This window comes from Collinsella sp. HCP28S3_E12 (assembly GCF_052065595.1).
Classification (GTDB): Bacteria; Actinomycetota; Coriobacteriia; order Coriobacteriales; family Coriobacteriaceae; genus Collinsella.
This window is the reverse complement of the sequence record NZ_JBQHTS010000018.1, coordinates 1-42,985: the sequence shown is the minus strand read 5'-3', so window position 1 is coordinate 42,985 and position 42,985 is coordinate 1. Positions and strand designations below refer to the sequence as shown.

The following is a 42,985-nucleotide window of genomic DNA, read 5'->3' as shown; positions in this document are numbered from 1 at the left end:
AGTTCCGTTAGCGCAGTTGGTGAAAGTACGTTAGCGGGGTCGGCGAAAGCGCGTTAGCGCATTCGGCGAGATGCGTTTGCGAAAGTGGTCAATTTTAGATTAGCGCTAACAAGAAGCAGTATGCCGCCATCGCCCGCGCCATCTCCGAGTTCACCCCGGTCTATATGTGCGCCAACCAGGTCGACTACGCCAACTGCAAGGCCGTCTTCGAGAACGACGAGAACGTCACCGTCGTCGAGATGACCACCGACGACGCCTGGTTCCGCGACACCGGCGCCACCTACGTCATCAACGGCAAGGGCGATAAGCGCGCCAACCACTGGCACTTCAACGGCTACGGCGGCCTCATCGACGGCCTCTACTTCCCGTGGGACAAGGACGAGCAGATCGCCCTCAAGATGGCCGAGCTCTCCGGCTGCCGCCGCTACCGTCCCGACGACATGATCCTCGAGGGCGGCTCCATCACCGTCGACGGCGAGGGCACCCTCGTCGTCACCGACCAGTGCCTCCTGTCCCCCGGCCGCACCTGCTCCGCGGTGCTCGAGGAGGAGGAGGACCCCGAGTCCCTCTGGCCCAAGTACCGCAAGAAGTTCGAGCCCTGGAGCGAGGAGCTTCGCGAGTACATGACCGAGCACCTCAAGGACTACCTCGGCGTCGAGAAGGTCATCTGGGTCAAGGAGGGCATCGACCCCGAGGAGACCAACGGCCACATCGACGACGTCGCCACCTTCATCGCCCCGGGCGTCATGGTCTGCATCTGGACCGACGACCCCGAGTACCCGTTCTACGAGCAGTGCCACGCCGCCTACGAGACCCTCTCCAACGCGGTTGACGCCAAGGGCCGCAAGCTGAAGGTCTACAAGCTCTGCATGCCCGTGAAGCCGCTGTACATGGACCAGGCCTCCTGCGACACCATCGACGCCGACGAGAACGCCGAGCCGCGCGTCCCCGACGAGCCGCTGATCGCCTCCTACATGAACTACCTCGTGACCAACCACGGCGTCATCGTCCCGCAGTACGGCGACGAGAACGACCAGCTGGCCGTCGACACGCTCCAGGAGATCTACGACGAGGTCTGGGGCGAGGGCGTCTACAAGTGCGTGGGCGTCAAGTCCGACCAGGTCGTCTACGGCGGCGGCAACATCCACTGCATCACGCAGCAGGAGCCGTCCGCCTAATAGCCCGGCTTGCCGGGGCGCGGTGACCCTCTTTCACGGGAGTCCGCCGCACCCCGGAGGCCCGGCCGGCCGGGCTTTCCCCGGGCACTCCGCTGCCTCCACACCGGAGTGCCCCTCCCCTTCGATTGGATACCCGTCTGGCCTGGGACCTATCGCGGGTTAGGCCTATTGTTCGCTTGGATATCCCAGGTCAGACGCGTATTCAACTGTCGAAAGTTCCCGGTCGTATACGCGGCCGTCTTGATCGGAGTATCTATGTACCAGCGTATTTAATTACTGCGCTGGAATAGAACACATGTTTGATAAATTAATTTAGCATCAGACAGCGGGCGCAGTTTCAGTCGAATCCGTGCCCGCTGCTGTATGTGTGAGCAGTGTGAACAGGGGACGTAGCCCCGTTCACACCTGGACCCATGTCGGCACCGGTCAATGCCCACGATGCTTCTGCTTGCGCTTCAGCTTCCGCTGCTCGAAGCGCGCCTCCGCCTCATCCGCGCGACGCTGACTTCTTGCTTGAGCCGACTCCCGCTTCATCGCTTCCCGCTGCGCCGCGAGCGCCTGTTGTGCCTTGGTGCTCACCGCGGGCCGTTTAAGGGCTTTCGCTGCCTCGCGAGCGCGCCGCTTGGGGTTCTTCGCGGGCTTGCTTGTCTCAGTGGTCTTGTCGCCGAAGAACGAGAGCTTCTCCCATTTGCCGACAACGAATCGCAGGATCTCCTCATCGGACGGCTCCGCGCCGAAGACGATGCGGGCGACGCCGTATCTGCCGTCCTCGACATGCTCCGCCAGCCCGACCCAGAATTGGCCGTCGTGATATACGGTCAGGGTGGACGACACACTGATCTGCATGGTTGGTTCCTCCTTTATGTAGATGACCATGCAGAGAAGGGACAACCAAGGAGGCAGGTTACTGATGCGGACCCCCGCACGCCCACGACTACCCGACGGGGACTGTGTTTTTATTTCTGGTAGTTGGATTGTAGCACGCGCAGACGCGCCCTTCATCGCTGGCGACATGACATGGTTGGGGCTTACCACCCGACGCGCCCTTGCGCATATCGTCTTCTCATTTTCGAAACTTTAAAAGACCTTGAGTTTCGAAACCGCGAAGGAGAGTTTAAGCAAGAGACGACGTTAGCTCTGAGTCGACGCTCGAGAAGGGGCTCTCGTCGCTTCTGTCCATCAGGGATGCATTCACGAAGGTCCTCATCGCCCGCACGAGGCGCGGGCCTTATACCCGGGAGGGCGTTCTCGTGCTGGATCTCGCGAGGTGACTGCTCGGCGAGCAGGAGTTCTGAGCGTCATACGGGGATATCGCTCGATAGGGCACGCAGGGCCGTTTGTGCTCGCACGGGAAACGTCGTCGCCGTATGGGCGGCCAGTCGCATCCGATTAGTCTTTTGTTAAACAGACCTTTCGAGTGCGCACGAAGTGATTGCGCCAACAACGAAGCCCCAACCTGCTCGCTAACTCATGGGCAAGCCACCTGAGACTACTCATTTTCCCTACTAGCAATGAAGGCCTGCGACCTGCAGTTTTGCAAACTGCTTGAAAGGCGCCTGCGTTGATTCGCTTCCTATTGCAGCTGGCGGCTCGCACACGAAAAGGCACTTGAGTTTCAAAGCGGGCGTTTTCGTCGATATCGAACCTCTAAAGGCTGTCCGCCGTGCCCTTTGGGAATGAATGATGGGCTTATGTCTGTTCCACTTTATGCGACATTTTGTCTATAGGGATGATGCTGCTGTAATGCATGGGGCCCGGAGCGCGGCATTTACTGCGCTCCGGGCCTCACTGTTTTGAGAGTTTATGGCGGCTCTGCCGTCGTCCTAGTCAAACAAACTCGGCATGTCGTTTTCTTTCATGAGGGCACCGGCAGAGGGGAGACTCTGCGCGGTGAACTTCTCGGCCGAGACGCCGGCGCCAAGGATTTCCTCGGTCGTGCCGACGGTGGTGACCGAGCGACCCTTCTTGGCGGTAAAGGCCTGGACGCCCTGCGTGTTGGTGGTCGTCTTGGTCTTGAGCAGCGACGTGTTGAAGTTCATCAGGCGGTAGTCGCTCGAGACCAGCGCGAGGTCGCGATCCTCCTTGAGCACCTGTGCATACAGCAGTTTGCTGCCGCCGTAGATGGCGTTCTTGAGGCGCTTGCGGTTGGTCTTGGTGACGTATCCAGAAAGCGCGACGCGCACCACACGACCGTTCTCAAAGACGAACAGCACGTCGGCCTTGTAGTCCTCGGGGTCGATGACCCAGATGACGCTCTCGTCGGGTTCCATCTCGAGGTCGGTGGGCAAGTACGAGCCCAGCTGGGCCGACTTGGTGTCCTCAAACGCTGCGACCTTGCACTTGTACACCTGGCTCTTGTTGGTAAACACGAGCAGCTCGTGCGTATTGGAGGACGGGAACTCGATAAAGGGCTTATCGCCGTCCTTGTACTTGAGCGTCGCAGCCTTCTTGAGTACGCGGTCCGTCATCTTCTTAAGGTAGCCCTCGCGCGAGAGCATGATGGTAACCGGATATTCCTCGACCTCGGGCTCCAGGCTTACCTCGATGACCTCGTGAGGCTCAATCCTGCCCGTGCGGCGCGGCATCACGTACTTCTTGTTGACCGCAGCCAGCTCGTCGCTGATGACCTTCTTGATGTTCTCCTCGCTGGAGAGGATCTCCTCTAGCTCGGCAATCTCACCCTCAAGCTTAGCGATGTCCTTGGTGCGGTTGAGGATGTACTCCTCGTTGATGTTGCGGAGCTTAAGCTCGGCAACAAACTCGGCCTGGGTCTCGTCGATGTCGAAACCCTTCATAAGGTTGGGCACGACCTCAGCCTCGAGCTTGGTGCCACGGATGATGGCGATGGCCTTGTCGATGTCGAGCAGAATCGCCTCGAGGCCGTGCAGCAGGTGCAGGCGCTCGGACTTTTTGCCCAAGTCAAAGTTAATGCGACGACGCGTGGACTCAATACGCCACTTGACCCACTCGTGCAGGATCTGGCGTACGCCCATAACGCGGGGGTAACCATCGACCAACACGTTAAAGTTGCACGAGAACGAATCCTGCAGCGTAGTCGAGCGATAGAGCTTGGCCATGAGCTTATCGGGGTCGACACCGCGCTTAAGGTCGATGGCGATACGCAGGCCCGAGAGGTCAGTCTCGTCGCGGATGTCAGCGATCTCCTTGACCTTGCCCTCTTTGGAGAGCTTGACGATGCGATCGATGATGACATCGGTCTTGGTGGTGTAGGGGATCTCGTAGACCTCGATGATGCGCTCTTCGGGAATCCAGCGCCAGCGGGAGCGGATCTGGAAGCTGCCAAGGCCGGTCTCGATAATCTTTTCCATCTCCTCGCGGCGGTAGATAATCTCACCGCCGGTCGAGAAGTCGGGCATGGGCATATATTCGAGCAGATCGCAGTTAGGATCCTGCAGGTAGTGCATGGTGGCGGTGCAGACCTCGTTGAGGTTGAAGCCGCAGATGTCGGACGCCATGGCGACGCCGATGCCCTTGTTGGCCGAGACAAGGATGTTGGGGAACGTGGTGGGCAACAGACGCGGCTCCTTCATGGCGCCGTCGTAGCTGTCGACGAAGTCGACCGGGTCTTTGTCGATGTCCTTGAAGATCTCGGCACTGATGGGGGCGAGCTTGGCCTCGGTGTAACGTGAGGCGGCGTAGCTCAGGTCGCCCGAATAGTACTTGCCAAAGTTGCCCTTCGACTCCACGAAGGGGGCGAGCAGCGCCTCGTTGCCGGTGGCCAAGCGCACCATCGTCTCGTAGATCGCGGCGTCGCCGTGCGGGTTGAGCTTCATGGTTTGGCCCACGATGTTAGCGCTCTTCTGGCGCTCACCTTTGAGCAAGCCCATCTTGTACATGGTGTAGAGCAGCTTGCGGTGCGAGGGCTTAAAACCGTCGATCTCGGGGAACGCACGCGAGACGTTGACGCTCATGGCGTAGGGCATGTAGTTGACCTCGAGCGTCTGCGTGATCGGCTGATTGGTGACCTCGGAGTGCAGGCCGATGACGTTCTCGGCGTTGACCTGCTTTTTCTTTGGCTGGTTCTTCGTCTTCTTCTTTGCCACGATTTCCTCTTGAACTTCTTATGGGCCGTCGTTATCGATTTGCTGCTACTGCAGGTCCAGCTGGTCCAGGTATTCCTTGCCGTGCTCCGAGATATGGCGCTTGCGGCCCGCCTCGTCGCTGCCCAGCAGAAGGTTGAACATGGTCTCCATCTTGGTGACGTCTTCGGACTCGACCTTGATCAGACGACGCGTCTCGGGGTTCATGGTGGTGAGCCACATCATGTCCGGGTCGTTCTCACCAAGACCCTTGGAGCGGTTGATGGAGCACTTCTGGTCGCCGATCTCCTTAAGAATGCCGTTCTTCTCGAGCTCGGTGTAGGCAAAGTAGGTCTTTTCTTTGCAGTTGATCTCGTAGAGCGGCGACTCGGCGATATACACGTAGCCTTCGTCGATAAGCGTGGGCACCAGGCGATAGAGCATGGTGAGCACGAGCGTACGGATGTGATAGCCGTCGACGTCGGCGTCCGTACAGATGATGACCTTGTTCCAGTTGAGGTTGTCCAGGTCAAAGGCGCCCAGGTTCTTGATGCGCTTGTCCTTGATCTCCACGCCGCAGCCCAGCACGCGCATGAGGTCCATGATGATGTCGGACTTAAAGATGCGCGGATAGTCCTCCTTTAGGCAGTTGAGGATCTTGCCGCGGACGGGCATAACGCCCTGGAACTCGGCATCGCGCGAGGTGCGAATGGCGCCTGCTGCCGAGTCGCCCTCTACGATGTAGATCTCGCGACGGCTCTTGTCCTTGGAGCGGCAGTCGATGAATTTCTGCACGCGGTTGGCCATGTCGGTCTTCTGCTGCAGGTTGGTCTTGATGCTCTGGCGCGTCTTCTCGGCATTCTCGCGCGAGCGCTTGTTGATGAGCACCTGCTCCATGATCTTGTTGGCGGCATCTTTGTTCTCGATCAAGTAGGTCGAGAGGCGCTCCTTAAAGAATGCCGTCATGGCCTGCTGGATAAAGCGGTTGTTGATGGCCTTCTTAGTCTGGTTTTCGTAGGACGTTTGGGTGGAGAAGCAGTTGGTTACCAGCACCAGACAGTCCTGGACATCTTGCCACTTAATGCCGCTCTCGTTTTTGTTGTACTTGCCCTGTTGCTTGATGTAGGCATCGATGGCGCTGGTCAGGGCGCTACGGGCCGCCTTTTCGGGTGAGCCGCCGTTCTCGAGCCAGGAGGAGTTGTGGTAGTACTCCTGCATCGTGAAAGTGCGCGAGAAGCACATGCAAGCAGTGATTTTTACGTTGTAATCGGGCAGATCCTCGCGATCGCGACCGCGACGGTCGGCCTCGATAAAGAAGGGATCGGTAAGGTAGTCGGCACCGACCTTCTCGAGCACGTAGTCCTCGATGCCCTTGGGATAGCAGAAGTCCTCTTGGGAAAACTCGCCGTCGTCGCCCTCGATGCGCAGCCGGAAGGTCACGTTGGCGTTGACCACGGCCTGGCGGCGCATGGTCTCGCGATACCAATCGTGGGGGATGCTGATGGAGGTAAAGACCTCAAGATCGGGGCGCCACTTGATGGTGGTACCGGTGCGGTCCTCGTCGCTGGGCTCAACCTCGAGTGCTTTCTTTTTGGCGCCGACGACCTTGCCCTTCTTAAAGTGCAGGGAGTACTTGTTGCCGTCGCGCCAAACCGTGACGTCCATGTATTCGGAGGCGTACTGGGTTGCGCACGAGCCCAGGCCGTTGGTGCCGAGCGAGAAGTCGTAGTCGCCGCCCTGGTTGTTGTTGTACTTACCGCCGGCGTAAAGCTCGCAAAAGACGAGTTCCCAGTTAAAGCGCTTCTCGGAGGGGTTCCAGTCAAGCGGGCAGCCGCGGCCGTTGTCCTCTACCTGAATGGAGCCATCGCGAAAGGCGGTAAGGGTGATGAGCTTGCCGTAGCCCTGGCGCGCCTCGTCAACGGCGTTGGACAGGATCTCGAAGGCGGCATGCGCGCAACCGTCGAGCCCGTCCGAGCCAAAGATGACGGCGGGGCGCAGGCGTACGCGCTCCTCGTCCTTGAGCTGGCGGATACTGTCGTTACCATAGTTTGCGGTGTTTTTTGCCATACTCGCTCTCTCGGTGCTCCTTTGCTGCGTTTAAGTCATATAGATAGTCAAGGTAGCATAGCCCAGCCCACAGACGATTCCAACCAACACGAAATCCATCGAACAATCGTTCGGAGTTCGATGAGGTTTCGTTTACTCGCACAAAACCGAGTCGGTATTGTGCGAGTAAGTTTGAATTGCGAACCGAAGTTGTAATGTCCGCATAGCGATGACGAATGAGCCGAGTCGGCGTCTCTCATAAAAGTAACTAGGAGCTAGCGGGGCCTATCCGAATTGACCTCATTGGCGGTATCGGCTTCGAGCGCCGTGCGGCGGGTGCTGTAGGCGACGAGGCCGGCGCCTGCCGCGGCGAGTGCTGCAGCGGCTGCCGTAAGGGGAGCGCATGTATCGCCCGTGCCCGCAAGCGCGCCCGCTTTTCCGGGGCGCTTGCTATTGTTGTGGTCCTTGCCGCTGCTGGAGCTGCTTCCGCCGGAGCCGCCGCCCTTGTCAGTACCGCCGCCACTCGAGCCGCCACCGTCGTCCGCCGTCATCGGTGCATCGTGAAGTCCCGTCGTATCCGCGCTGTCGCATACGCCGACCTGAACTTCGGAGCGTTCGCATGCCGCGTCGGGCACATGAAGCTCGTGCAGTACGGCACCCAGCGCCGAGTTTGCACCCGGTCGAATTTCCTCGAGCGTTACGGGATCGAGCGCCACCAGATTATGCGCCTTCGCATACAGCGTTACGCGTTTGCCCACATCGTCGCTCCAACTCTCGGGGATGGCGAAGCTCATGCGGAACTGTGCCGTGCAACCCGGTGCCAGCACGGCGTTGCCGTTGTCGGCTACCAGCGGGTGCGTTGCAAAACGTGCGCCCAGCGTCTCGAGCGCGTACTTCACGTGTGCCATGTCTTTGGCCGAAGCATCCTCGGCAAGCTCTGGATCGTAGATCGAAACCATGCGTGCGTTCAGTCCGAATCCGATGGATGCGCTGGAGAACGGCTGGCTGGAGCCCTCTCGGTACAGATCGATCGTGCCGGCGGTCAGCAAGGTGTTGCCGTCGTTTCGCACCGTGACCATGAAGGATTCGCCTGCTGCTCCGGGTACCACCGCGCCCGAGGTAGCGACCGCGCCCGTCGGAGTGGCACACGCCACCAAGGGCACTTCGATGCCGTGCAGCTCTGCCTCGCTCTTCTCCGCGCTCACAATGTGCGTGGCGAGTGCGGAGAGTATGCCTCCCGACGTCAAAAATGTCGTTATCTGATCGACGGGATGGTCCAGCTCGCACATCACGAACGGCTCCGTGAACAGATCGCCTGCCAAGGTGCTGGCGAAGATGCGGAAGTGCTTGCCCATCACTGCTACCGGGTTGCCTTCTTCGTCGTAGGTTTGTCCCACCTTGCCATCGGTGTTCTCTACATAGAGCACGCACCTGCCGTTGTTGCTTACGCTAAACGATGCCGGGCCACAGCCTGCGGCACCCACGGGCTGCGTTGCAAATGCCGATGCGCCTCGCGTCCAAGTAATATGCTGCAGTTGCTCGTTGACGGTTGCCAAAAAGCCCGAATGTTGTGGCCATGGCACCGCATGAGGTACCGTGGCGTCTGGTGACATAACGTCCCAGCACGCAATGGACTGGCCGATCACGGCGTACGATGCGCAGCCGCAACCGTCTGCGGTCTCGTACGCAACGGACACCACCATTTTGCCGTTGATATTCTCGGGCTTGCCCAGCTCGATACTCGACGGTGCTTGCGGAAAGCGGAGGATCTGACGGAACGTGAGACTGTCGCCCAAATCATCCGACCACAAGGTAAAGCATTCCAGCGCAACCTCGGCCTCGCTGCCGAGCGCCTTTTCTGCGGTGGTTCCGCGGCGGTGGAGGTAGGCACCCGACAGGCGCCCGTCGACGAGCGTCTTGCCCACCGTGATACGCGGGCACTGCAGACAATGGTAGCCATCCTCCTGAAGGCGGCCGCGCGAGATGCTGCGCCACGACGTATACGACACCACGCGAACTTCGCTATTACTTATGCGCAGGCGCACGACGGACAGTATGCCGGCTGTGCTTGCCGTATCGAAAAGGGTGTTGTCACCGGCGGGGCGCTCGCCCGAGATCAGCAGCACGTAGGCGTCCTGGTTTCCTCTTCCGTCCGTATATTCCACCACGTCGAAGTCGTAATCGAATATGCCGTCGCGCTCCACGTCGCCCTCGCCAAACCCAAGGGGAAAGTCCACGGGAGTGGGAGCGGACCACGTGCCGTTTGCCTTTGTGTGCACCACCAGGCGCGAGCGGCCATTGTCGCCGTAGCGCACCGAGGCGATACGGAACAGACATTCTACGCCGGCAATCATTGCCAGCTTCATGTGGGCTTCGCTGAGCACGCCAGCAAACAGCACGTTGTCGCTCGAGGGCTTGATGCCGCCACGCTCGTCCTCCGATACACCAGCAGAATTGGCGTTGGGGTCCGCAACGGCGTTCGTCGTCTGCCCGATATAGGTGTAGTCATACATCGGCGCGGCGTTTTCGTCGTTCTCTATCAGTGTATGGACGAAATGCTCGATCTGTCCCGTGTCGTCGCTTTCTGCATCCGCCTCGAGCTCAATGCGCGTGACCGCTTGATTCCAATCGCGCACGACAGGCGCGACGTTTACGGCAGTGGCCTTAACCTCGGCGCGTGCGAGCAGCTCGGCGTTGGTGACGATGGTGGCCGATGCGATAAATTGCGGCACGCCGCCTGCCTCGGCGTTGCCGGCCGTGCCGAAGCGGGCATCCAACGTGTAAGGCGTATCTCCACCCAATGCGAGCTCAGAGCGCTGGAGCACATACTGGTTGCCATTGTTCACCGACATATTCCACGAATCGAGGAGTGTGGGCCACGACCCCGACCAAGCCTTGGTGGTCCACTTGAACATTACGAACTGGAGTATCACATCGACATCGACGTCTGCACCTACGCGCAGTCGCGGAAGCTGGTGTCCATCTGCCTTCTCGTACCCAATGAACAGCGTGAGGGATGCGGCGCCGCGCACGGCAGACGAAGCGACGCCTGCAACGCCGGCGCCAAAGGTGACGGCAAGCCCGATCTGGATGGTGAACGAGCCCGAGGTGTTTGAATAGTCGAGCGAAATGTTTTTAAAAAACGCCGCGCCGCTGCCGTGCGTGTGGGCACCCACGGCGAGCGCCAGCTTCGCCAGCACCCAGGGGTTGACGTTTAGGAAAAACGGCACCGGTCCTAGGGTAAACTGCTCGGTCCAATTGAGGTCGGTTCTTACCTGGAAGAGGGCCTTAATATTGCCAAATGCGGGGTCGTTGTTGTCACCCCAGGTTTTGCCCACCCAGTCGTAGGCGAGCGATCCGTACAGCTGTGTGGCGATATTCATCGTAAAACGCGGCGTGCAGTGGTGACGAAGCAGCTTAGTGTTCCTTGGATCGGTGCCCGAACCGGCACTCATACTTTTGTACTGATTCCACTTCCCCTCCATCTCGTCGAGGTAGCGGTTTGCCTGCTTGGCGCCCGACTCTCGCGGTGACTTCTTCCAGTATTCCGGATCCGGATTGCCCGAATCGTTCATGTAGCCGACCGGTTTGTATCCTCCGCCAAACAGCACGTATCCGGCAAAAGAGAAATTAAACATAATGGGGAACGAGGGCATCCAGCACGTGAACTTATTTCCGCCGATGCCGGGAAACGCCGCCGGGAAATCAAACGGAGTAATCTCTTGGTCCATGGTGGTGGGGACGATAGTGGTCGAACCCGATTCTGCCTTTGCGGCCGGCGCGGTGACAACGGCCATGGGGGAGGAGAGTGTATAGGTCTTGCCCTGATAGTCGAGGACAAAGCGCAGCTTGCATCCTTCCTCCAGAAGGCCCGAAGCTGCATCGAGGAACGTGTCTTCGAGTGTGAACGTTGCCAGATTATCCGAACCCGATGCACTGGCCTTGACTTGGCCAATTTGCGTGACGGTTTCGGATGAGCTGCTCGTGGCGGGCATTACCTTGTTGATGCACAGCGTTGCCTGTCCACCCTGTGGCAGATGTGCCTGCACGGTAAAGGCGTGCGTGTCGGGTTGGTCGTTTCCGGCGTCGTCCTTCGGCAGTGCCATGAACGTGGCGTCGGCGTACTGGATGTCCCACTCGTCGAACGTAAGCTGGCGAAAGTACGGCTCACCGTCGGAAAGCGGACGTGTGGGCGCGGTAATGGCGGTGCCGCCCTGGATGCGCGTGAGGGGGATCTCGACATCACGGTAGCCCGCCATGCTGATGGAGATGCCACCGTTAAAGTCGTACGCGTCGAGAAGCGTTGCCTGGTCCACGTAGCCTTCCGAAAGCGGCGCGACCTCAAAGATGGCCGTGCCCTCGTCGTCGGTAGTGGCGGAGATCTGCTTGCCCGCGGCATAACGCGACGCGAGCGTGACCTGGGCTCCCTTGATGGGCATATTCTTGTTGGCGACGTCGACCACGACCACACCAAACATGGTGCGCGTGAGAACGAGCACCTTGAAGGGGTCTTCTTCGTCGGCATAGGCCTCGGTGGGGGCGAATGGCAGTATGAAGGCGTTTGCGCTGCTCGGCACGCGAGGCAGCATGATGCCTGCCAGCGAGGATGCTCCGGCGATAAGTAGCGAACGACGATCAAGCATTTTGGGCTCCCATCCCGCAAATAACGGAGGAAATAATCCTATTTTGCGAGAAGGTGCCCCGTGGCGGTAGTGCCGTTCAAGGGTCAAAATGTCCAAATTGATCGAGCGAAGCGCCGGGTTCCGGAACGCGTTCGATGCGCTTGGCAGCCCGGTCGCTAACGCAACATATGCGCGACCAGCTCGGCGCGAGTTCCGATACCAAGCTTGGCATACACTCCTGATAGGCGGTTTTTAACAGTGCCCGGCGATACTTCCATGTGGCGTGCGATTTCGGCGTTGGTCCATCCGCGGCAGGCGAGCATGGCCATGGTGAACTCCGTGGTCGTTAAATCGTCGGCCACGTCCTCGCCCGAATCGGGGTTGTGGATGCGCCGCCAGCCGTAGCTGAATCGATACGTAATCTCGATGATGCGTGCGAAATCGTCAGGGTATTGCGCTTTTAGGCACGCCTCGATGAGCCCCTGTAAAAGGCCGTGGTGCTCGCCAATGAGCTCGATAAGGCCGTCGGGGCGCGCAATGTCCCAAGCGGCTCCGAAATGTGCCTTTGCGGCGTCGATGTCCTTGAGGCTCATGCATGCCATGGAAGCCGCCAGGTGCAGGAACAGTTCCGAGATGGGATAGCTTCCCTGTTTCATGATCAGGGCATTTTCCACCATGCCCAGGCTGCGGCCGTATTCGCCGCGCAGATACAAGGCGTGCGCCATCACGTAGCTGGCGAACAGGCGCAGGCCTTCGGGCAAATGCGCCGCAAGCGGATAAAACTCTTCGGCGGAATACGGGGAAGGCAAGTGCAGCAGGACGCTCGCGGCCGAGGCGAACAGGGTGTGCACGGCGTGGACGGCAGGCGATTCCTCGTCGGCCGGCGTATCGAGGATGCCAGTAAGGCACCGGCGGGCATCGGCGATACGGTTGAGCGACAGACTGGCGTATCCGCAGATAAAGCATGCGGAATAGCGCAGTGCGGGGTCGGTGGCGTCAAGATAGGGGCGCGCCGTCTTGGCAGCGAGGGTGGCCTGTCCGCGAAAGTACAGCGCTTCTGCCGTGGCAATGGCGCGCGAATCGGGGTCGGAAATGCCTGCAACCGCAGCGTCAATCTGCCCCGGCACAAAGGCGGTGCACATCAACGGCATGGGAACGCAAGGGTAGCCATCGCAGTCCATCTTCCATCTCCCAACAGCTGGCAACAATAGCAGCAATTGTACTCCTGTTACTCGGGACTGGAATTTGCGGGTATGGCATACGATTACGCAGAACGTATAAAGGAAGAGTCTATTGGCGATGCTGCCAAGGTGGCTACCGAAGCCTAGCTGAGCTCGACAATAGGAAAAATTGCCACCCCTGCAAAAAGCTTTGTCGCAGCGATGGGAAACACATCTTGTTCTGCATATAATGAGGTCATATGACGGTGCGTTTGCATACGTGTGACGCATTCCCATCGAACCGAAAAGGAGCTTTGCATGGATTCCAACAAGCGTCCCGACGACATGGTGCGTATCACCACTTCCGAACTTGCCCAGGTGTTCATCGATGAGCAGATCGCTGCAATCCGCGAGCAGATCGGCGACAAGAAGGTCCTGCTGGCCCTTTCCGGTGGTGTCGACAGTTCGGTTGTCGCGGCCCTGCTCATCAAGGCCATCGGCAAGCAGCTTATCTGCGTGCACGTGAATCACGGCCTGATGCGTAAGGGCGAGAGCGAGCAAGTCGTCGACGTCTTCAAGAACCAGATGGACGCCAACCTGGTCTATGTGGACGCGACCGATCGCTTCTTGGATAAGCTCGTGGACGTCGAGGAGCCCGAGGCCAAGCGCAAAATCATCGGCGCCGAGTTCATTCGCGTGTTCGAGGAGGAGGCCCGCAAGGTTGGCGACGAGGTCAGCTTCCTCGCCCAGGGAACCATCTACCCCGACATCCTGGAGTCCCAGGATGGCGTGAAGGCCCACCACAACGTGGGTGGCCTGCCCGAGGACCTGCAGTTTGAGCTTTGCGAGCCCGTCAAGCTGCTGTACAAGGACGAGGTCCGCGTCGTGGGCCGCGAGCTCGGTCTGCCCGAGAACATGGTCGAGCGTCAGCCGTTCCCCGGTCCCGGCCTGGGCGTCCGCTGCCTTGGTGCCATCAGCCGCGACCGTCTTGAGGCGCTGCGCGAAGCCGACGCCATCGTGCGCGAGGAGATCGACAAGGCAGGTCTGACCATTTGGCAGTACTTCGCCGTGGTGCCCGACTTCCGTGCCACCGGCGTGCGCGAGGGCAAGCGCGCCTACGACTGGCCCTGCATCATCCGCTGCATCAACACCGTCGACGTGATGACCGCCGAGGTGCCTGAGCTCGACTGGGCACTGCTCAAGCGTATTACCGCTCGCGTCACAGCCGAGGTTCCCGGCATCTGCCGTGTGTGCTACGACCTCACGCCCAAGCCCGTCGGCACCGTTGAGTGGGAGTAAGCTTTTTGGGCTGCTTTGATCATAGTTCCATGAATGGGGAGGCCTCGCGCGATTGCGCGGGCCTTCTTTTTCGAAAAGAGCTGCCGTCGTGGTGTTACCACTGTCCATCGTGCTTGTCATCGCCTCTGGTGTTGCTCCTGAGCAGGGCTGGTTTGCGACGAGAACTAGCAGGGCTTGTTGGCGGCACGAGCGAAGCAGGTTGTTTCGCATTGAGCGCGCCGGGCAGAAGAAGGCCATAATGGAGTGTGCGCACAATTTGTTTTAGAGGAGGATGCCGCATGGCGAAAGACGAACAAACAGGCTGGATTGTTGAGATGCTCATGGCCAGTGTGTCGGTGGCGCCCGCGGCTCTTTTGGAAGAGGTTATGGCAGATGAGCGCTGCGTGGCTTTTGGCCCCATCCACCATTTTATTGTGGGCGCGGTGCTGCTTGCGTGCTGGCGCAACGCCGAAGCATCTGGAGAGCGAGATGCGATGCTCAAAGACGATCTTGCCGATTTGATGTCTCGGTCGGATTGCGTGCCGGGGGCGACGTGTGCCCGTTGGGGCGTGTGCGGGGCAGCTGCGTCTGCGGGCATGGCATATGCAATCGTGCGCGGCAATGCGCCGCTGCGCAGTGAAGGCTGGCAGGAGGGGCAGCTTATGGTTTCGGAGCTGCTTGCCGCCATCGCGCGCTCGGGAAGCCCACGGTGCTGCAAGCGAGATGCGCGCGTGGCGATTCGTGAGGCCGTTTCGTTTTTTAACGCGCTCGGCGGACCACAGCTTAAAGCATGGGAGAAGACGCCAGCCTGCGATAGCTATGCGGCCAATACAGTGTGCATGGGCGAAAAGTGTCCGTATCATCCGTCCTTTATCATCCAATAGGGAATCGGGTGCCCCAATAAGGGTTGGGCAGATGTGACAAAGTGACAGTTCCTTTGTCACATTATCGGCGGTATGCGCGGGATGGTGCGCCACGCGGCGTGCCGTCCCGTTCGTTTTTTGGTGCGGTTTGTTACATTCCTCACTGGCGCCGGTAAAAAATGGGGATAGAGTAGGACAAACGCGTCGAATACGAACGGCGGGGGAGAGCGGGCAAGGTGCCTGCGCAGGAGAGGTTGCCGTCCATGCTGGAGCTCAAAGGAATTTGCAAAAGGTACGTTACGCAGTCGTTTACGCAGGTGGCGCTCGACAGCGTGAGCCTGTCTTTTCGCGATAACGAGTTCGTGGCCATTCTGGGGCCCTCGGGTTCGGGTAAGACCACGATGCTCAACGTTATCGGCGGACTCGACCACTTTGACTCGGGTGACCTGCTGATCGACGGTATTTCGACCAAGGACTTTCACGATCGCGATTGGGATGCCTATCGCAACAACCGCATCGGCTTTGTGTTCCAAAGCTATAACCTCATTCCGCATCAGACCATTTTGGAAAACGTGGAGCTGGCGCTTGCGCTCACGGGCGTGGGGCACGCCGAGCGCCGCCAGCGTGCGCACAAGGCGCTCGAGGCCGTTGGTCTGGGCGAGCACGTGAACAAGCGCCCGAGTCAGCTTTCGGGTGGACAGATGCAGCGCGTGGCCATCGCCCGCGCCCTGATTAATGATCCCGAGATTGTGCTGGCAGACGAGCCGACTGGTGCCTTGGATTCCATAACGTCCGTGCAGGTCATGGACTTGCTCAAGGACGTCGCGCGCGACCGTCTGGTTATCATGGTCACGCATAATCCCGATCTGGCGTACGAGTACGCCACGCGCATCGTCAACCTGGCGGACGGCAAGATTACCGACGATTCTGATCCTTTCGATGTCGCTGACGCCACGCGCCGCGAGGCCAAGCCTACGCGCAAAACCTCGATGAGCTTTGTGACGGCGCTGGGGCTTTCTGCCCGAAACCTTATGACCAAGAAGGGCCGTACGGCCATGACGGCCTTTGCGGGCTCGATTGGCATTATTGGCATCGCGGCGATTTTGGCGCTGTCCAATGGCGTAAACGGCTACATCAAAAAGGTCGAGGAGGACACGCTTTCGAGCTACCCGCTTACCATTTCCAAGCAGGATTACGACCTGTCGTCGATGATGGGCGAACAGGGGGCCACGGATGACGATATGTCCAAGAACGAGGGTTCGTCCGACGACGGTGCCGACGGCAAGGCTCAGGGAACCGATAAGATCCCTGTGGTCACGGCCGTAAAGGATATGTTTGCAAGTGTTAAGTCCAACGACATGACGAGCTTTAAGGCATGGCTCGATGCCGGCGGCGACGGTATCGATAAAGAGGTCAACGCCATCCAGTACGGTTACGGCGTGACGCCGGTTGTCTATCGTGCCGGCAAGGGCGATGAGAAGCCTGTCCGGCTGGTGCCCAACGCTATGACCGAGGCCATGAGCGGTGGTGCGAGCTCGGCGGCAACGGTGAGCATGGACTCCATGGGGACCTCGGTCTTTAACGAGATGATCGACGACCAGAGTTTGCTCGACAGCCAGTACGATGTCGTCGCCGGCCATTGGCCTACGTCTGCTCACGAAGCCGTAATGGTGCTTTCGAGCCGTGGAACGGTGGGCGACTATACGCTTTACAGCATCGGTGCGCTGGATATCGATGAACTCAACGACCTGGTGAACAGTGCCATGGCCGCCGACGGTAAGATTGAGACGCCTGAGAGCGGCGCCGACTTTACTTACGACGATGCGCTGTCCACGACGTTTAAGGTGTTGTCGCCGGCCGATGCTTATCGCAAAAATGAAGAGACCGGCATGTGGACTGACATGTCCGGCGACGCCGACTTTATGACGGCCAAGGTTGCCGACGGTATTGACGTGCACATTGTGGGCGTGGTGCGACCTAACGAGACGGCCAATGCGAGCGCGTTGTCTCCGGGCATTGCCTATACGCATGCGTTGACTCGCCAGCTTATGGAGCGCGCCGCCAATTCGCAGATCGTGCAAGAGCAACTTGCCCACCCCGAGACGGATGTCTTTACGGGCAAAACTTTCGACGAACTGCAAGGCGAGGCCAAGCAAGGCGTGGATCTGGGCAGTATGTTCAGTGTGGACGAGGCGGCGCTCAAGAGCGCGTTCTCGTTCGATGCATCTGCCCTCTCGGGTGCTGCCGGTGGCATGGATCTTTCGGGCATCGATTTGTCGGGCCTGGATATTGACCTTTCGGGCGTTGGCAAAGACATCGACTTAAGCGACATCATGGCCAAAGCGCCGACCCCCGATTTCTCGGGCATCTTTGACGGTCTGGAGCTCACGCCCGAGCAAATGCAACAGGTGGGAACGCTTGCCAACCAACTATTTGAGGGCTTTTTGCAGTCTGATCAGTTTAGGGCGCTGTCACCCGAAGATCTCAAAGACGCGTCAAAGCTTGCTGCCGCATTCTCGGCGTATCTCGAGAACGATGTTGTGGCGCAGCAGTGCCTGGCGCAGCTCAAGGCGCTCGGCGGCGATGCCCTGGTCGAGCGCCTGCAACAGGCGATGACCGACTATGTCCAAAATCAGTTGGCTCCGTATCTGCAGCAGGCTATGGATCAGGTGATGAAGGCGATCGGCGAGCAGGTGGCAACGACCGTGTCGACCCAGCTTAAGGCCGGCGCGGCAGGGCTCATGGACCAGATGGTGACGCAGATGTCTTCGAGTTTTGCCAACCTGGCGAGCGCCATGCGCGTGGATGCGAGCGCCTTTGCTCGTGCCATCCACTTCAACATGGACGCCGAGGACCTGAGCTCGCTCATGATGAGCTATGCCAAGGCGTCGAAGCTCACCTACGACAACAATCTGACCACGTTGGGCTACGCGGATGAAGCGGATCCCATCTCGGTCAAGATTTTCCCGCGCGACTTTGAGGCCAAGGAGCGCGTACTCGACCATATCGATGCGTACAACAAGCAGGTCAAAGCCGCCGGCCACGACGAGCAGGCAATCTCGTACACCGACTACATGGGCATCATCATGGGCTCGGTGACTGATATCGTGAATACCATCAGCTTGGTGCTCATCGCGTTCGTGAGCATCAGCCTGGTCGTGAGCTCCATCATGATCGGCATCATCACCTACATCAGCGTGCTGGAGCGCAAAAAGGAGATTGGCATCCTGCGCGCGATCGGCGCGTCGAAGCGCAACGTGGCCAACGTATTCAATGCCGAGACCTTTATCGAGGGCCTCATCGCCGGTGTCTTTGCCATTGTCGTTGTGGTGCTCGTGAGTTTTCCGGTTAATGCCTGGGCGCTTGCTGCCAAACAGGTACCCAATCTGATGAGCTTGCCCGTGCAGGATGCGCTGGCGCTCATTGCAATTTCGGTGCTGCTGACGGTCGTTGCCGGCCTGCTGCCGGCCCGCAGTGCATCCAAGAAAGACCCCGTGGAAGCCCTGCGCTCCGAATAATGTGACAAAGGGACTGTCCCTTTGTCACATTGAGTGACATGCAAATCGAGGTCTAATACTTTTCCCGAGAAGTGAACGAGTCAAAATGGACCCCCGAAGCATCGACACTTATTGAAGGCGGTTTCCTGCGGTTTTGCCAGCCAAATCCTGCGGGTTTGGCGTCTAAAAATGTCGATGCTTCGGGGGTTCAAATACAGCCGTTCACTTCTCGGGAAAAGTATTAGACCTTGAGATATAGACGGCGTTTGCGAGCGTCAATTAGAGCGTAAGTTGCTAGTCCTCCTTTGCGGAGAGCATGAGGCTAATTTCCGGATGGGTGTACTTGTCGAACTCTTCTTTGGGCTCGGTGTCAAAGGTGTAGTACGACTTGATAGATTCGTCCTCCGTCTTGATGCTGATTTCTTTATATAGGGATCCGGCTAAAAATGCCTGTTTAAATTTATCCGACAGGCTGCATGGCGTGAGGAGGCCCGGTGTGGCAACGGAAATGTCCAACCCGTTGAGCGGGGCGCAGAGTGTCGCGATATCCTGCTCGCTGCAGGCGAGGTTGTTTGCAAGGCTTGCCTCGGGGTCGATCTGACTGGTGTAATCGACGTCCGTGAGCATGCCATCTGCATCGAAAGAAAGGTAGACATAGGCCGCTTGAGCGCCGAGGTCATTATCACGCAGATAGCCGATAATGCGGTAGCCGTAGTCGTGATACGACTCGTATGGGTCGTCTGCCGCGACGCGTTTGCACACGGGCTCCAAGGCATCTTGCGCGGCGAGCACGCCGGCGACCTCCGCGGAGCGGTCTTTGTTGGTTTGGGCTATCGCAAGCCTGCTCTGCAGCTCCTTCCACTGTTTGCCCTGCATTCCAAAGCGCGGCGCAAGAGCGCAATAGCAAAAGATGATGAGTTCGATTGCGGTGAGTGCAATGGCGGTATATATACCCGCGGGTTGGAATTCCTTTTGGTGGAACGCGATATCGTTGATCATTTGGAGCGGCAACATCAACAGGCATGCTACGAACGACATGACGAGTGCAGTCGCTGCGATCTTGGGGTATGTGCAGTACCGCTGGATGTGTTTCTTTTCTTGTTCGGTGAGCGGCTGCATGGGGCCTCGACTCTCATCGTTTTTCGGGGGCGATGCGCACACACTCTTGAGTATAGATGAGCGGAGGGTGTCTGTTGTTCAGACATGGCGGTCAACAGCGTGCTGTTGGTGATCGATTGATCGCGAACGTCCTCTTTTGGACAAGGAAAAAGTGGCGAGTGAGGGAGCTGCTGTGGGGCGGCCCTGCTTGCTGTTTGTGGGCGCCATTCACCTTCGTTGCACAGGGATGGTCGGAGGGCTGGTTGATGTCAAGCAACCGCCTCCGCCTTGTGGGCCGCCTCAAGGACAAGGCATAATGCATGTGACAAAGGGGCAGTCCCTTTGCCGCATTGATTTGAGAGTAGATGTTGATGATTCTATCGTTGGCCCCCATGGAGGGGATTACCGGGCATGTGTTCCGTCGCGTGCATGCGGAGTGCTTCGGTGCGCTCGACTGCTATTACACGCCGTTTTTGCCGCCGCCGCGGGTGGGCAACCGCTTTGGCGGCAAGGCGTTTAAGGAAATCGATCCGGCTAACAACCAAGGGCTTAACGTGGTGCCCCAGCTCATGTCCAAGAACGCGGATGAGTTTGTGTGGGCGGCGCGCGTGCTCGCCGACATGGGCTACCGCGAGGTTAATCTCAACCTTGGCTGCCCCTCGGGTACGGTTGTTGCCAAGGGTAAAGGATCGGGCTTCTTATGCAACCTCGATGAGCTCGAGGTGTTCTTGAGCGACGTGTGCGAGCGATCGCCCTTGCCGGTGTCGGTAAAAACCAGGCTGGGGCTGGAGAGCGACGACGAATACGAGCGCGTGCTCGACCTGTACTGTCGCATGCCGCTGGCAGAGTTGATCGTGCATCCGCGCGTACAGAAGGATCGCTATACGGGCTCGCCGCGCAAAGGGTTTTATGGCGAGACGTTGGAGCGGGCACCGTTTCCGGTGGCATACAACGGCGATATTTTTGATCTTGAGGACATGGAGGCGCTGGTGGAGGCCTATCCCGGTACACGCCATGTGATGCTGGGGCGTGGCTTGCTTGCGAACCCCGCGCTGGCTCGCATGGTCAAGGGCGGCCCTGCTGCCACGGCAGCCGAACTGCAGCGCTTCCACGACACGCTGTTTGCGGCATATGCAGAAGAGATTGGCGGCAACGCGGTCTTTCGCATGAAGGAGTGGTGGTTCTACGCTAAATGCGCCTTCGCCGATCCTGCTACCGTTCACAAACTCGTACGCAAGACTAAAAAGGTCGACGAATACCGTGCCGCCGTCGAGCGCGTCTTTCGCGAGCAGCCACTTGCGCCCATAGCCCGCTTCCACGGTTAGCTAGTCATTGGGGACGTTCTTTAACGGCTAGTCATTTAAGAACGTCCCCAATGAGTACTCGCACGCTAGAGCAGGTTCTCCTGTACCCATGCGATGATGTCGCTCGATTCGTAGAGTGGTTTGCCGTCGATGAACAGACAGGGAACCTGGCGTTTTCCGCCGACGGCGATGAGCGTCTGCTCGGCATCGGGGTCGGTCGAGATGTTGCGCTCAGGGATGGTCACACCGTTATCGGCAAGGAAACGCCTGACCTTCATGCAATACGGGCAGCCGGTCATAACGTACAGCGTGAGCTCATGTTTAGTAGCCATAGGTCTCCAATCGGTTGAGGTTTTGATTGAAATACCCAAAGCCGCCGCGGTCTATGCATGAGCTGACGACGACTCGATGGCCTGTACCAGAAACGCCGTGGCTCCGGTGCCGCAGGGCTTGTCGTAGTAGTCGATAAAGCGCTGGTCAGCAAGATAGCCGTGGGCGAGGCCCAGGTATGCTTCGTCTTGGGGCTTGTGCCCCCAGTTAAGGCCAATCCATCGACGGTGCATCGCGACAAGTTTGCGGGCCTCGCTTCCATCCGCATCGCCGTCGCCCATGGCAATCGAAAGCTGGTCCAGAATAGCGCGTTCAAGTTCCTTCATGTCGTTCCATGTCTCGGGGTCCATGTCCAGCAGTGCTTCGTTTGCTGCGTCGATCGCCTCGTCGCCATAGCGCGCCCGCGCCTCGGCGCCGTAGCGCTCCTCGTTTTCTTGCACGGAGCGCCAGCGCTCCAGTTGCGGCAGGACGGCGCCCATGAGCGAGACGGCTTCGTCGAGCGACATGCCGGTGTTTTGCGCCAGCCGCGGGGCACAATCCTCGATCATCGCCTCCATGGTGGTGTCGTAGGTGTACTTGCCGTGGTCGTAGCACCACTTGCAGTAATGGTCGGTCGTGGCGCCCGCAGCATCGGTGCCGCAGTCGTCGGGTGTGAGTATCATGCCGCAGCTCTGGCAATAGTGCTCGGGCATTTCGAGCAGGTGGGACAGCGGTTCTCCGGTTACGGCGGCAATGAGCTTCATCATGTCGATGCCCGGGGTGACTTCGCCGCGTTCCCAACGGCTGACGGCTTGGCGTGTGACGAAGAGCTTGGCGGCGAGCTGCTCTTGGGTAAGGTGATGGGCGCGGCGAATGGCAATGAGCTTTTCTGCAAAGGCCATAGCGACTCCTTTCTGCTGGTTGATGGCTTAAGCATACGCGGCGGCCGGCGCCCTTCCAAGCAACCGTTGGTTGCACGACGGGAGACCACGGCGAAGAATTGCGCGCTGCACCCCACACCTCCATGCCGTACAATGACCGGCATGGAACCTATCGCACACATACATACCGACCTGCCGCAGAAGTTCGGCATTCCGCGCAACAGCTTTTTGGCGCCCCACCTGCAGGGACGCATCGTCTTTGAGCCGGAATTTGCCTCCAACGCAGCAGTTGAGGGCCTGGACTCCTTCTCTCACCTATGGCTGCTGTGGCGCTTCGAAAACGGAACGCCCGGCGGCACGGCTAAGGATATAGCTGCCGATGCCAAGACGCAGGACAGGTCCGGCACCAACGTCAAGTGGTCGAAGACTGTGCGCCCGCCGCGTCTGGGCGGAGCCGAACGTGTGGGCGTGTTTGCCACGCGGAGTCCGTTTCGCCCCAATCCCATCGGTCTTACCTGCGTCAAGCTCAGACGCGTTGAGCGCACCGACGACGGCCCCATCATCCATGTACTGGGGGCCGACCTGCGTGACGGCACGCCCATCTACGACATTAAGCCCTACATCCCGTTTGCGGACTGCCACCCGGATGCGACCGGCGGCTGGATTGAGGGTGCTCCGTGGCAAGAGGTCGATGTTGAGTTCCCGCAAGCGCTTCAAGACATGGTCCCGCCCGCAAAGCTCCCCGGCCTGGTCGAGGTTCTTCGCCAAGATCCGCGCCGCGCGGGCAGCAAGCACGAGCCAAACCGCGTTTACCACTTGGCTTACGCCGGACTCGACATATCGTTTACGGTTGACGGGGCCAGGTTGACGGTAACCGCCATCAACGACGCGCGAGACTAGCCAGCCATTCGTCCGCACCCATCAAATTAAGCGCCAAACCCCATCCCAAAATCGCCTACGCTGGTGGACAATAACGCCTACCGAATCATTCCGCTCTGCACGGGGGCTCAGCATGAAATACGACTTCACTTCAATCATCGACCGCCACGGCATGGACTCCATCGCCGTTGACTCTTGGGGTGAGATCCCCGGTATGGCTCCGAACGCACCCGACGAGGGCTTCGACCGCATTCCCATGTGGGTGGCGGACATGAACTTCGCCACGGTGCCTACAGTCCAGGAGCACATCATTCAGCGCGTCCAGCACCCCATGTTTGGTTACTTCAATCCGCGTTCCGAGTACTTCGACCGCATCATCGAATGGCAGAGCCGCCGTAATGGCGTCGAGGGCCTGGCGCCTGAGCATATCGGCTACGAAAACGGCGTGCTGGGCGGTGTCGTGTCGACGCTGCGCGCGTATGTCCAGCCGGGCGATGCGGTGTTGGTCCACAGCCCCACCTACATCGGCTTCACCAAGTCCATCGAGGCCGCGGGCTATCGCATTGTCCACAGCCCGCTTCAGCTCGACGACCAGAGCGTGTGGCGCATGGACTTTGAGGACATGGAGCGCAAACTCGCCCAAAACCACATCCATGCCGCAGTGTTCTGCTCGCCGCACAATCCCTGCGGCCGCGTATGGGAGCGCGACGAGATCGAGCGCGCCATGGACATTTATCGCGAGCACGATTGCGTGGTGATCTCGGACGAGATTTGGTCCGATATCATTCTGCCGGGACACAAGCACATCCCGACGCAGTCGGTGAGCGAGGATGCCCGCATGCGCACGGTTGCCCTCTATGCGCCGAGCAAGACGTTTAACCTGGCGGGTCTGGTCGGCAGCTACCACATTGTCTACAACGAGACGCTGCGCGACCGCATGTGCGCTGTGTCTAACAAGACCCATTACAACGAGATGAATGTCCTTTCGATGCATGCGCTTATCGGTGCCTACCAACCGCAGGGCTACGAGTGGGTGGACGAACTCAACCAGGTGCTTGCCGACAATATCGAGTACTTCTGCGATTACGTGGACGAGCATTTTGAGGGCGTGTCCTATTCGCGTCCGCAGGGCACGTACATGGTGTTTCTGGACTGCACCGAGTGGTGCCGCGAGCATGGCCGTGATATTCAGTGGTTGCTCGACGAGGGGGCACGCGTGGGCGTGGGGTATCAGGATGGACGTCCGTTCCATGGCCCCTGCCACATTCGCGTGAATCTGGCGCTGCCGCTTTCGCGCGTAAGGGAAGCGTGCGACCGCCTAGACCGTTACGTTTTTGGGGTATAGGGGTCGCACGATTCGGGTACTGCAGCTTGCGCCCGTGTCGTCAATGTGCGTGGGCGCATAGGGCGCAGAGGGTTGCGAGCGCGTTTTCCACGTTTGCTACTTTTCTTGAATTTGCTTGCCGCAAAGGTGTTCAACCGTAATTTCATACAGCTGGACGCCCCTGATACTTTGCTTGATCTCCTCTTCGACCTCTTCGGCAGAAGGATAGTACTTGAGGGCAAACTGTCGGACTTTGTCTTCGACAAACGCCGGGTCATCGTTCACGAGGCGGCAACGGCCAAAAACCACAGTGCTCTGAACATAGGGTGCCCAGTCGTCGTCTTTGTACCAATCGTTGCCATAGACGGTAAAGCAGACTTTGTCGCTGCGTTTGAGTGCGTCGACCTTATGCCCCGCCTTGGCTCCATGAAAGTAAATTTTGTCGTGCTCGGGGTCAAAGTAGTAGTTAACGGGAATGGCGTAAGGATAGCCGTCGTCTCCGTTGACGGCAAAAATGCCGCGTTTGCAATTAACAAGCAGCTCTCGTGCCTCTTGATCGGTGATAGCACGCTTCTTTCTACGAAGAGGTCTAAACATCGTGGGTTTCCTTTCTTTCCGCGTGTTGCGTGCACGGCGGTGGGTGGTATGTCTATATCAAGATACTAGTTCAGGCTGCGAGGCCGACGGGAACATCCTATTTGTCGCAGATTGAAACGCACTTTTTGTTGTGGAAGGATTGTCCCTCACAACTCGTCGTCTAGGGGCATTCTCGATGGCTGGTTCCGTTTGCGGGAGAGGCGTGGGACAATACCGACCAAAAGCGATTGCTTGTCCTGAAAAAAAGGGGGTCTCGATGAAAAAGCTGAGGACGCTGGCCGATGTGTTGCGTCAAGCCGGTTTCGTGCGCATCACGGGCCTTTTTCTCGTCTTTTATCTTCTGTGTTCAATGGCTGTTTGGCTCTCTGAGCCAACAACTCTTACGTTTGGCGATGGCCTTTGGTTTAGCTTTGAGACCGTATCGACGATCGGCTTTGGCGACATTCCGGCCGAAACGCCGGTCGCCCGTGTCATCACGGTCGTCCTGAGCGTTATCAGCATTTTTTACATTGCCATGCTCACGGGCGTGGCGGTGAGCTACTGCAATATGCTCATCAAGATGCATCAAAAGGACACTATGGCGCGCTTTATGGATGATCTTGAGCATTTGGAAGAGCTCGATCGTGACGAGCTCGCCGATCTGTCGCGCCGCGTGCGCGAATATCGCCGGCGCCAGCGCTAAAACGGGCGCCGCGCGTCACCATGAGGGGGACTGAATTTGAATATCACCGTGTATCTGGGTGCCAGTATCGGCAATGACCCGGCGTTTCTGCCTGCGGTGCAGGAGCTGGGCAACTGGATTGGCGCCAACGGGCACGCGCTCGTGTACGGCGGATCCAAATCGGGCCTGATGGGCGCGCTCGCCGATAGCGTGCTTAATGCCGGCGGGCACGTGACGGGTGTGGAGCCGAGCTTTTTTATCGAGGCCGAGTTTCAGCATGACGGTATCGACGACCTCATCGTGACGAGCGATATGGCGGAGCGTAAGGCAAAGATGATCGAGCTCGGCGATGCGTTCGTTGCCTTTCCCGGTGGGACGGGCACGCTCGAGGAGATTGCCGAGGTTATGTCCGCGGTGTCGTTGGGGCACCTGAGTGCTCCGTGCATCCTGTATAACCTGGACGGTTACTACAACGACCTCAAGGCGCTGCTCGGACACATGATTGATAAGGGTTTATCAAGCCCACGGCGCCAGCAAGGCATTTACTTTGCCGAGGATCTGTACGAAATCGCATCAATTATCAACGGATAAGCCTTGAGCCTGTCCCGCTGTGGTCCCCGGTGGCTCCGTTTGCAGCGCAGACGGTTGGCTTGTCTGGGCCACACTCGCTCTACAATAAAACGTATCTATGTCGACTTTGACCGCGGGAGGACCCGATGGATAAGCTCGCTAAACCTACAAACCGCGCGCTGTTTTTAGTTAGCGTTGCCGTGACCGGTGCGTTCGCAGGTGCCGCGGTCTGGCTGTTCTTCTTTGTGATGGAGCACGGCATCGACTATCTATGGACCGAGATTCCGCACGCACTGGGCGTCGCTTCGCCCGAGCTCGCCAGCGGCCCGTTTGGCTTTCTGCCGTACCCGTTTTCTGTCTGCCTGCTGGGCGGCCTGTTAATCGGTCTGTACGAAAAGATGACAGACACCAAGACCGATAACCTCAATCAGGTGATGGCTAAGGTCAAGCAAGATGGGCGCTACCCGTACGACAATCTGGGCAAGCTTTCGCTTGCGGCATTGCTGCCGCTGCTGTTTGGCGGAAGTATTGGACCGGAGGCCGGCCTGACCGGCGTTATCGCGGGCCTGTGCAGCTGGGTCGGCGACCGCATGCGTCGCTTTGGCGCCGAGTTTAGGGAGCTCACGCTGCTAGGTACCCAGGCTGCCCTGACGGCGCTCTTTACCGCGCCTGTCTTTGGCTTTGTGGCGCCGCTCGCCGGTAGCGCCGACGGCCAGGGCGAAGATGCCGACGATGAGTCCGCGTCCGACGAGATCACCATCAAGCTGCCCAAGGCGCAAAAGACCGTGGTCTATGGCATTGCGATTGCCGGCGGTCTGGGCACTTACCTGTTGCTTGGCCAGCTCGTGGGCGGCGGCATGGGCATGCCCAGGTTCGAGTCCGCCGAGGTGGGCAACCTGGAGCTTGCCTGGCTCATTCCGCTGGCGTTGCTCGGCACCGTTTGCGGTTGGCTGTACTTTGTCTCCGAGCATGCAAGCGAGGCGCTGTCCCATGCAATAGGGGAGCGTCCTGTCGTCAAGGCCATGCTGGCCGGTCTGGCGCTCGCCATCTGTGGCACGCTCCTGCCCTACACCATGTTTGCCGGCGAGACGCAAGCCGACGTGCTCATGGAAACCTATCTGACCATTCCCGCCGGCGTGCTTATCGCGACCGGTCTTGTCAAGGCTATGCTGACCCCCGCCCTCATCAATATGGGCTGGCGTGGCGGTCACTTCTTCCCGGTTATCTTCTCGGGCGTAAGCCTGGGCTATGGCCTTGCCATTCTCACCGGCGCCGATCCGGTCTTTTGCGTCGCCGTCTGCACGGCATCGACGATGGGCGCCGTCATGCGCCAACCCGTTATGGTCGTGGGCCTGCTGCTCATGTGCTTCCCGCTCAAGGGCATCGTCTGCATGATCATCGCCGCAGCCATCGCCGCCGGCATTCCGCTGCCCAAGCCGCTGCGCAAGTAGCATATTGCGCTTTGCGTTTGTTCAGAACTCGTTTTGAAGAAGCCGCGCGAGGGCATTTGTTTACGGCCTCGCGCGGCTAATGTTCAGAGCTTCCTCAGCACAATGGCGATGGTGTTGAGGTATTCGAGCGCACCGGCTTCAACGGCAGCGCGGTCGCCTGCTGCGTACTCGTTGTCGCAGGCGAGCCAGTCTTTCCATGCTTCGTCCGTGCAGAGCATAGGCTGCATCGAGACAATCTCGACGCCGGGGGTCGGCTCGATCATGGTGCGCCACCAGGCTATGTCGTGCATATAGTCGAGCTGCTCGGGTGTCCAGGATTTGAGCAGGCAAACGGGCAGGTTGTCGTGGCAGTCGCGAACCATGCCGGGGATGCTTAAGTAGAGCATCCCGCCTTGCTTTACGTAGGGGAGTAGGCGCTCACCCAGATAGTGTGGGTCACGGCCGTAGTAGTTGTACGAGTCGATACTTACGACCGCATCAAAATAGTCGTGCTCAAACGGCAGCCCCTGCGAGGCGTCTGCCTTAACAGGGTGAATCGTGTCGCGCGAGATACCGAGCGAATCGAAGAACGCACGGTTTTCGACGGGGTCGCTCCACAGATCGACAGCGTGGGTGTCAAACCCGTATTCGCGGGCGAGTAGGGCGCTGGTGATACCGGTGCCCGATCCAAGGTCGCAGATGCGGACGCCGCAGGGGATATGCACATCGCGAAGCAGCTCTTCGCAGAGCTTGAGGGGATTGGGGCCCATAATCTTAGAGCGTACGAGTGTCGCGCCGAAGCTAGTTGCTTTTGGGAAGGATTGAGATTCCTGGGTTTGCATTGTTCTTTCCTATCAGGTGCAAAAATGGCAGATGACGGAGGCGGAACGGCGCAACAAACCACGGCCGTTGGACGGCCGTTTTCGTGGTTCTATGCGATTGACCGTTCCCTAAAGAACAATGACCAAAAAGACATCCCCTTGGATGATCGAGACTGAGCCGAGGCCCGTGACGTTTATATTGTAAAACGTCACGGGCGTGCCGGGATATGCCGTTTGTCACGGATTTGCGGGGAGGGGCGGCGATCGCGTCCTTCGTAGATTGAGACACGCGTGGCTACAGATCGCGTACTCGATAAACCTTGGTGCTGACAGCGCAGCTGATTACACATAGTGCGAGCGCCAGTACTGCAGTTCCTGCACACAGACAGCCAAGGACGGTGGGATTGGGATTCGCCCCGGCAATCGACATAAGCCAGTTGCTGATGGGGTTGGATGAGCTCAACGTGGCCATGGCAAGGCATCCGAGCAGGGCAAACAGGCCAACGGATAGGCGCAGCGCCTCCATGTGTCCAAATCGAAAGAACAGCGGCTGCGCCAAAAACACCATCATGAGGGAGATGAGCATCGATGCTGCCGAGGCGATTGCGATTTCAAAGACCGTCTGTCCCGTCGAAGGAATGCCCGCGCTGTTGAAGAGCGGGATGGCGACGATACTCAAAAGCGTGGCGGCGCACGTCATGACGGCCGAGAAGACAACGATGCTCAGGTAGCGGGCACAAATAATGTCTTTGCGCGTGAGGGGCAGCGTTGCCCGATAACGCTCCCATCCGTTTTGATTGTCGAAGCCTGCCAGCGAGCTCATGACCATGATGGGTGACATGGCGCTGAGCGCGCAGGCGCCGGCACTCATGCCGGAGTCGCCACCTGACGTGTTGGCGAGGGTCAGCACAACGAATATGAACAGGCCGACGCCCGCTATGCTTGGGACAAGCGTGCGAACGATGGCGAGCTCGGACATAAAGGCGCGTTTCATTTCGAAGCCCCTTTCAGCGTGAGGCGTAGATAATCGTCAATGGTTGCCCGATCGCAGGGAATCTCGGGGAAGGCCTCGAGCGTTTCGCGACGGTTGGGCACGAGCACGTCCACGCTATAAGCGTGGTGGGCGGCACGGGCGCCTTCGACGCAAGCCATAAGCTCGGCGGCCTGCGCTTGGGTACAGTGGGCGATGCCGGCGCGGTCGGTAATGTCCTCGCGTGGCAGGTCAAACACAATCGAGCCGTTATCGATGCAGATGATGCGGTCGGCAGCGCGATCGAGGTCGGACGTAATGTGACTCGAGAGCAGCACGCTGCGCTGGCCGTCGGCGACAAAGGCAAGCAGCTCATCGAGCAGCTCCTCGCGTGCCATGGGATCAAGACCCGCGGTGGCTTCGTCCAAAACGAGCAGCTTGGCCTTGTGGCTGAGCGCACAGGCAAGCTGCAGCTTCATGCCCATGCCGCGGGAGAGGTCCTTGACCTTCGCCTTGGGATCCAAGCCAAATCGGTCGATGAGGCTGGCGAAGGTGTCGTGGCTCCAGGTGGGGTACGCCGGGCTTACGAGTGCCTCAACTTCGGTCACCTTGAGTGTGGAAGGGAAAGGACACGTGTCCAGCACGAGGCCGATACGGGTGCGCAAGCAGCGCTGCACTTCACCGGGTGCGTCGGCGCCACAGCACTGCCCAAACAGGTGTACCTCGCCGGCATCGAGCTTTATAAGCCCGAGCGCGGCGCGAATGGTCGTTGTCTTGCCGGCGCCGTTTGCGCCCACAAAGCCAACAATCTGGCCGGGCTCCACGGCGAGCGTGACATCGCGTAGTGAAAAGCGGTCGCTTACAGCGCGTGAGATGCCTTTGAGTTCAAGCAAGTTTTGCATGGTATAGCCTTTCTTGCAGATGACTACTGCATGGTTTCGGGGGCTACCAGGTCGAGCATTTCGTGCAGTTTGTCGCGCGTGACGCCCAGGGTTTCAGCTTGGCTCGCCGCTTTCGCAAGCAGCTCTTCGATATGGCAGAGCTGGTTTTCGCGCAAGAGCTCCTGATTGCCCTCGGCGACAAAACAGCCCTTGCCCTGCACGGTGCAGATAAACCCGAGTTGCTCTAGGTCGGCGTAGGCGCGCTTGGTGGTGATGACGCTCACACCCAGGTCGCTCGCGAGTGCACGGATGCTGGGAAGTTTGGCTCCCGCAGCGAGCGTGCCCGATAAGATCTGAGCTTTGACCTGCGAGGTTATCTGCTCGTAGATGGGCTTGTCGCTCGAATTGGATAGGATGATGTCCACAGCGGCTCCTTAGCTGTTGGGCTACACGTGTATATAACCGGTAAACACAGTATATATACACTATGCACAGTTACACAAGAGGTAAATAGGGATTGTCCGCTCGTTCATTCATCTCAATCTGTAACATCTGGAACCTATTTGGACGGCTACCTGTTACAGATTGAGATTTTGCTGGTGGGCCCCACCTGGTTGTCTCAATCTGTAACAACTGGAGAAGTTTTTGGCTGCTAGATGTTACAGATCGAGATCTTTCTGGGACGCCCACCTGTTTGTCTAAATCTGTAACAGGTAGAGGTTCAAAAACCGTTTAGATGTTACAGATCGAGACAAACTGCTGCGGAGTGCCGTCATCGACTGCTACACAGGCCCCAACTGATGAATTTGTCCTGATAGGCGCCCTAGAGCGGAATTTCGCGGCTACAATAGTGCGGTTACAACGACGTAATGCACTCAATGCAAGAAAGGATCCGCATGGCAAGCCTGTCGGATGAAATCTCGTCGCGCCGCACATTCGCGATCATCAGCCACCCGGATGCCGGTAAGACCACGCTTACCGAGAAGCTGCTGCTCTATACCGGCAGCATCCAGACCGCCGGCTCGGTCAAGGGCAAGAGCTCGGCCAAGCATGCCGTCTCGGACTGGATGGACATCGAGAAGGAGCGCGGCATTTCCGTCACCTCCTCGGTGCTGCAGTTCACTTACAACGGCGCCTGCGTCAACATCCTCGATACCCCCGGTCACCAGGACTTTTCGGAGGATACCTACCGTACCCTTATGGCCGCTGACGCCGCAGTCATGGTCATCGACGGCGCCAAGGGCGTCGAGGCCCAGACCAAGAAGCTCTTTAAGGTCTGTACGCTGCGCCACATTCCCATCTTCACCTTTGTGAACAAGCTCGACCACGAGGCTCGCGATCCGTTTGAGCTCATGGAAGAGATCGAGAATGTCCTGGGCATCAATACGTATCCCATGAACTGGCCGATTGGCAGCGGCCGCAATTTCCGCGGCGTGTTCGATCGTCAGACCCGTCGCGTCATTGCCTTTGAGGGCGACGGTCACGCCAACGCCACCAAGAAGGTCGCCGAGGTCGAGGCCGAGCTGGGTGATTCTTCTATGGATGAGCTCATCGGCGAGGAGAACCATAAGAACCTGATGGACGACATCGAGCTGCTCGATGGCGCCGGCGACGAGCTCGACTTGGATGCCGTGGCCTGCGGCAAGCTGAGCCCGGCGTTCTTTGGCTCGGCGCTTACCAACTTTGGCGTGGAACCCTTCCTTAAGGAGTTCCTGCGTCTGGCCCCGACGCCGCGTGCCTATACCGATACGCTTACCAGTGAACCGGTCGATCCCTGCCGCGACGACTTTAGCGGCTTTGTGTTTAAGATCCAGGCCAACATGGACAAGAACCACCGCGACCGCATCGCCTTTGTGCGCATTTGCTCGGGTAAGTTCGAGCGCGGCATGGATGCCTTCCACGTGCAGGGCAACCGCAAGCTTAAGCTTGCCACGGGCACGTCGATGATGGCCGACGACCGCGCCATCGTGGACGAGGCGTACGCGGGCGATATCGTGGGCCTGTTCGACCCGGGTATCTTTAGCGTCGGCGACACCGTGTGCTCCGGCAAGCGCCATGTGCAGTACCCACAGATCCCGACGTTTGCCCCCGAGATGTTCGCTCGCATTACGCAGGTCGACACGCTCAAGCGCAAGCAGTTCGTCAAGGGCATGGAGGAGCTTGCCCAGGAGGGCGCCATCCAGATCTTCCGCGAGCTGGGTGCCGGCATGGAGAGCGTCATCGTGGGCGTGGTCGGCGTGCTACAGTTTGAGGTGCTCGAGCGCCGCCTCAAGGCCGAGTACCGTGTTGAGGTTCGTCGTCAGCCGCTGCCCTATACGGACATTCGCTGGATCCAGAACGACCCCGACACCATCGATATCCCGGGCCTTTCGCTCACGCGCGACACGCTGCGCGTCGAGGACATGCGCGGTGGCAAGCTGTTGCTGTTTACGAGCCCGTGGAACGTGGATTGGGCAACCGACCACAACCCCGACCTTATCCTGTCGGAGTTTGGCAACGTAGTCTTTTAACGCATCGGCGCGGTGGCCCTGCGGGGCTGCCGCGCTGCCTGCTTGCCTGATGCCGCATGAGCGGCTATCATGCCCACCGTCGCCTCAAGACCGGGGCGTCCGAGCAGTTCGGGTCCGATATCCTGCTCGTTAAACCTAAAACCAAAGGAGTACATAATGATCAAGAAGGTCATGGAGGACTACAAGGTCCTGTTGCGGAGCATTCCCGCGGCAACGGTTTCGCTGTTTTTCGTGAGCGTCATCATGATGAACCTGCTGGCCAACAAAGAGCTCATCAGCCTGCCGTATCTGGCACTCGATTGCGGCTTTGTGGTGAGCTGGGTCTCGTTTTTGTGCCAGGACATGATCTGCAAGCGCTTTGGCGCCAAGGCATCCATCAAAATCTCTATCCTCGCACTGGCGGTCAACCTTGCCGTGAGCCTGTGCTTTTGGGTGTGCTCGCTCACACCCGGTATGTGGGGCGCCTACTACGACACGGGCATGATCGAGGTCAACACCGCCCTTAACGCCACCATCGGCGGCACCTGGTACGTGGTGCTGGGCTCTTCGCTGGCAATGTTCGTTTCTGCCGTGGTTAACTCCACGCTCAACCAGTCGCTCGGCCGTATGCTCAAAAAGAATAACTTTGCGAGCTTCGCCTTCCGCTCCTATGTGTCCACGGGTGTTGGCCAGTTTATCGACAACCTGGTCTTTGCCATTGTAGTGAGTCATACGTTCTTTGGTTGGACCTGGGTGCAGGTCCTTATGTGCTCGCTGACCGGCGCTGTTGCCGAGCTGCTGTGCGAGGTCTTCCTGAGCCCCGTGGGCTATAAGGTCGTGCGCGGCTGGGAGCGTGAGAATGTGGGCGCCGAGTACCTCAAGCGCCACGCAACCGCCTAAGGAGCAAGTATGCGGGTTTTGATTACGGGCGCTTCGGGCGGTATCGGAGCCGCGTGCGTGCAGCGCTTTTTGGACGAGGGCCACGAGGTCGTGGGCTTTGATCTGCTGCCGGCGGTGATCGAACACGAGCGCTACCGCCATCTGGTCGTTGATGTACGCGAGCCTGACTCGTTTCCAGGCGATCTTGAACCCCAGGTAATCGTGAACGTTGCCGGTACGCAGGATTCGGTCGACGATATCGCCGCCAACCTGTGTGGCACCATCAACGTGACCGAGCGCTACGCCTTTGTGGGGGAGGGGCTTGCTGCCAAGCCGGCGCCCGCCATCAAATCCGTGGTCAATGTGGGGTCGGCGAGCGGGCATACGGGATCGGAGTTTCCCGCCTATGCTGCCAGCAAGGGCGGCGTTATCGCCTACACCAAGAACCTTGCAAACCGCCTGGCACCGCAGGCCATCGCCAACAGTGTGGACCCGGGTGGAGTTATCACGCCGCTCAACCGTTGCGTGATGGAAGACGAACACCTGTGGAACCAGATTATGGAGCTTACACCGCTTAAACGCTGGGCAACCGCCCAAGAGATCGCCGAATGGATCTACTTTGTGGGCGTGACCAACCGGTTTATGACCGGGCAGAGCCTGCTCATTGATGGTGGCGAGGCCGGCCGCACACAATTTATTTGGCCCGAATAGGAAACGCGCCCGATGGAAAGCCGTCGGGCGTATTTTTGATGTATCGATTTTTAGCCGAGACAAGTCCAGTTGACGGGGGTCGAGCCGTGCTGTTCGAGTAGCCGATTGGCTGCCGAGAAGGGTCGCGACCCCATAAAAGCGGGGAGTTCTGCCGTGGCACGGTTGGCCGAAAGCGGCGAGGGGTGCGTGGAGGCAAGGCAGAACTTGCCGGTTGTTTTGCCCGCGTCGATTGCGGCGAGCTTGCCCTCAACCATCTGCTGGGCAAAGCGGCCCCATGCCAAAAAGACTACCGGTTGGGGTAGCTGGCAGCAGCGTTCGATAACGTAGTCGGTGAGCGTACTCCAGCCCAGCTTGGCGTGTGAGTTCGCGGCATGCTCGCGCACGGTAAGCGTAGTGTTGAGGAGCAGGACGCCCTGTTGTGCCCATGGCGTCAGATCTCCCGTGGCGGGAATGGGACAACTCAGATCGGCTTTGAGTTCCTTATAGATGTTGCGCAGGCTTGGCGGCAGCTTGGTTTGCGTCGCGGGGACCGAGAACGATAACCCCATGGCCTGGTTGGGCCCGTGATAAGGATCTTGGCCCAAGATGACAACTTTGACCTGGTCGGCCGGCGTGTAGGCGAGGGCATTGAGGATGTCGTCTTGTGCCGGGTAGATGGTCTGCTCGGCACGCAAAAGGGCGATGCGCTCGAGCAGCTGGTTCGTAGTGTCACGTACCGGCTGCGGCGCATCGTCCAACCAAGTTGCTATGTTGCGGTCACGAGTTGCGGTGTCCATGGAGCTCCTTTATGGCAAATGCTATGTTGGCATCTATTGTAAAGGTGCACCGGTTGCCTTTATGCCGCGGCTGTATGAGGGGCGGGGCCTACGAGGCGCGCTCGGGCACTCCTGCCATATGAGCGCGTCCATGTGCGCGGAGGTGCGGAAGCTCGACCGTAGCCGCCATGACGCCGGTGAGGATGAGAGCTGCACCCAGGAAGGCGATGGGGCTCAGGACCTCGCCGACTAGGAAGAACGAAAAGACGGCGGAGCAGACTGGCTCGAGCGAGAAGGCAAAGCCGGTGGTCTCGGCGGGCACGTGGGGCTGCACGAGCGTCTGGGTGATAAAGCCGTAGGCAGAGCAGATGAGTGCGAGTGCGACGACGACCACGACCTCGCCCGGCGTGCCGGGGAGTGTGAAACCGCCAAAGGTGAATGCGGCGATGCCCGAGAATAAGCCGCCGAAGCCCAGCTGCCAAACGCCCAGAGCAAGCGGATCGACTTCTTCGACAAAGCGCTTGGCCACGATAATGTGGCCGGCATAGACAAAGGCGGAGAGCAGCATGATGAGCGCGCCCGGGTTCAGGCTGGTGAAGTCGGCGCCCGAGAGCAGCAACATACCGCAGGTGACGATGGCGGTGCCGACGAGCACTTTGCGCTCGGGGGCGCGGTGCAGCAGGGCGGCGTTGGCAAACGGCACGATCACGACCGTCAGGCTCTGCAAAAAGCCGGCAGTGGAGGCAGAGGTGAGGCTGGAGCCCAGGCACATGCAGGTGAGCTCGGTTGCCATGATGGCGCCGATGATGGCGGCACGGACCATAAGGTCGCGGTTAATGCGCAACGCGCGCTTATGGAAGAGCAGCAGGCAGGCCACAAAAGCGATGATGCAGCGTAGCGCGACGATACTCGTGGCGTTCATGCTGTCCATGCCGATCTTCATGAGGGGATACGAAAAGCCCCATGCGACGGGAACGGAAAATGAGAGCGCGATTGCTTTTTTGCGATCCATGGGACTCCTTTTGTTGCAGAACGGTTTCGTAGAAAGGAGTCTGCTCCCAGATTTGGATGTAGTAAAGCGAATGCATCTTCAGTATGATTAAGAAATGCTAATGTCATTAGGAAAAGCACTGGCAAAACGTTTTACGGCTGCATTGTTGTGGAGGCACGATGGCGTCGCGGTATCAGATTGTTTGTATGGTGGTCGATTGCGGCAGCCTTAAGGGCGCGGCGGACGAGCTGGGCTATACGCAAAGTGCGGTGAGCCAGGCCGTCAAGGCACTCGAGCGCGAGCTGGGTACCACGCTTATCGAGCGCGGTAAGCAGGGCGTTTCGCTTACGCGCGACGGTAAACAATATCTGCCGTATCTGCGCCAGATTGTGACTGCCGAGGCTGAGCTCGAGGGCAAGCGCCAGGAGCTGCTGGGGCTTTCGTCGTCCGATATTCGCATCGCGACGTTTACCAACGTGAGCCGAACCGTGTTACCGCGCGTGATCCGCGACTTTGGGGCGCTGCACCCGGGCGTACGCTTTACCCTCAAGCAGGGCGACTACACGCGCAACGCCCAATGGGTGCACGACGGCGTAGTGGATTTTTGCTTTACGGCACGTGGGTTTACCGCAGGGCTCGAGAAGCGCGTGGTCTATCACGACGAGTTGGTGGCACTGTTGCCTGTCGCGCATCCGCTGGCGGCAAAGGAAAAAGTGACGCTCGCCGACCTGGCTTCCGAGCCGTTTGTGCTGCTGGATGAGGGCGAACAGAGCCTGGTGCTCGATGCATTCGCGGCGCATGGCCTGTCGCCGCACGTGACGAGCGAGGTGACCGACGACTACACCATCATGGCGATGGTGGAGGAGGGTCTAGGCGTGAGTATGCTCTACCGTCGTACTGTGGAGGGCATGCGGGCCGATATTCGCGTACGTCCCATCGTGCACGCCCCCTCGCGCGACGTAGTGGCAGCCTGGCGCAGCTGGGACACCATGCCTATCGCCACGAGGCGCTTTATCGACTATATGAGCTCGCATATTGTCAATTAATGACTGGCGTGGCGTTGAGTGCGGTGTTTAGCAGGCTGTCGCTTTGGCTTGGGTGGCGCGATAGGTGCGTGTCGGGTGGCAGAGTAGTACCGCCACGACCATAAAGAACGCCGTGGTGCCCAGGCTGATGGGGTAGACCATCATGATGTTCGCAAAGGTGCGGAAGTGCGGGAACACGCAGAATACCCAATAGAAGCGGATGCCGCAGACGCAGATCATGGTGATAAGGGCGGGTATGAGCGAGATACCAAAGCCGCGCAGGTAGCCGGACATGTTCTCGTAGAACATGCTAAAGGCGTACGCAGGGAAGATCGAGCACACGCGGATATAGCCGATCGAGACGATGTTGGGATCGCTGTTGAACAACGACAAGATCTCGCGCCCCAGGCCGACAATAACAATAATCGTGGTGAGCGCGACGATACCGCCTTCGACCAGGCAGACCTTAAGGGTCTTGGTGCAGCGGTCGATCTGGCGGGCACCGTGGTTTTGCCCCACAAAGGTGGTGCAAGCCTGGCTAAAGCTGTTGAGCAGGTTGTAGCACACGTACTCCAGGCTCATGGCGGCGCTCGAGGCGGCCATGACCTCGGTGCCCAGGCTGTTGATGGCGAACTGGATGATGATGTTGGCGACGGCAAAGACGGCGCTTTGGATGCCGGCGGGCAGGCCGATCTTGACGATGCGCTTGAGGGCGATGGGGTCGATAGCAAGGTCGCGCGGGGTGACGCGGACGACGGAGTCGGTCTTGAGCAGGCGGATAAAGAGTGTAGCGGCGCTGACGGTGTAGGCGATGGCGGTGGCGATGGCGACACCCGCTACGCCCCAGTGGAGTACGGGGACAAAGATGAGGTCCAGGCCAATGTTGAGGACGGTGGACACGGCAAGCGCTTGCAGCGGCATGCGGGTGATGCCGACGGAGCGGAAGATCGCGGCCTCAAAGTTGTAGAGCAAGATTGAGGGCATGCTGAGCAAAAAGACGCGTAGATAGAGCGAAGCGAGCGGCATGGTCTCGGCGGGAACGTTGAGTGCGGCGAGCATGGACTCGGCAAAGATCTCGCCCAGAGCGATGACGACAAAGCCCACGAGCGCCATTAAAATCGAGGTATGGACGGCGCGTTTGACCATATTCTGATCGTTGCGGCCGATAGCGTTGGCGATGACCACGTTGGAGCCAAGCGACATGCCAATAAACAGGTTGAGCATAAGGCTGGTAAGCGGAACATTGGAGCCGACTGCCGCCATGGCGAGGGTTCCCTGGTCGCCCGAGAAGTTACCGATAATGACCGTGGCGATGAGGTTTGACAGCTGCTCCAAGATGCTCGTGGCGGCCACGGGCAAGGCGAACAGGGGGATATTGCGCCACAGTGAGCCGGTGGTCATGTCGATGTGCTTAGATGCGGTATCAGCCATACGCTCTCAATTTCTAACGTGCTATTTCGTGCTTATTTGCGTAGACGATGATACTCCTAATCACCTAGTCATTGGGGGCGTTCTTAAACGACTAGTCATTCAAGAACGTCCCCAATGACTAGGTGGGGAAGGCGTGCGACAATGGGGTACGTTGTGTTGTTCGCGCTAAGGAGTTGCCATGTTGTTGTGTCCCGTTTGCCATGAGCCGTTGGTGGACGACGAGCGCGGTGCCGCATGCGCGGGCGGACACCGGTTTGACCGTGCGCGCGAGGGTTATCTATATCTGCTACGTTCGTCCAAGAGCGGCGACTCCATGGGCGATCCCAAGTCGCAGGCACGCAGCCGTCGTGACTTTTTGAACCGTGGCTACTATGCGCCGCTGCGCGATGCAATGGTCGAGCTGGTGCGCAAACGGGTTTCTGGGCGTGCTGCGTCTACAGGCGGTCCCATGACGCTGCTCGATATTTGCTGCGGCGAGGGTTACTACACCAGCGCCATGGGCGCGGTGCCGGGCGTGGACGCTTATGGCTTTGACCTGGGCAAAGAAATGGTACGCCTGGCCGCCAAGCGCGGCGATGCGACCTATTTTGTGGCCAACATGAAAGACATCCCAGTGGCCGATGGCGCCTTCGATATGGTGACCGAGCTCTTTGCTCCCTTTAACGAGCGCGAGTTTGCCCGCGTGTTGGCGCCGGAGGGCTCGCTCTACACCGTGGTGCCGGGTGCCCGTCATCTCCTTGGGCTCAAGGAGGTGCTCTACGACACGCCGTACCTCAACGACGAAAAGCTTCCGAAGACGATGGAGCTTAAACTGGTCGGCACACAGCGGGTGTCCGCGAATATTACGCTCCAGACCCAGGCCGACATCGAGGCGGTGTTCCAGATGACGCCGTACTACTACCGCACACGCCCTACCGACAAAGAGCGCCTGGCAAACCTGGACACCCTTAAAACCGACATCGACTTCATCATTGCCGAGTACCGCCACAGCTAACCAACCTGCCAAAAAGGGACAGGTTTATTTTGGCAGGTTTTATCTGGGCAAATGTAAAGGACCGACCGCGTTACTGCGCGATCGGCCCATGTTAGTTGCTTGGCTGCAGGGGTTATGAGAAGCGAGTGCCTACAGGCGGTCCTTGTTCTCGGCCTTAACGGCGTGCGCCTGCTGAACAAAGAACAGGTCGTAGACCACGATGACAAAGGCGCCGATATTGACGGCGCTGCCGCCGAGTGCGGGAAGCGTGAGCACGGCCTGCGCAATCGTGGCGATTGAGGCAACGATGCCGAGCTTAAACGCGCTATCCACCTGCGAGGGCTTGTTGGCGCCCTTGATGCCCGCAACACCTGCGGAAAGATCGACAATGCCCTTGACGACAAGCACGACCGCGGCGAGCATGGCGTTCGACCCGTACGTGGAATCGAGGCTGCCCCTGGCGATACCGATGCCGGCGATGACGAGGCTGGCGATGCCCAAAACAAAGTAGACGAGGGCAAGGATTTTGAGAGTCTTGCGAGCGGAGCTCATGGCTGGTCCTTTCGATATGAGTACGCCGATCTGGCGTAGCCCATGTGCTGCACATATGGTGAAGCACATTGTAGTTCAACGCAGCGATGCGTGCGCCTGAAAGCGCTTTGAGCCCGCGCAGCCCAATTCGACCTTTCAAAAAGGAAAGCTGGACGTAAGCCAAATCGATGGCAGCTCATGTGCGGCGCTGCGATGATGAGACCGTAACAAGGAGCTGTTCTTAAGGAGGAGCCATGATGTACGGAGCGGGGCGAGTGCATGAGCCGCGGTCGTTGGGAAGGCGCATGGGCGATTCTGTGATCGCTGCCGTGTGCACGGGATTGATGGCGGTGCTTTGCATTGGGATGCTGTGGGCCATGTCGCATGTGGGACAATAGCGGACGGTTGGGTGCTGGCATAAACGGCGCTCACGTATTCATTTTGCTTGTTAAGGAGTACCCATGGGCGTCGTCGATCCCTTTTCTGTTGCTCGGGCCGCGGGGCTTGAGCTGATCGGGAAGTCCGCGGGCCTCACGCTCACCGACGGCACGATGGAGTTGCGTGCCGATTTTGTCCGCATGCTGCCACGGCTCAAACAGGGCCGTCTGCAGCAAGAGCTGTTGGTAAAGGCTGCGCGCGCAAAAGGCGTCGAGTGCCCATGGGCGATTGATGCCACGGCAGGCTTTGGCGAGGATTCGCTGCTGCTGGCGGCTGCGGGCTTTACCGTCGATCTGTATGAGCAGGATTGCGTGATCGCGGCGCTCCTCAAGGATGCCTTGGATCGCGCGGCAGATAATCCGGCGCTTGCGACTGCCGTGGCCCGCATGCGCTTACATGCGGGCGAGGACAGCATTGCCGGCCTTCACCATATAACTGAGTTGATCGGGCAGGGCGAGCTCACCGCTCCCGACGTGGTGTATCTGGACCCCATGTTTCCCGAGCGCACAAAGAGCGCGGCGGTTAAAAAGAAGTTTCAACTCTTGCATCATCTGGAACAGCCGTGTGCCGATGAGGAGACGCTGGTCGAAGCTGCGCTTGCGGTGCGCCCGCGCAAGGTCGTTATCAAGCGGCCGGTGAAGGGGCTGCTGCTTGCTGGCGTTAAGCCGAGCTATCAACTTGCGGGCAAGGCCGTTCGTTACGATGTTTTGGTGCCGCCGCGCCCGTAGCTTGCGTGCGATGGTTGGCGCTCGGTCAGTGTCGTGCCGATGCGGGGTCTATTTCCAAGGGTGCGACGTCAGGTGCCAGCCGCCGCAGTATTCGCATTTGTAGCAGGCCAAACCACGCCGCCCGCTGCTTTCGCAGTCGGCCATAACGGCCTCGGCCTCGGCGCGTGTGCCGTAACGGTTTTTGCGCTCGCACGACTTGTAGCGCCAGGCTTCATCGCGCTCGGCGTTCAGGGCGTCGCGGCGCTCGTCCTCGCGCGCAAACAGGTCGCTCATAGCGCCACCGGTGGCAGCGCCCAAAAACTCGCTTTTGGCCTTTGACCAGGCGGCTCGCTTTTTGCTTCCCATCTGCTTCTCGCCCCTCTTCAAACGCTGGTATCATTGCTCAATCAAAGTGATACCAATAAACGTGAGGTCGCCGCGTGATGATCAGAAAAACCCTCGATACCGACATTCCCGCCGTCATGGCTATCTATGACGCGGCCCGTGCCTTTATGCGCGCGCATGGCAACGCCACGCAGTGGCCCGAGGGCACGCCTTCTGCCGAGCAGCTGGCTGCCGATATCGCCGCCGGTGGTAGCTATGTGTTCGAAGTCGACGGCCGCGTGGTGGCGACGTTTGCCTTTTTACCGGGCCCGGACGAGTGCTATGACGTAATTGAGGACGGGCAATGGCGTAGCGACACTCCGTACGCCGTGCTGCACCGTGTGGCGTCCGACGGCACCGTGCACGGTATCGCGGCTGCGATGTTCGCCTTTGCCAAAGAGCGTGCCGACCATCTGCGTATCGATACGCATCGGGACAACCTGCCCATGCAGGGCGCGAGTATTAAAGCGGGGTTTGAGCGTGCCGGCGTCGTGTATGTGTCGGACGGCACGCCGCGTGTTGCGTTTGACTGGCTGCGCGAGGCATAAGAGCGGGGGCGCGTATCTACGCTCCATGTAAGCGAAAATGGCCCCGGGTGGGGCCATTTTTGATCGCTGCGCTGTTTTGCAAGGTGGTAGATGTCGCTCGCTGTCGGCTCTAAGGCACCTACGCTCGGGGCAGCTCGCTTCCGCAGTGGCAACACTTGGTCGCGCCTTCGTGCACCTCTTCCAGGCAATACGGACAGACGGGCGCCGGTGCGGCTTCCTCGGCGGTGGCACCGGCGAGCCTGTCGCCGATCTCCTGCGCCTTGTTGAATGCCTTGACGATGGCAAAGACGATTGCCGCCACAATCAAAAAATTGATGCACGAGCCGATAAAGGCGCCAAAGTCGATATTAGTGCCCGGCACCACCAGCCCCGAGATCTCGGTAGCGCTACCGCCGGCAATCACGGAGATAAGCGGGTTGATGATGTTATCGGTAAGTGAGGTCACGATGGCGGTGAATGCGCCGCCGATAATCACGCCGACGGCCATGTCCATCACGTTGCCGCGATTGATGAATTCCTTGAACTCGTTGAGCAATGTCTTCATGGTGACTCCTCGCTGTTGTGGGGTTCGCGTTATTGCCGCCCCGGATGAGCCCGGGCAGGCAAGACGATATGAGAAAGCCATTTGGGTCGCCTCCCCCGCGGCGCAGCTTCTTTTCGCGGGCTCGGGATGCCACAATGGGCTTTGAGTATCGGCCCGTGCGGTAGCCCTTA

General features: G+C 59.1%; 36 protein-coding genes. 17 read left to right on the top strand and 19 right to left on the bottom strand.

All coding sequences use genetic code 11. From position 1 onward, the window contains the following. Window positions 1–98: 98 nt before the first annotated feature. Entirely contained in the window at window positions 99–1,178 is a 1,080-nt protein-coding gene (locus tag ACTNBY_RS07675; protein WP_441064033.1) for an agmatine deiminase family protein, read from the top strand. A gap of 426 nt (window positions 1,179–1,604) precedes the next feature. On the opposite strand, the gene ACTNBY_RS07670 is transcribed toward ACTNBY_RS07675, so the two are convergent. The 5 genes from ACTNBY_RS07670 to ACTNBY_RS07650 all read right to left on the bottom strand — a co-directional run bounded on the left by ACTNBY_RS07670 (window position 1,605) and on the right by ACTNBY_RS07650 (window position 13,067). Beyond that, window positions 1,605–2,024 carry a YjdF family protein gene (locus ACTNBY_RS07670; RefSeq protein ID WP_441064031.1) on the bottom strand — a complete coding sequence of 140 codons (420 nt, stop codon included), beginning with the start codon at window positions 2,022–2,024 and terminating at the stop codon, window positions 1,605–1,607. 977 nt (window positions 2,025–3,001) lie between these two features. Further along, entirely contained in the window at window positions 3,002–5,242 is a 2,241-nt protein-coding gene (locus ACTNBY_RS07665; protein WP_441064029.1) for a DNA gyrase subunit A, read from the bottom strand. Between the two features lie 45 nt (window positions 5,243–5,287). After that, window positions 5,288–7,285 (bottom strand): DNA gyrase/topoisomerase IV subunit B, encoded by a 1,998-nt coding sequence (locus ACTNBY_RS07660; protein WP_441064028.1) that lies wholly within the window; start codon window positions 7,283–7,285, stop codon window positions 5,288–5,290. Between the two features lie 254 nt (window positions 7,286–7,539). Further along, complete coding sequence (locus ACTNBY_RS07655) at window positions 7,540–11,907, bottom strand: hypothetical protein (RefSeq protein WP_441064027.1); 4,368 nt, start codon at window positions 11,905–11,907, stop codon at window positions 7,540–7,542. A 155-nt stretch (window positions 11,908–12,062) separates the two neighbouring features. Next, window positions 12,063–13,067, bottom strand: coding sequence for a helix-turn-helix domain-containing protein (locus ACTNBY_RS07650; protein WP_441064026.1), 1,005 nt, complete (start codon window positions 13,065–13,067; stop codon window positions 12,063–12,065). Between the two features lie 297 nt (window positions 13,068–13,364). On the opposite strand from ACTNBY_RS07650, the gene guaA reads away from it, so the two are divergent. The 3 genes from guaA (at window position 13,365) to ACTNBY_RS07635 (ending at window position 18,705) form a co-directional block, all read left to right on the top strand. After that, window positions 13,365–14,345 carry a glutamine-hydrolyzing GMP synthase gene (guaA, locus tag ACTNBY_RS07645; protein WP_441064025.1) on the top strand — a complete coding sequence of 327 codons (981 nt, stop codon included), beginning with the start codon at window positions 13,365–13,367 and terminating at the stop codon, window positions 14,343–14,345. A 278-nt stretch (window positions 14,346–14,623) separates the two neighbouring features. Then, window positions 14,624–15,208 (top strand): DUF5714 domain-containing protein, encoded by a 585-nt coding sequence (locus ACTNBY_RS07640; RefSeq protein ID WP_427794975.1) that lies wholly within the window; start codon window positions 14,624–14,626, stop codon window positions 15,206–15,208. A 242-nt stretch (window positions 15,209–15,450) separates the two neighbouring features. Beyond that, the gene (locus ACTNBY_RS07635) at window positions 15,451–18,705 is read left to right on the top strand and encodes an ABC transporter ATP-binding protein/permease (RefSeq protein WP_441064023.1); all 3,255 of its coding nucleotides are present in this window, start codon (window positions 15,451–15,453) and stop codon (window positions 18,703–18,705) included. Between the two features lie 273 nt (window positions 18,706–18,978). On the opposite strand, the gene ACTNBY_RS07630 is transcribed toward ACTNBY_RS07635, so the two are convergent. Further along, the gene (locus ACTNBY_RS07630; RefSeq protein WP_441064021.1) at window positions 18,979–19,803 is read right to left on the bottom strand and encodes a hypothetical protein; all 825 of its coding nucleotides are present in this window, start codon (window positions 19,801–19,803) and stop codon (window positions 18,979–18,981) included. Between the two features lie 350 nt (window positions 19,804–20,153). Between ACTNBY_RS07630 and ACTNBY_RS07625 the strand changes: the two genes are divergently transcribed. Next, window positions 20,154–21,107, top strand: coding sequence for a tRNA dihydrouridine synthase (locus ACTNBY_RS07625; protein ID WP_441064019.1), 954 nt, complete (start codon window positions 20,154–20,156; stop codon window positions 21,105–21,107). A 65-nt stretch (window positions 21,108–21,172) separates the two neighbouring features. On the opposite strand, the gene ACTNBY_RS07620 is transcribed toward ACTNBY_RS07625, so the two are convergent. After that, a complete protein-coding gene (locus ACTNBY_RS07620) occupies window positions 21,173–21,418 on the bottom strand; it encodes a glutaredoxin family protein (RefSeq protein WP_427794969.1) in 246 nt (81 codons plus the stop codon). Window positions 21,419–21,469: 51 nt separating this feature from the next. Next, the gene (locus ACTNBY_RS07615) at window positions 21,470–22,297 is read right to left on the bottom strand and encodes a TipAS antibiotic-recognition domain-containing protein (RefSeq protein ID WP_441064017.1); all 828 of its coding nucleotides are present in this window, start codon (window positions 22,295–22,297) and stop codon (window positions 21,470–21,472) included. Window positions 22,298–22,438: 141 nt separating this feature from the next. Between ACTNBY_RS07615 and tsaA the strand changes: the two genes are divergently transcribed. Together tsaA and ACTNBY_RS07605 are read left to right on the top strand one after the other, a co-directional pair. Then, window positions 22,439–23,176, top strand: coding sequence for a tRNA (N6-threonylcarbamoyladenosine(37)-N6)-methyltransferase TrmO (gene tsaA, locus ACTNBY_RS07610; protein WP_441064015.1), 738 nt, complete (start codon window positions 22,439–22,441; stop codon window positions 23,174–23,176). 112 nt (window positions 23,177–23,288) lie between these two features. Then, complete coding sequence (locus tag ACTNBY_RS07605) at window positions 23,289–24,500, top strand: MalY/PatB family protein (protein ID WP_441064013.1); 1,212 nt, start codon at window positions 23,289–23,291, stop codon at window positions 24,498–24,500. Between the two features lie 96 nt (window positions 24,501–24,596). Here the strand turns inward: ACTNBY_RS07605 and ACTNBY_RS07600 are convergent, their stop codons facing one another. Further along, window positions 24,597–25,076: a pyridoxamine 5'-phosphate oxidase family protein gene (locus ACTNBY_RS07600; protein ID WP_154516961.1), complete on the bottom strand. Its 480-nt coding sequence runs from the start codon at window positions 25,074–25,076 to the stop codon at window positions 24,597–24,599. Window positions 25,077–25,332: 256 nt separating this feature from the next. Between ACTNBY_RS07600 and ACTNBY_RS07595 the strand changes: the two genes are divergently transcribed. The 3 genes from ACTNBY_RS07595 (at window position 25,333) to ACTNBY_RS07585 (ending at window position 27,758) form a co-directional block, all read left to right on the top strand. Continuing rightward, on the top strand, window positions 25,333–25,758 hold the full coding sequence (locus ACTNBY_RS07595; RefSeq protein ID WP_154516963.1) for a potassium channel family protein: 426 nt from the start codon (window positions 25,333–25,335) through the stop codon (window positions 25,756–25,758). Window positions 25,759–25,794: 36 nt separating this feature from the next. Then, a complete protein-coding gene (locus ACTNBY_RS07590; RefSeq protein WP_441064011.1) occupies window positions 25,795–26,328 on the top strand; it encodes a TIGR00730 family Rossman fold protein in 534 nt (177 codons plus the stop codon). 125 nt (window positions 26,329–26,453) lie between these two features. Continuing rightward, on the top strand, window positions 26,454–27,758 hold the full coding sequence (locus ACTNBY_RS07585; protein WP_441064009.1) for a chloride channel protein: 1,305 nt from the start codon (window positions 26,454–26,456) through the stop codon (window positions 27,756–27,758). An 83-nt stretch (window positions 27,759–27,841) separates the two neighbouring features. Here ACTNBY_RS07585 and ACTNBY_RS07580 read toward each other — a convergent pair whose 3' ends face one another. The 4 genes from ACTNBY_RS07580 to ACTNBY_RS07565 all read right to left on the bottom strand — a co-directional run bounded on the left by ACTNBY_RS07580 (window position 27,842) and on the right by ACTNBY_RS07565 (window position 30,834). After that, complete coding sequence (locus tag ACTNBY_RS07580; RefSeq protein WP_441064007.1) at window positions 27,842–28,579, bottom strand: SAM-dependent methyltransferase; 738 nt, start codon at window positions 28,577–28,579, stop codon at window positions 27,842–27,844. A gap of 274 nt (window positions 28,580–28,853) precedes the next feature. After that, window positions 28,854–29,552 carry an ABC-2 transporter permease gene (locus ACTNBY_RS07575; protein WP_441064005.1) on the bottom strand — a complete coding sequence of 233 codons (699 nt, stop codon included), beginning with the start codon at window positions 29,550–29,552 and terminating at the stop codon, window positions 28,854–28,856. Further along, a complete protein-coding gene (locus tag ACTNBY_RS07570) occupies window positions 29,549–30,430 on the bottom strand; it encodes an ABC transporter ATP-binding protein (RefSeq protein WP_441064003.1) in 882 nt (293 codons plus the stop codon). Before ACTNBY_RS07570 ends, ACTNBY_RS07575 begins: the two co-directional genes overlap by 4 nt. A 23-nt stretch (window positions 30,431–30,453) precedes the next feature. Further along, complete coding sequence (locus ACTNBY_RS07565) at window positions 30,454–30,834, bottom strand: GntR family transcriptional regulator (RefSeq protein ID WP_117820855.1); 381 nt, start codon at window positions 30,832–30,834, stop codon at window positions 30,454–30,456. Window positions 30,835–31,305: 471 nt separating this feature from the next. Here ACTNBY_RS07565 and ACTNBY_RS07560 point away from each other — a divergent pair, with 471 nt between their 5' ends. From ACTNBY_RS07560 to ACTNBY_RS07550, 3 genes are all read left to right on the top strand, one after another. Beyond that, entirely contained in the window at window positions 31,306–32,919 is a 1,614-nt protein-coding gene (locus ACTNBY_RS07560) for a peptide chain release factor 3 (protein ID WP_427719358.1), read from the top strand. Window positions 32,920–33,075: 156 nt separating this feature from the next. After that, window positions 33,076–33,798: a VUT family protein gene (locus ACTNBY_RS07555; protein ID WP_441064000.1), complete on the top strand. Its 723-nt coding sequence runs from the start codon at window positions 33,076–33,078 to the stop codon at window positions 33,796–33,798. A 9-nt stretch (window positions 33,799–33,807) separates the two neighbouring features. Next, complete coding sequence (locus tag ACTNBY_RS07550) at window positions 33,808–34,488, top strand: SDR family NAD(P)-dependent oxidoreductase (RefSeq protein ID WP_441063998.1); 681 nt, start codon at window positions 33,808–33,810, stop codon at window positions 34,486–34,488. Window positions 34,489–34,538: 50 nt separating this feature from the next. Here ACTNBY_RS07550 and ACTNBY_RS07545 read toward each other — a convergent pair whose 3' ends face one another. Both ACTNBY_RS07545 and ACTNBY_RS07540 read right to left on the bottom strand, forming a co-directional pair. Further along, window positions 34,539–35,264 carry a uracil-DNA glycosylase gene (locus tag ACTNBY_RS07545; protein WP_154516983.1) on the bottom strand — a complete coding sequence of 242 codons (726 nt, stop codon included), beginning with the start codon at window positions 35,262–35,264 and terminating at the stop codon, window positions 34,539–34,541. Between the two features lie 88 nt (window positions 35,265–35,352). Next, window positions 35,353–36,255 carry a DMT family transporter gene (locus ACTNBY_RS07540; protein ID WP_441063997.1) on the bottom strand — a complete coding sequence of 301 codons (903 nt, stop codon included), beginning with the start codon at window positions 36,253–36,255 and terminating at the stop codon, window positions 35,353–35,355. A gap of 158 nt (window positions 36,256–36,413) precedes the next feature. Here ACTNBY_RS07540 and ACTNBY_RS07535 point away from each other — a divergent pair, with 158 nt between their 5' ends. Next, complete coding sequence (locus ACTNBY_RS07535) at window positions 36,414–37,280, top strand: LysR family transcriptional regulator (RefSeq protein WP_441063995.1); 867 nt, start codon at window positions 36,414–36,416, stop codon at window positions 37,278–37,280. 27 nt (window positions 37,281–37,307) lie between these two features. Here the strand turns inward: ACTNBY_RS07535 and ACTNBY_RS07530 are convergent, their stop codons facing one another. Then, entirely contained in the window at window positions 37,308–38,690 is a 1,383-nt protein-coding gene (locus ACTNBY_RS07530; RefSeq protein ID WP_441063994.1) for an MATE family efflux transporter, read from the bottom strand. A gap of 178 nt (window positions 38,691–38,868) precedes the next feature. Here ACTNBY_RS07530 and ACTNBY_RS07525 point away from each other — a divergent pair, with 178 nt between their 5' ends. Continuing rightward, window positions 38,869–39,684, top strand: a complete 816-nt coding sequence (locus tag ACTNBY_RS07525) for a putative RNA methyltransferase (protein ID WP_441063992.1) — start codon at window positions 38,869–38,871, stop codon at window positions 39,682–39,684. Window positions 39,685–39,813: 129 nt separating this feature from the next. On the opposite strand, the gene ACTNBY_RS07520 is transcribed toward ACTNBY_RS07525, so the two are convergent. Further along, entirely contained in the window at window positions 39,814–40,215 is a 402-nt protein-coding gene (locus tag ACTNBY_RS07520; RefSeq protein ID WP_441063990.1) for a hypothetical protein, read from the bottom strand. 440 nt (window positions 40,216–40,655) lie between these two features. Between ACTNBY_RS07520 and ACTNBY_RS07515 the strand changes: the two genes are divergently transcribed. Further along, the gene (locus ACTNBY_RS07515; protein WP_441063988.1) at window positions 40,656–41,360 is read left to right on the top strand and encodes a class I SAM-dependent methyltransferase; all 705 of its coding nucleotides are present in this window, start codon (window positions 40,656–40,658) and stop codon (window positions 41,358–41,360) included. Between the two features lie 48 nt (window positions 41,361–41,408). On the opposite strand, the gene ACTNBY_RS07510 is transcribed toward ACTNBY_RS07515, so the two are convergent. Then, complete coding sequence (locus ACTNBY_RS07510; RefSeq protein ID WP_441063986.1) at window positions 41,409–41,705, bottom strand: hypothetical protein; 297 nt, start codon at window positions 41,703–41,705, stop codon at window positions 41,409–41,411. Between the two features lie 77 nt (window positions 41,706–41,782). Here ACTNBY_RS07510 and ACTNBY_RS07505 point away from each other — a divergent pair, with 77 nt between their 5' ends. Continuing rightward, window positions 41,783–42,271: an N-acetyltransferase gene (locus ACTNBY_RS07505; RefSeq protein WP_154517003.1), complete on the top strand. Its 489-nt coding sequence runs from the start codon at window positions 41,783–41,785 to the stop codon at window positions 42,269–42,271. A gap of 118 nt (window positions 42,272–42,389) precedes the next feature. Here ACTNBY_RS07505 and mscL read toward each other — a convergent pair whose 3' ends face one another. Beyond that, window positions 42,390–42,815 carry a large conductance mechanosensitive channel protein MscL gene (gene mscL / locus ACTNBY_RS07500; RefSeq protein ID WP_154517006.1) on the bottom strand — a complete coding sequence of 142 codons (426 nt, stop codon included), beginning with the start codon at window positions 42,813–42,815 and terminating at the stop codon, window positions 42,390–42,392. Window positions 42,816–42,985: the final 170 nt, after the last annotated feature.

Excerpts from the sequence above, each read along its gene's own strand:
- ACTNBY_RS07510 (WP_441063986.1), bottom strand. The coding sequence starts at position 41,705 with ATGGGAAGCAAAAAGCGAGCCGCCTGGTCAAAGGCCAAAAGCGAGTTT.
- ACTNBY_RS07630 (WP_441064021.1), bottom strand. The coding sequence starts at position 19,803 with ATGCAGCCGCTCACCGAACAAGAAAAGAAACACATCCAGCGGTACTGC.
- ACTNBY_RS07545 (WP_154516983.1), bottom strand. The coding sequence starts at position 35,264 with ATGGACACCGCAACTCGTGACCGCAACATAGCAACTTGGTTGGACGAT.
- ACTNBY_RS07530 (WP_441063994.1), bottom strand. The coding sequence starts at position 38,690 with ATGGCTGATACCGCATCTAAGCACATCGACATGACCACCGGCTCACTG.
- ACTNBY_RS07615 (WP_441064017.1), bottom strand. The coding sequence starts at position 22,297 with ATGGCCTTTGCAGAAAAGCTCATTGCCATTCGCCGCGCCCATCACCTT.
- ACTNBY_RS07585 (WP_441064009.1), top strand. The coding sequence starts at position 26,454 with ATGGATAAGCTCGCTAAACCTACAAACCGCGCGCTGTTTTTAGTTAGC.
- ACTNBY_RS07555 (WP_441064000.1), top strand. The coding sequence starts at position 33,076 with ATGATCAAGAAGGTCATGGAGGACTACAAGGTCCTGTTGCGGAGCATT.
- ACTNBY_RS07570 (WP_441064003.1), bottom strand. The coding sequence starts at position 30,430 with ATGCAAAACTTGCTTGAACTCAAAGGCATCTCACGCGCTGTAAGCGAC.
- ACTNBY_RS07505 (WP_154517003.1), top strand. The coding sequence starts at position 41,783 with ATGATCAGAAAAACCCTCGATACCGACATTCCCGCCGTCATGGCTATC.
- ACTNBY_RS07640 (WP_427794975.1), top strand. The coding sequence starts at position 14,624 with ATGGCGAAAGACGAACAAACAGGCTGGATTGTTGAGATGCTCATGGCC.
- ACTNBY_RS07550 (WP_441063998.1), top strand. The coding sequence starts at position 33,808 with ATGCGGGTTTTGATTACGGGCGCTTCGGGCGGTATCGGAGCCGCGTGC.
- ACTNBY_RS07635 (WP_441064023.1), top strand. The coding sequence starts at position 15,451 with ATGCTGGAGCTCAAAGGAATTTGCAAAAGGTACGTTACGCAGTCGTTT.
- ACTNBY_RS07520 (WP_441063990.1), bottom strand. The coding sequence starts at position 40,215 with ATGAGCTCCGCTCGCAAGACTCTCAAAATCCTTGCCCTCGTCTACTTT.
- ACTNBY_RS07650 (WP_441064026.1), bottom strand. The coding sequence starts at position 13,067 with ATGGACTGCGATGGCTACCCTTGCGTTCCCATGCCGTTGATGTGCACC.
- ACTNBY_RS07655 (WP_441064027.1), bottom strand. The coding sequence starts at position 11,907 with ATGCTTGATCGTCGTTCGCTACTTATCGCCGGAGCATCCTCGCTGGCA.
- ACTNBY_RS07560 (WP_427719358.1), top strand. The coding sequence starts at position 31,306 with ATGGCAAGCCTGTCGGATGAAATCTCGTCGCGCCGCACATTCGCGATC.
- mscL (WP_154517006.1), bottom strand. The coding sequence starts at position 42,815 with ATGAAGACATTGCTCAACGAGTTCAAGGAATTCATCAATCGCGGCAAC.
- ACTNBY_RS07525 (WP_441063992.1), top strand. The coding sequence starts at position 38,869 with ATGTTGTTGTGTCCCGTTTGCCATGAGCCGTTGGTGGACGACGAGCGC.
- ACTNBY_RS07620 (WP_427794969.1), bottom strand. The coding sequence starts at position 21,418 with ATGGCTACTAAACATGAGCTCACGCTGTACGTTATGACCGGCTGCCCG.
- ACTNBY_RS07600 (WP_154516961.1), bottom strand. The coding sequence starts at position 25,076 with ATGTTTAGACCTCTTCGTAGAAAGAAGCGTGCTATCACCGATCAAGAG.
- guaA (WP_441064025.1), top strand. The coding sequence starts at position 13,365 with ATGGATTCCAACAAGCGTCCCGACGACATGGTGCGTATCACCACTTCC.
- ACTNBY_RS07575 (WP_441064005.1), bottom strand. The coding sequence starts at position 29,552 with ATGAAACGCGCCTTTATGTCCGAGCTCGCCATCGTTCGCACGCTTGTC.
- ACTNBY_RS07605 (WP_441064013.1), top strand. The coding sequence starts at position 23,289 with ATGAAATACGACTTCACTTCAATCATCGACCGCCACGGCATGGACTCC.
- ACTNBY_RS07535 (WP_441063995.1), top strand. The coding sequence starts at position 36,414 with ATGGCGTCGCGGTATCAGATTGTTTGTATGGTGGTCGATTGCGGCAGC.
- ACTNBY_RS07625 (WP_441064019.1), top strand. The coding sequence starts at position 20,154 with ATGATTCTATCGTTGGCCCCCATGGAGGGGATTACCGGGCATGTGTTC.
- tsaA (WP_441064015.1), top strand. The coding sequence starts at position 22,439 with ATGGAACCTATCGCACACATACATACCGACCTGCCGCAGAAGTTCGGC.
- ACTNBY_RS07595 (WP_154516963.1), top strand. The coding sequence starts at position 25,333 with ATGAAAAAGCTGAGGACGCTGGCCGATGTGTTGCGTCAAGCCGGTTTC.
- ACTNBY_RS07670 (WP_441064031.1), bottom strand. The coding sequence starts at position 2,024 with ATGCAGATCAGTGTGTCGTCCACCCTGACCGTATATCACGACGGCCAA.
- ACTNBY_RS07580 (WP_441064007.1), bottom strand. The coding sequence starts at position 28,579 with ATGCAAACCCAGGAATCTCAATCCTTCCCAAAAGCAACTAGCTTCGGC.
- ACTNBY_RS07540 (WP_441063997.1), bottom strand. The coding sequence starts at position 36,255 with ATGGATCGCAAAAAAGCAATCGCGCTCTCATTTTCCGTTCCCGTCGCA.
- ACTNBY_RS07515 (WP_441063988.1), top strand. The coding sequence starts at position 40,656 with ATGGGCGTCGTCGATCCCTTTTCTGTTGCTCGGGCCGCGGGGCTTGAG.
- ACTNBY_RS07660 (WP_441064028.1), bottom strand. The coding sequence starts at position 7,285 with ATGGCAAAAAACACCGCAAACTATGGTAACGACAGTATCCGCCAGCTC.